Consider the following 57671-nt stretch of genomic DNA (forward strand, 5'->3'; position numbering starts at 1 on the left):
GAGGTTGTCCGAAGTAGCGTGGAGCTACGGATGAAGCGCCAGGAGGTCCTCACACGAGAGAACCCCGTCAAGCTGCACGTCATCCTGGGGGAAGCTGCCCTGCGATATCCGATGGGGGGCGCTGAGGTGATGGGCGACCAGTTCGCACGGATCGAGGAGTTGTCCGGGTGGGACCACATGACCATCCAGGTGCTGCCGTTCCGTCCGAGCTACCGCTCCATCAACGACTTCGCGATCCTCGACTTCGGTAGCGAGTTTCCACCCCGCGTACAGGCCGACAGCGCCTGGGGCTCCGTATCCACCTCGGACAAGCCCCGTGAAGTCGACCGCTTCACACGTCGGTTCGACGCCATGGCAGCATCAGCGCTGCCTCCCGAAGAGACTCCCGCGTTCTTGCACCGACTCAGACGAGAGCTGTAGGTCCCCATGCCCACGCACCCCTCTGCAAAGGAACTGGCCCCCCTCCAAGCCTGGTTCACGTCCTCATACAGCGACGCGACGCAGAACTGTGTCGAAGTCGCCCACCTCTCCCCCTCCATAGCCATCCGCGACTCCAAAACCCCCACCGGCCCCGCCCTGCTCCTCCCCCCGGCCGTATGGACGGCGTTCCTCACCCATGTAGACCGAGAAGAGAAGCCGTAGCGACCAGCTACTTACCGCAGAACTCCGCCTCGATGATCGCGTCGGTGCTTCCCGACCAGTCACCGTTGAAGTTGACGGCCAGGGAGTGCCGGCCGCCCTCGGTCGTCACCGCGTCCGAGTTCGAGCCGAAGATGCCGCCGTCGTGGCCCCAGACGTGGACGCCGCAGTCGAGCTCGCGGTCGACGAGCCCCAGACCGTAGCGGCTGCCCCGGCTGGAGGGGATGGTGGTCTTCATCTCCTTCAGCTGCTCGGGCCGGAGCAGCTTGCCCCGGAGCAGGGCCGAGTAGAAGCGGGTCAGGTCGGCCGAGCTGGAGACCATCTGGCCGGAGCCGTATGCCAGACGCGGGTTCAGCTCCGTGACGTCGTAGGTCGGTCCCGTGTCCGTCTTGGCCAGCTTGGAGTAGGCGCGGCTGCTGGGCCGGGGCAGGGTGACCCGGGTGGGGACCGATGTGGAGGACAGCTTCAGCGGGGCGATGATCCGGCGTTCGATCTCGTCGGCGTAGTCGTCGCTGCCCGTGGCCTTCTCGATCACCCGTGCGGCCAGGACGTAGTTGGTGTTGGAGTACGCGAACGACGTGCCCGGCTCCTCGAAGTGCGGCTTGTTCGCCATGGCGATGGCGATCATCTCCTCGGGGGACGCCTGGTCGAAGCGGTGCTTCATGAAGCCGTCCGGGGTCATGTACTTCTGCTGGAAGCCGGTGTCGCGCAGATAGTCGAAGATGCCGCTGGAGTGGTTGAGGAGCTGGCGCAGCGTGATCCGCCGGCCGTCGTGGCCGTTGCCCCGGACCACGCCCGGCAGCCACTTCTCCACCGTGTCGTCCAGCGACAGCAGTCCCTCCGCCTCCAGTTGCAGGAGGACGGTCGCGACGAACGTCTTCGTGATGCTGCCGACGCGGTAGTGGTCCGCCGTCGAACGCGGCTTGTCCGTCTTGAGGTTGCCGACGCCGGCCGTGGCCGCCCAGGTGCCGTGCCCCCACCGCACGGTCACGGTCACGCCCGGCACGCCGTCCGCGATCGCCTTCCGTACCGCCTGCCGGGTCGCGTCATGACCGCTGGGAGCCTTGGCCGGAGCGGCGAGCGCCGGGGCGGCCAGCGCCGCCGTCAGTGCCACGGCCGTCGCCGCCGTCAGGGCTGTACGCAGGTGTCTCTTCATGTCCCCGTTTCCCCCTGTCACATCGAGCTCTGTCACATCGGGCTGTGTCAGGGGGTGGGACCTCGGCCGTACGGCCCGGGTTGACCGACTGCGGACCGTTGAGCCGGAATCAGCCCTTCTTCAGCACCAGCTCGGTGTTGCGATCCTCGGGGTCGCCGCCGAGGTTCGGGTTCGCGCCGGGGGCGTTGAGGGACAGCTCGCGGTAGAGGGCCGCCAGGCCGGTCTGGGAGAGGTCGGAGAAGTCCGTGCGGCGCGGGGCCGAGGACTCCACCAGCGTGGTGAACAGCGAGATCGTGCCGTCCTTGTTGTCGGTCAGCTCGATGACCCGGGCGAGCTGGGGGAAGTCGACGTGGGAGGCGGTGGAGATCTCCCAGAAGGTGCCGCCGCCGGACATCGAGTGCGGGGTGATGACGTTCTTGTGGATGTGGCCGTTCACCCAGGCGAGGACGTTGCGGTGGTTGCCGAGGAGGGCGAGGACCTCTTCGCCGCTGTGCCTGCGCTCGCCCGGACGGGACGGGTCGTTGCGGAGGTTCGTCATCGTCTTGCTGGTGTGGTGGCTGAAGATCACCGCGTGGGAGTCCTTGTTCTCCCGCAGGGTCTTCTCCAGCCACTTCATCTGGCCCGTGCCGAGGGAGCCCTCGTAGTGGCCGCCCGCGTCGGTGGTGTCCAGGCTGATGCCGATGACGTCGTCGGAGATGCGGAAGACGTAGTACTGGGTGCCCGCGTCGAGGTTGGCGGAGGAGTAGCCGTGACCGGCCGGGCCGATGCCGCGGTGGGCCGGGTCCAGGTGGGCCTGGAGGTACTCGGCCTGGGTGAAGGGGGCGCGGCTCTCGTCCGGGGTGACCGAGCGCATGGAGCGGGCGTGGGACTTGAGGAAGTCGTGGTAGCGGACGCCCTGGGGGTCCCGGGCCTTCTTGATCTGCGCCTGGAGCTGCTGCGCCTCCGCCGCCGACACGTTCATCAGCTTCTTGCCGCCGACGGCGAGTTCGGTGAGGTAGGAGTCGCCGTGCGAGGCGTAGCAGCCCATCGGCAGGGAGTCGTGGTTGCCGACGGTGGAGTACCAGGGCAGGTTGAGGCCGGGGCTGCGGACCTCCCGGATCGCGGCCTTCAGGAAGCCGTCGAGCTTCGGGAAGCCGACCTGCTTGTCGCTGTCGCGGACCGCGGCGTCCGGCTGCCAGTACTGCTTGAGACCGCTGTTCTGGACGCCCTCGTACTGGCGCGGGTTCCCGGTGTTGGGCGTGATGCGCCCACCGCTCATGATCTTCAGGAACCAGTCCAGCTCGGACTTGGCGTTGTTGTCCGTGTTGTCGCCGGTGGTCATGGCGAAGTGCAGCGGGGCGCCGGTGACGGGGGCTCCGCGCAGCGCGTTGATCCGCTCCACCAGCGCGATGGCGCCCTGCACGGTCAGCGCCTCGTGCGGCCGCCAGGCGTGGATGTCGGCCGAGCGGAGGTACTCCAGGCGCAGCGGGTGCTGAGCGTCGATGATGTGCAGGTCGGTGAGCTGCACGAACGCCGCGAGCGGGGTACGGCGCCCGGCCCGGCCGGACTTGGGCGCGGCCAGGTCGGAGCGCACGACGCGCTGCCAGCCGGGTCCGTCGCCGAGGCGCCGATAGCCACCGCTGCCGCGCGGGGTGGCGACGGAGGCGAGGGTGGTGCCCTTGGTGTAGGGGGCCAGCGGCGCGGCCGGTGCCTGGCGCGAGGAGGCCGCTACGGCCTCGGTCGCCTCCTTGGCCGTGGCGGTGGCGGCCTGGCTGTCGCTGGGCCGCAGGGCGTAGCCGACGCCCGCGGAGAGGGCGACCGCGCCGCCGGCGGCGAGGACGGAACGACGGTGGATGCCCTGGCCGGATCCTGCGACTGAGCGTGTGCGCGACATGCGCTTCTCTCCCCGAGTACGAACGCGTCGGCAGTGGTCGCGGGGCGTTCGGCTTACGAACACCCCGCTCACACTGGATCGTTGGCATCGGGAATGACCTGCGCGTAAACGCGGTGGCAACGGGCAGCGCCGATCACCGTACGTGGATCTTGGACTACCCCGCGCGTCGACGACCGCTCCGGGAACGGCCCGGAGTCGGTCACTCGGCGTTCATCTTCCGGGGTACTGCACCTATTCCGGGACTCCGTTGAGCCGTCCGGCGGCCGGGCGCTCCCGCCACAGTCGCAGTGCCGTGTCGACCAGCCCGATCCGGACCAGTCCGGGCACCGCGTCCAGGTCCTGCCAGGCGGCGAGGTCGGTGGAGCCGCCCACCTCGTAGCGCAGTTCGCCGCCGGTGATCCGGCCCTCGTAGACGAACCGGACGCCGTGATGGTCGACGGGGCGTCCGAAGCCGTCGCGGAAGACGCGGTGGGAGGAGTCCACGCCGAGCAGCCCGGTCACTTCTATCCGGTACCCGGTCTCCTCCTCCACCTCCCGCCGCACGGTGTCGTAGGGATCCTCGCCGTGCTCCATGCCGCCGCCCGGCATGACCCACTCGGGGGTGCCGTCCTGGGCGGGCGAGCGGGCGAGCAGGATCTGTCCGTCTCGGACGCATACGGCGTAGGCCGCCACCCTCAACTTCTCTCTCACTCAGGGACGTTAACCGATTTCGCCGTCTTCGGGACTCATGCCCGCAAAACGCATCGCGGGTTTTCCCCATACATCCATCTCGTTTCGGTCAACAGTCCCCAAAGAGCGTGCCCTTACGCAAAGCTGTGCGATCGTCCGGGCTCGCGTTCGGACCGTTGCGACCAGGGTCGATCGCTCCTGGTCGTTCCCGCTCGTTCCTTTACCAACAAGGGATGCCGATGACCCTCACCCCCCAGCGAGACCCGATATCGGGCCCGAGACGTGTGGCCCGCATAGCCGTGGCCGCCGGTCTCGTCGCCGCGCTCTCCGCGGCCGGGCCGATACCCCTGGCCTTCGCCGCCGACGGCCCGGGCGCCTCCGCCCCCGCCGACCCGGACGTCAAGTCCGCGCCCGACAAGCTCGGTTCGGACGACGCGGACCTCCTCGTGGAGGCCAAGGCCGACGGCGACAAGACCGTCACGATGATGATCGCCACCGCGCCCGGGAAGACCGAGCAGGTCGCCGGGCAGCTGGACGCGGTCAAGGGCGGCACGGTGGGCCGGGCCGACGACAAGCTGGGCTACGTCCGCGCCACCGTCCCGACCTCCCGGGCGGACTCGGCCATCGCCGCCGCCGCCAAGCTCTCCTCCGTGCACGGCATCGACCTGCGCGAGGAGATCCCGCTGGACGACCCGACGCCGAGCGCGGACGCCGCCAAGGGCGCCAAGGCCGCGAAGGGGACGTACCCGGCACCCGGGAAGAAGACCCCCGCCGAGAACCCGTACAACCCCTCCTTCGAGACGGGCGCGGTCGACTTCGTCGAGGACCACCCGAAGGCGGACGGCCGCGGCATCACCATCGGCATCCTGGACTCCGGCGTGGACCTCGGCCACCCGGCGCTGCAGAAGACCACCACCGGCGAGCGGAAGATCGTCGACTGGGTGACGGCGACGGACCCGGTCGTCGACGGCGACCGCACCTGGCGCCCGATGACCACCTCCGTGTCCGGGCCCAGCTTCACCTTCGGCGGGAAGACCTGGACGGCCCCGGCGGGCTCCTACAAGGTCAGCACCTTCCTGGAGTCGTACACCACCGGCGGCGACGCGGCGGGCGACGCCAACCGGGACGGCGACACCACCGACGCCTGGGGCGTGCTGTACGACGCGGCGGCCGGCACGGTCCGCGTCGACCTGAACAACAACAACGACTTCGGTGACGACACCGCGATGAAGCCGTACAAGGACGGCTTCCAGATCGGGTACTTCGGCACCGACGACCCGGCCACCGACATCGCCGAGCGGCAGCCGTTCGTCGTCGAGGTCCGCAAGGACGTCGTCACCGCGTCGGGCGCGAAGGCCGACTTCGTCAACATCGGCGTCATCGAGTCCGAGCACGGCACGCACGTCGCGGGCATCACCGCCGCCAACGGCCTGTTCGGCGGGAAGATGGACGGCGCGGCTCCGGGCGCCAAGCTGGTCTCCTCGCGCGCCTGCACCTGGTCCGGCGGCTGCACCAACGTCGCGCTCACCGAGGGCATGATCGACCTCGTCACCAAGCGCGGCGTCGACATCGTCAACATGTCCATCGGCGGCCTGCCGGCGCTGAACGACGGCAACAACGCGCGCGCCGAGCTGTACACGCGCCTGATCGACGAGTACGGCGTCCAGCTGGTGATCTCCGCGGGCAACTCCGGCCCCGGCACGAACACCATCGGCGACCCGGCCCTGGCCGACAAGGTCATCTCGGTCGGCGCGTCCGTCTCCAAGCAGACCTGGGCCGCCAACTACGGCTCGGTCGTGGAGAAGAAGTACGCGCTGATGCCGTTCTCCTCGCGCGGCCCGCGTGAGGACGGCGGCTTCACCCCGACCCTGATCGCCCCGGGTGCCGCGATCAACACCATCCAGACCTGGATGCCGGGCGCCCCGGTCGCCGAGGCGGGCTACACCCTGCCGGCCGGCTACGGCATGCTCCAGGGCACCTCGATGGCCTCCCCGCAGGCCGCCGGCGCCGCCGCGCTGCTGCTGTCGGCCGCGAAGCAGAAGAAGATCGACCTCACGCCGGCGACCCTGCGCACGGCCCTCACCTCGACCGCCGACCACATCAAGGGTGTGCAGGCGTACGAGGAGGGCGCGGGCCTCATGAACATCGAGGACGCCTGGGACTCGATCCGCGACGACGCCACGTCGCACGCCTACACGGTGAAGGCGCCGGTCGACACCGCGATCGACCAGTTCCTGAAGACCCCGGGCTTCGGCACGGGCCTCTACGACCGTGAGGGCGGCCTGAAGGCCGGTCAGAAGAAGACCTACGAGGTCACCGTCACGCGTACGTCCGGCGCCGACAAGGCGATCCGGCACGAGCTGCACTTCGAGAACAACGCGGGCGGCACGTTCCGCATCGTCGGCTCCGACGAGGTGAGGCTGCCGCTGAACCAGCCGGTGACCGTCAAGGTCCAGGCCGCGCCGAAGTCCGCCGGTATCAAGAGCGCGATCCTGGAGGTCGACGACCCGAAGACCGAGGGCATCGACAAGCAGGTCCTGAACACGGTCGTCGCCTCCGAGCCGCTGAAGTACACGTACTCCGCCTCCGGTTCGGTGCAGCGCAACAGCTCGAAGCACTACTACGTCACCGTGCCCGAGGGCGCGAAGACGCTCGAGGTCGCGATGAGCGGGCTGAAGGACAAGAGCCAGACCCGGTTCATCTCGATCCACCCCTACGGCGTCCCGTCCGACCCGACGTCGACGATCAACTGCTACCCGAACTACGCCAACCCGGCCAACACCTGCCGCCCCGACCTGCGTTCGTACGCGAACCCGCAGCCGGGCGTGTGGGAGATCGAGGTCGAGTCGCGCCGTACGTCGCCGCTGCTCGACAACCCGTACAAGCTGGATGTCGCCGTGCTCGGCGCGGCCTTCGACCCGGAGACCGTGACCGTGCCCGAGGCGAAGGTCGGCACCCCGGCCGCCGCCTCCTGGAAGGTGAAGAACGGCTTCGCCGCGCTGGAGGGCAAGCTGGTGGGCGGTCCGCTCGGCTCGGCGAAGACGACCCGTCCGTCGATCAAGCAGGGTGAGACGCAGACCACGACGGTCGAGGTGCCCGCGGGCGCGAAGTCCCTGGACGTCGCCATCGGCGGTGTCTCGGACAACGCGGCGGACCTGGACCTCGCGGTCTACAACGCCGCCGGCACGCAGGTCGGCAGCTCCGCCGACGGCGACTCGGAGGAGTCGGTCTCCGTGCCCTCCCCGGCCGCCGGGAAGTACACCGTCGAGGTCGTCGGCTACTCGGTGCCGGCCGGCACCACCGCCTACGACTACCAGGACGTGTTCTTCTCCCCGTCCCTCGGCAGCGTCGGCGTCGACGGTTCGGCGCCGGTGAAGCTCGGCACGGGCGCGTCCGCCACGGTCTCGGGCAGCGTCACCGCCGCGGCGGCCGCTCCCGAGGGGCGTGAGTTCTTCGGGCAGGTCCAGCTGGTCAACGCGCGCGGCACGGTCGCGGGCCTGGGCAGCGTGAAGATCGAGAAGGTCGTGCCGTAACAGCGGCTGACGGTCTTGGTGGGCGGGCGTCCGTACGGGCGCCCGCCCTTCTTCATGAGCCGCTACGGGCAGGGGATCGTGCGCGACTCGGGCAGGGCGGCGGTGATCCAGGCCCGTTCGCGGGCGATCTCCTTCTCTCCGACGCTCCACAGGTCCGGTTCGGCCTGCCCGCCCGTGATCCCGACCAGGACGTGATCGCCCGGCCGCAGCCGGGGGTCGACGTCCTCGCCCATCGGGAAGACGACCTGGTCCTGGCCCTTGGCGGGCTTGTAGGAGCGCTCCACGTCGAGGGTGACGCGGTCCTGCCCGGTGCCGGCGACCGGTTCGACCTCGGCGACGGTGCCCTCGACGACGATCCGGGCGCAGGCGAGATAGCCGGCGTGACCGAGCTTGGCGCCCTCGCTGCCGTGCTGCGGACTCGCCGCGGCATCGGCGGCCGAACTCCCCTCCGAGTCGCCCCCGGCACCGCCCTGCACGACGAGCCACCCCATGCCCAAGACGACGGTTGCGGCCACGGCGGCGACAAGACCGCGCAGAGCCAGGGAGCGACGGCCACACCGCGACCTCACAGGCAGCCCCCTCACCGCCGCATCGGCGGCCACCCCCGGCCCGGCGCCGTGCACGCCCCTCGGCCCGCCCGCCGGGTCCCCCGCCCGGGCTCGCCCCGCCGAATCCCCGACATCCACCCGAGCCTGCGCCGAATCGACCGCCGCCCCCGGCCCAGCCGCATGCACGCCCCGCGGCCCGTCCGCGGGGCCCCCCGCCCGGGTCCGCCCCGCCGAATCCCCCACATCCACCCGAGCCTGCGCCCCGGCACCGGCACCGGCCCCGGAGTCCGCCTCGTGCCGGGTCTCCTCGCCGTGCGCCAGTGTGTCGCCCAGCAGCGTCAGCTGCTCGCGCAGCAGGGCGACGTCGGTCGCGGCCGCGTGGTGGGCCGCCAGGTAGTCGGTGTCCTGGTGGGCGGCCTCCGGTACGGGGGCGCCGACGATCGCCGCCATCAGCGCGTCCATGCCGTCGTACTCGGCACCGCCACAACCGTCACTGCCGTCACGCCGGGCGGCATCGTTCTCGTTGTTCTCGTTCCGGGCGGTCACGTCACACCACCTCGTCCTCGTGCAGGCGGGCGCGCAGAGCCCGTACCGCCGTGTGCAACCTGCTCTTGACCGTGCCCTCCGGGACGCCGAGCTGCTCGGCGATGGACCGCACCGGCAGATCGGCGTAGAAGCGCAGGACGACGACCTGACGCTGGGCGTCGGGCAGCTCGTCCAGGCCCTGGGCGACGGCGACCGACAGCACGCTGCTGTCCTCGCCGGAGGGGTGCTCCGCCGGCTGGCGCAGGGCGGCCAGCCGCTCCCCGAGCCGCTCCTGGCGGCGCTTGGCCCGGTGCCAGTCCATGGCCAGGTTGGAGGCGACGACCGCCGCCCACGCCGAGACGTCCCGCGGCGCCTCCCGCCCGCTCGCGGCCCGCTCCAGCAGCCGCAGGCGGACCTGCTGCACCCCGTCCGGCAGGTCCGCCTGCGGCACCCCGCCGAGCGCGAGCACCGCCCGCACCCGGCGTTCCTGTGCCGCGTCCAGCGGATCGTCGCCGGCACCCTCCCGCGGTGTCTCCCGGCCGCGCCGGGCCCTTCCGCGCAGCAGCACAAGCCACCCCCCTCGCCGTGTTTCTCCTACGACGCCGGCCCGGCCCGGAACGTTCGGTCGTCCTCCGAAGGTTTTCCGGCCACGGCGACAGAGGTATACGTCACACTCCCGTGTGGCGGAGGGCGGGAGGGGCAGGTGAGCTTGCGGCGCACGACCCCTGTCGAACGAATTTCTCCAGCTCAGAGCGGCTGCCACCGCAGGTCCGCAACCGAGGAGCGGGACATCTCGTCCCACTCACCGGACAGCCCGGGGAAAGAAGTGGACAGATGGGCCGTGGTCGGCCGCATGATGGAAAAGCCTCGGCCAAGCAACGAGCATGTGAAGAGACGCAGGAGAGGGAGTCACCGTGAGGGTCGGAATCGTCGGAGCCACCGGACAGGTCGGCACGGTCATGCGCAGGATCCTCAAGGAACGGAACTTCCCGGTCACCGAGCTGCGCCTGTTCGCCTCGGCCCGCTCGGCGGGCTCGGAGCTGGACGGTGTGACGGTGGAGGACGCCTCGACCGCCGACTACACCGGCCTGGACATCGTGCTGTTCTCCGCGGGCGGTGCCACCTCCAAGGCGCTGGCCGAGAAGGTCGCCTCCCAGGGCGCCGTCGTGATCGACAACTCCTCCGCGTGGCGCAAGCACCCCGAGGTGCCCTTGGTCGTCTCCGAGGTGAACCCGCACGCGATCAAGGACCGCCCCAAGGGCATCATCGCCAACCCGAACTGCACGACGATGGCCGCCATGCCGGTCCTGCGTCCGCTGCACGACGAGGCGGGCCTGGAGGCCCTGGTCGTCGCCACGTACCAGGCCGTCTCCGGCTCCGGTCTCGCGGGCGTCGCCGAGCTGCACGGCCAGACGCAGAAGGTCGTCGCCGACGCCGACCAGCTCACCCACGACGGCGAAGCGGTCGACTTCCCCGAGCCGGGCGTCTACAAGCGCCCCATCGCCTTCAACGTGCTGCCGCTTGCGGGCAACATCGTCGACGACGGCCTGAACGAGACCGACGAGGAGCAGAAGCTCCGCAACGAGTCCCGCAAGATCCTGGAGATCCCCGAGCTGAAGGTCTCCGGCACCTGCGTGCGCGTCCCGGTCTTCTCCGGCCACTCCCTCCAGGTCAACGCCCGCTTCGCCCGGCCGATCTCCCCCGAGCGGGCGACGGAGCTGCTGGCGGACGCCCCGGGCGTCGTCGTCACCGACATCCCCACCCCCCTCCAGGCCGCCGGCCAGGACCCCTCCTACGTCGGCCGCATCCGGCGCGACGAGACGGTGGACAACGGCCTGGCCCTCTTCCTCTCCAACGACAACCTCCGCAAGGGCGCGGCCCTGAACGCGATCCAGATCGCGGAGCTGGTGGCGGCGGAGCTGAAGGGCTAGTCCCTGCGCACCTCGTAGTAGAAGCAGCCGTACTCGACGGCCCGGACGTGGACGAGCGCCACGGCCGGGTCGTCGAATGCTTCCGTGAAGGCCTCCTCGAAGGCGCCGTCCCCGACCAGCCGGCCGCCCAGGATGCGCCCGTCGGCCGAGTAGCGGCGGACCGTGCGATGGCTGTCGGTGAAGGGCAGGGCGTCGGTCTCCGGTCCGGCGCACTCCTCGGCGTGGATGAAGACCGGGCCCTGTTCGTCGTAGGCGCCGGGGTTGACGCCCCGCTCCGCCGCCCAGCGGCGCAGTGGAGCGTAGGAGACCAGGGCGAGGCGTTCGCCGGGCTCGGCCCGGCGCAGGCAGCAGCGGAGCGGTGCTCCGCCCTCGGCGTCGGTGAACGGGGTGGTGGGCCGGCCCGCGTCGTCCGTGGTGCGGAGGTCCTTCAGGGCGCGCGGAGTGATGGGCAGTGCGCTGTAGGTCGTCGTCATGCTCATCAGGTTCGCTCGCGCGGGCCCGGGGCACCGGCGGATTCCGGACGTCGCGTTCCCGCCGGACAGCGGCCTGCCGAGGGGTAACCCTAGGAGACGCCCAGATCGTCGATTGATGCCAGGCTGCCGTGGAAAGATGACGCAACCCACCCATAACGAGGAGATGACCGCGTGCCTGGCACAAACCTGACCCGCGAAGAGGCGCAGCAGCGGGCGCAGCTGCTCGCCGTTGACTCGTACGAGATCGAGCTCGATCTCTCCGGCGCGCAGGAGGGCGGCACCTACCGGTCCGTGACCACGGTGCGCTTCGATGTGACCGCCGAGAACGGTGCCGAGTCGTTCATCGACCTCGTCGCCCCGGCCGTGCACGAGGTGACCCTGAACGGGGACTCCCTCGACCCCGCCGATGTCTTCGCGGACTCCCGGATCGCCCTGCCCGAGCTGCTCCAGGGCCGCAACATCCTCCGGGTGGTCGCCGACTGCGCGTACACCAACACCGGTGAGGGCCTGCACCGGTTCGTCGACCCGGTCGACGACCAGGCCTACCTCTACACCCAGTTCGAGGTTCCGGACGCCCGCCGGGTGTTCGCGAGCTTCGAGCAGCCGGACCTCAAGGCGACCTTCCAGTTCACCGTGAGGGCGCCGGAGGGCTGGACGGTCATCTCCAACTCGCCCACTCCGGAGGCCCAGGACAACGTCTGGGCGTTCGAGCCGACGCCGCGCATCTCGTCGTACATCACGGCGCTGATCGTCGGCCCGTACCACTCCGTGCACAGCGTGTACGAGAAGGACGGCCAGTCCGTCCCGCTCGGCATCTACTGCCGTCCCTCGCTCGCCGAGTACCTCGACTCGGACGCCATCTTCGAGGTGACCCGGCAGGGCTTCGAGTGGTTCCAGGAGAAGTTCGACTACACGTACCCGTTCGAGAAGTACGACCAGCTGTTCGTGCCGGAGTTCAACGCGGGCGCGATGGAGAACGCGGGCGCGGTGACCATCCGCGACCAGTACGTGTTCCGGTCGAAGGTGACGGACGCGGCGTACGAGGTGCGTGCGGAGACCATCCTGCACGAGCTGGCCCACATGTGGTTCGGCGACCTCGTGACCATGGAGTGGTGGAACGACCTGTGGCTGAACGAGTCGTTCGCCACGTACACGTCGATCGCCTGCCAGTCGGCGCACCCCGAGTCGCGCTGGCCGCACTCCTGGACCACGTTCGCCAACTCCATGAAGACGTGGGCGTACCGCCAGGACCAGCTGCCGTCGACGCACCCGATCATGGCCGAGATCAACGACCTGGACGACGTGCTCGTCAACTTCGACGGCATCACCTACGCGAAGGGGGCTTCCGTTCTGAAGCAGCTCGTCGCGTACGTCGGCGAGGACGAGTTCTTCCGGGGCGTGCAGGCGTACTTCAAGGCGCACGCGTTCGGCAACACGCGTCTGTCCGATCTGCTGGGCGCCCTGGAGGAGACCTCGGGGCGTGATCTGAAGGCCTGGTCGAAGGCGTGGCTGGAGACGGCCGGCATCAACGTCCTGCGCCCGCGGATCGAGACCGACTCCGACGGTGTCGTCACGTCGTTCGCCATCCACCAGGAGGCCCCGGCCCTGCCCACGGGCGCCAAGGGCGAGCCGACCCTGCGGCCGCACCGCATCGCCGTCGGCCTCTACGAACTGGACGACGAGAGCGGCAAGCTGGTCCGCGAGGAGCGCATCGAGCTGGACGTGGACGGCGAGCTGACGGCCGTACCGCAGCTGGTGGGCAAGCGCCGCCCGGCCGTGATCCTGCTCAACGACGACGACCTGTCGTACGCGAAGGTCCGCCTGGACGAGCAGTCCCTGGCCGTCGTCACGGAGCATCTCGGCGACTTCCAGTCCTCCCTGCCCCGTGCCCTGTGCTGGGCGTCGGCCTGGGACATGACCCGCGACGCCGAACTCGCGGCCCGCGACTACCTGGCCCTGGTGCTGTCCGGCATCGGCAAGGAGTCGGACATCGGCGTGGTGCAGTCGCTGCACCGCCAGGTGAAGCTGGCCATCGACCTGTACGCCGACCCGGCCGCCCGCGAGGCGCTGCTGGCCCGCTGGACGGATGCGACGCTGGCCCATCTGCGGGCGGCGGCGCCGGGCAGCGACCACCAGCTGGCGTGGGCGCGCGCGTTCGCCGCGACGGCCCGCACGCCCGAGCAGCTGGACGTGCTGGACGCGCTGCTGGACGGCTCGCAGACCGTCGAGGGCCTGGTCGTCGACACGGAGCTGCGGTGGTCGTTCGTGCAGCGGCTCGCCGCGGTCGGCCGGTTCGACGAGGCGGAGATCGCGGGCGAGTACGACCGTGACCGTACGGCCGCCGGTGAGCGGCACGCCGCCACCGCCCGGGCCTCCCGCCCGACCGAGGAGGCCAAGGCGGAGGCGTGGGCGTCGGTCGTCGACTCCGACAAGCTGCCGAACGCCGTTCAGGAGGCGGTCATCGGCGGTTTCGTCCAGACCGACCAGCGTGAGGTGCTCGCCCCGTACGCGGACCGGTACTTCGAGGTGGTCAAGGACATCTGGGGGTCCCGCTCCCACGAGATGGCCCAGCAGATCGCCGTCGGCCTCTACCCGACCGTCCAGGTCTCCCAGGAGACCCTGGACAAGACCGACGCCTGGCTGACGGCCGCGGCCCCGAACGCGGCCCTCAGGCGCCTGGTCTCGGAGTCCCGCGCGGGCGTGGAACGCGCGCTGCGGGCCCAGCAGGCGGACGCGGCGGCCGGCCGGTAGGCAGCGGCTACGGCTCAGGGGCGCCCGGCGATGTGCCGGGCGCCCCTTTCCGTGACCGGCCGGTCTTCCGCCGGCTTTGTCTGCATGGCCCCCTCCCGCCGCGGCACCATCGGCCGAGCCCCGATCTGCCCCGCCACCGTCGCCCCGAACGCCAGCGCCATGCCCACCAGCTGCACGGGCGTCAGCGCCTGTCCGAGCGCCGCCCAGCCGACGACGGCCGCGGTCAGCGGGGAGAGCGGGCCGAGGAAGGTGACCTGGGTGGCGGTGAGGCGGCCGATGCCGCGGAACCAGAGCCAGTAGGCGACCGCCGTGTTGGCGACGGCGAGGTAGAGGTAGCCGCCGGCCGCCCGGGCGTCGAGTGCCGGCGGCGCGCCCTCGGCCAGGAAGGCGAGCGGCGCGATGAGCAGGCCTCCCGCGGTCAGCTGCCAGCCGGTGAGGGCGAGTGGGCCGACGCCGGGAGGCCGCCCCCAGCGTTGGGTGAGGACCGTGCCGGTGGACATGGAGGCCGTGGAGGCCAGGGCGGCCAGCAGGCCGAGCGCGTCCAGCGCCCCGGCCGCGCGCAGGACGACGAGGCTGACGCCGAACGCGGCCACGGCCCCGGTCAGCAGCGTGCGCGGGGTCGGCCGCTGCCCGAGCAGCAGCGCCGCGAGGCCTGCCACGAAGAGCGGCCCGGCCGAGCCGACGACCGCCGCCATGCCGCCGGGCAGCCGGTACGCCGAGAGGAACAGCAGCGGGAAGAAGGCGCCGATGTTCAGCGCGCCGAGCACCGCCGCCTTCCACCACCAGGCACCGCGCGGCAGCACCCGGGCCAGGGCGAGCAGCAGCAGTCCGGCGGGCAGGGCGCGCATCAGGCCGGTGAACAGGGGGCGGTCGGCCGGGAGGAACTCGGTGGTGACCGCGTAGGTCGTGCCCCAGGAGACGGGGGCGAGGGCGGTGAGGGCGATGAGCTCGGGGCGGGAGGAGGCCATGGGAGGCACCCTTCGAAGTAGGTCAGTAGAAAGTAGCTTAGCTCTAAGTAACTTTTCGTCAAGCTACTTTCTTGCGGGTGACCGAACGGCGGCCGATACTCGTGCCATGAACGAACGCCCCGAGCAGCGCAGGGACCCTGTCGACGCGATCATCGACCAGTGGGGGACGGTCCGCCCGGAGCTCGACACCCGGGCGATGGAGGTCTTCGGCCGGGTCTACCGGCTGGCCCGCGCGATGACCGACCGCCTGGACGACACCTACGGACGGTTCGGGGTCTCCCGCGGCGAGTTCGACGTCCTGGCGACCCTGCGCCGCTCCGGCGAGCCCTACACGCTCTCACCGCGCCGGCTGTCGGAGACGCTGATGCTCACCACGGGCGGGATGACCGGCCGCCTGGACAAGCTGGAGCGGGCCGGGCTGCTGCGCCGCTCCCCCGATCCGCACGACCGGCGGGGGCTTCAGGTGACGCTCACGGAGGAGGGACTGCGCCTCATCGACGAGGCGGCCGTCGCGGGGCTGGCGGTCCAGACGGAGGCCCTGTCCGGCCTCGACGAGAAACAGGCCGGCCAACTGGCCGGCCTGCTGAGGGAACTGCTGGCGGGGACGGAGAGGGCAGCCGGGCGGTGACTCCCCCTCCGGGACTCCCCTGATCAGGCCTTGGATTCGGCCTCGGCGCCGGCCCTGGTGGCGATGTTGGAGCTGGTCGTGTCCTTCTTCTTGTGCGACTTGTCGCCGATCACCACCAGACCGTGGATGACCAGGTACAGCACGATGGGGGCCACGACGAAGAGGCCCAGCGTCTCGATGACGCTCAGGCCCGGGCCGGGGTCGTCACCGTCGTCGCGGCTGACCGCGAAGGCGGGGGACGACACGAGCAGCATCATGAGCGTCGTTCCGGCTGCCAGGGCGCCGGCGCGCAGGGCGTTCTTCTTGTCCACGGTGTCAAAAGTATCCAACGCCCCCGGGGGCCGCGCGCCCGGGGTGCCGTAAGAGTCGCCTTCAGCCGCCGGACGGGCCGCCCGGTTCCCGCAACACCTCGACGAGGGCGTGCAGTCGGGGCGACGCCGCCAGTTCCTCCAGCGTCACGGGGCGTCCCCCCGCGTCCGCGATCGGGAGCCGCCAGTTCGGGTACTGGTCCCAGGTGCCCGGGAGGTTCTGCGGGCGGCGGTCGCCGACCCCGTCCGGGAGCCAGACGCCGACCATACGGGCCGGGGTGCGCAGCAGGAAGCGGTGGACGGCCTGGATCTCGGCCTCCTCCGAGGAGGTGTCGGTGCCGCCGCCGGTGCCGTGCAGCAGGCCGAGGCGGGCGAGCACGGACAGCCACTCGCCGGTGTCGGCGGCGGCCTCGGCGCGCTCCTCGTCGAGCGGGCGGGCGAGCAGGCCGAGGCTGTCGCGGAGTTCGACGTGCTCGCCGGTGAGGCGGGCGGCCGTGGAGGGCAGATCGTGGGTGGTGGCGGTGGCCAGGCAGTCGGCGCGCCAGTCGTCGGGGGGCAGGGGGAGGCCGTCGCCCTCCCAGTCGCGTTCGAACCACAGCACGGACGTGCCGAGCACCCCGCGCTCGCGCAGCGCCTCGCGGACGCCGGGTTCCACGGTGCCCAGGTCCTCGCCGATCACCGGCGCCCCGGACCGGGAGGCCTCCAGGACGAGCACGGCGAGCATGGCCTCGGCGTCGTAGCGGACGTAGGTGCCCTCGGTGGGCGGCCGGCCCTGGGGGACCCACCACAGCCGGAACAGGCCCATGACGTGGTCGATGCGCAGCGCTCCGGCGTAGCGGAACAGGGCGCGGAGCAGCTCGCGGAAGGGGGCGTAGCCCGAGTCGGCGAGGCGGTCGGGGCGCCAGGGCGGCAGGCCCCAGTCCTGGCCGCGGGCGTTGAAGGCGTCCGGGGGCGCGCCCACCGACATGCCGGCGGCGAAGTACTCCTGCTGCGCCCAGGCGTCGGCGCCGACGGGGTGGACGCCGACCGCGAGGTCGTGCACGATCCCGACCGGCATCCCGGCCTCGCGGCCCGCGCGCTGCGCCGCGGTCAGCTGGGTGTCGGTGAGCCAGGCGAGCCGCGACCAGAAGTCCACCCGGTCCATGAGGCCGCCCCGGGCGCGGTCGGTGTCGGCCGAGCGGGGGTCGCGCAGGCCGGTCGGCCAGCGGTGCCAGTCCGGGCCGTGCACCTCGGCGAGCGCGCACCAGGTGGCGTGGTCCTCCAGGGCCTGGCCCTGCGCGGCGAGGAAGTCGCGGTAGGCGGCGCGTCTGCCGGGGCCGAGCGGCACCTCGCACAGCAGCCCGAGCGCCTCCCGCTTCAGCTCCCAGACGGCGTCCCGGTCGATCAGCGCGCCCTTCTCCAGCACGGCTTCGCGCAGCCGTCCGGATCTCCCCAGCAGCGCGCGCAGCCGCTGGGGGTCCTCGACGTAGGCGCACTCGGGGATGTCCTCGATCCTCAGGTGCACGGGGTCGGGGAAGCGGCGCGAGGAGGGGCGGTACGGGGAGGGGTCGGTGGGGACGCCGGGCACGGCCGCGTGCAGCGGGTTGACCTGGACGAACCCGGCGCCGAGCGACCGCCCGGCCCAGCCGGCCAGTTCGGCGAGGTCGCCGAGGTCGCCCATGCCCCAGGAGCGGCGGGAGAGGAGGGAGTAGAGCTGGACGAGCAGTCCGTACGAGCGTCCGGGCGGCGTGGGCAGCCGGGCCGGGGCGATGATCAGGTGGGCGTCGGCTGCGCGGCCGTCGGGGGCCGTGGCGGTCAGCCGGTGGACGCCGGGCGGGAGCCGCTCGGCCGAGTCGCGTGTCCCGCCCTGCTCGGTCTCGATGCGCAGCAGGGTGCCCTCGGGGAGCGCGGCCAGGGCGGCCGGGGGGCTGACGCCCCAGCCGACCACCGTGGGCGGCAGCAGTCGTGCGGCCTGTTCCCGCTCCCGGGCGGCGAGCGCGGCGCGGACGGCGCCGGGCGTGCTCGCGTCCACGCCGAGAGCGGCCAGGGTCAGGGTGACCGCGGTGGCCGAGGCCGCGACCGTACGGTCCGGGGACGGGCTGTAAGAGGTCGCGACGCCGTGCAGGTCGGCGAGGCGGGACAGGTCCTCGGAGGGCGGTTCGGCCGGCCGCGGTGCGGTCATAGAGGCCCCTAGATCCCCGGGAAGTCCGGAATGAGGGCGGAGTGCTCGCTGGTCAGCGGGGCGGATTCGGCGAGCGGCGGCTCGCTGGTGAGGGGCTCGGCGTCAGGGAGCGGGGGCTCGCTGGTGAGCGGGGGCTCGGCGCAGGTGTTCTCGGAGCTGAAGACGCAGTAGTGGGGGTCTTCGTAGCGCGGATCGTCGTAGTGGGGGTCGAGGTCGGCGGACGTGTCCGCCACGGGTTTGGACGGGGCCGGGAGCGGAAGGAAAGTCATCGCAGCCACGGGGGCCTCCTGATCGTGCTTGTCGGGTTCAACTTTCGATGGCTATCGCAGCCCTACCCAGTCGACGCGATGGCAGACGTCCCAGGCCGAACATCGTGCTCCTGCTCACATTCCACTCCCCTCCACTCTGTCAAGATTCCGGTAAATCGGTCACAACGGCCACTCTCGTTGACACCTTCACCGGGCGGGTGGTGGGCTCGTCGTCCCGGTCGGCACAGCTGTCGGACATCTGTCGCGTCCGTCGGACACATCTGGAGGGGGCCTGTGGGACTGCGGCGTGGAAAGCGGGCAGTCGCCCTCGCGGTCGCCGTCGTCGCCGGAAGCCTCGGCGCCCCGCCCGCCGCGGTGGCGGCTCCGCCCGCCCCCGGCAGGGCCGCGACACCGACGCCCGACACCGACACGGCCGGAGCCGGCCTCTCCGTCTGGCCGCGCCCGCAGTCGCTGCGCGCGAACGGCGCCCCGGTCACGGTCACCGACGAGGTCGCGCTGCTCACGGACCCGTCGGCGGACCGCCACGCCGTGGAGGCCCTGCGCGAGCTGCTGCGGCAGGCCGGGGCCCGCCGCGTCACGGATACCGCCGCGCCCGGCGCCCTGGTCGTGCGGGCGGGGGCGGAGCCCGTCCGCCGGAACGACCGCCGCGCCCTCCCCTCCGGGGGCTACGAGCTGACCGTCGGCCGGGGCGCCGTCTCCCTCACCGGAACCGGCGAGGACGGGCTGTTCCACGCCGTGCAGACGCTGCGGCAGCTGCTGCGTCCCGACGGCACGATCGCGGCGGCCGTCGTACGCGACTGGCCCGGCACCGCCGTACGCGGTATCACCGAGGGTTTCTACGGCACCGCGTGGACGCACCGGCAGCGGATGGCGCAGGTCGGCTTCCTGGGGCGTACCAAGCAGAACCGTTACCTGTACGCCCCGGGCGACGATCTCTACCGGCAGGCCCGCTGGCGTGAGCCGTACCCGGCGAAGCAGCGGGCCGAGTTCCGGGAGCTGGCGGAACGGGCCCGCGGCAACCATGTGAAGCTCGGCTGGGCGGTGGCCCCGGGGCAGGCGATGTGCTTCGCGTCGGACGCCGACGTGCGGGCGTTGACGCGCAAGATCGACGCGATGTGGGCGCTGGGCTTCCGGGCCTTCCAGCTCCAGTTCCAGGACGTCAGCTACAGCGAGTGGCACTGCGAGGCGGACGCCGACCGGTTCGGCTCCGGCCCGCGGGCGGCGGCGGAGGCGCAGTCCCGGGTGGCGAACGCGGTGGCCCGGCACCTTACAAAGCGGCACCCCGGCGCCGCCGGTCTGTCGCTGATGCCGACGGAGTACTACGAGGACGGCACGACCGACTACCGGCGGGCGCTGGCGAGCGAGCTGGACCAGGGTGTCGAGGTGGCGTGGACGGGCGTCGGGGTGGTGCCCCGCACGATCACGGGCGGGGAGCTGGCCGACGCGCGGGAGGCGCTCGGGCACCCGCTGGTCACGATGGACAACTACCCGGTCAACGACTACGACCCCGGCCGTATCTTCCTCGGCCCCTACCAGGGCCGTGAGCCCGCCGTCGCGACCGGCTCCGCCGCCCTGCTCGCCAACGCGATGCAGCAGCCGGAGGCGTCCCGCATCCCGCTGTTCACCGCCGCCGACTACGCGTGGAACCCGCGTTCCTACAGCCCCGGGGAGTCCTGGCGCGCCGCGATCGCCGACCTGGCGGGCGGGGACCGGCGCCGCGAGCAGGCCCTGGCGGCGCTTGCCGGGAACGACGCGTCGTCGGTGCTTAACGACGAGGAGTCGGCGTATCTGCGCCCGCTGACCGAGGCGTACTGGCGTGACCGCACGCCGGGCGGTGACGCCGCGCGGCGGCTGCGCGAGGCCTTCACCGTGCTGCGCGAGCTGCCCCGGCGGCTCTCGGACACCGCCCTCGCCTCCGAGGTCGCCCCCTGGTCCGAGCAGCTGGCCGGCTACGGCGAGGCGGGCACGGCCGCGCTCGACATGCTGGACGCGCAGCGCGCCGGGGACACGTCGGCGGCCTGGACGGCGTATCGCAGGCTGGGCGCCCTGCGGGCCGGGCTGGAGCAGGCCCGGGCCGAGGTCGGCACGGACGTCCTGGACCCCTTCCTGCGGCGGGCGCAGAAGGCGTACGCGTCCTGGGCGGGCATCGACCACGAGCCGCCCCGCAACCCCGGTTCCCCGTCGGACGACCGCACCCTGCGCTTCCCCCGCCCCCGTCCCCTGACGACGGTGACGGTCCTCACCGACCCCGGTACCGAGGGCACGGTCGAGGCGCACGTACCGGGCCGGGGCTGGCGCCCGATCGGCAGGTTGTCGGGTTCGGGCGCGACCGAGGTGCGGGTGCGGGGCCGGAACGCCGACGGGACCGCCGGTCCGGGCGCGGGCGAGGCGCGGGCCGACCCGCCCGTGGACGCCGTGCGGGTCGCCGGACCCGCTCCGGCCCGGGTGCGCCATCTCGTCCCCTGGTTCGAGGACTCCCCCGCCGGCTCCCTGGAGCTGGAGCGTGACGAGGTGGACGCCGAGACCGGCCGGGTCCTGCGGCTGTCCGCCGGGCTGGGCTCGCTGCGGCCCGCCGACGCCCGCGGCAGGCTCACCGTGGAGGCGCCCGAGGGCGTGCGGGTCCGGGTGCCGAAGGGCGAGCTGACCGTGGAGCGCGGCACGCGGGCGGAGGTCCCCGTCGAGGTGACCGTCGAGCGCGGCACGCCGATGCGGTCGTACGACATCCGGCTGGGCTTCGCGGGAGCGACCCGCACGCTCACCGTCCACGCCTACCCGCCCACCGGCGGCCCCGACCTGGCCCGCACCGGCACGGCACGTTCCTCGGCCGACGAGACGCCCGACTTCCCGGCGTCGGCGGCGAACGACGGCGCCCCGGACACGCGCTGGTCGTCCCCGGCCGACGACGGCGCCTGGTGGCAGGTCGAGCTCCCCCGCCCGGCGCGGCTCGGGCAGGTCGCGCTGCGCTGGCAGGACGCCCACCCCTCGGCGTACCGCGTCCAGGTGTCGGCGGACGGCCGCCGCTGGCGCACGGCGGCGACGGTCCGGGACAGCCGGGGCGGCCGCGAGAGCGTCCGCATGGACGAGCGGGACGTGCGGTTCGTACGGGTGCAGGGCGACAAGCGGGCCACGCGGTTCGGGATTTCGCTGTGGTCGGCGGAGGCGTACGCCATCACCGAGTGAGCAGCCCCGCACATGCGGCACGCACTTCTTTCCACCGATCACTATTCACTCAGTACATATACTCAGTGCATAATGATCGGCATGAGCACCCGCCACATCCTGCTGGGCCTGCTCGCCTCGGGTCCGAGCCACGGCTACGACCTCAAGCGACGCCACGACGACCGCTTCCCGCAGGCCCGCCCCCTGGCCTACGGGCAGGTCTACACGACCCTCCAGCGTCTCGTCCGGGACGGCCTCGCCGAGGTCGAGGGCACCGACTCGGACGGGGGTCCGGAGCGGACGATGTACCGCGCGACGGACGAGGGGGCCGGCGAACTGGCCCGCTGGGCCGGGGAGATCGCACCGCCCGCCCCCTTCGTGGCCAACGAGATCTTCGCCAAGGTCGTCGTCGCGATCCTCTCGGGCGGCGACCCGGCCGGGTATCTGAGCGCCCAGCGCGCCGCCCACATGGAGCGGATGCGGGAACTGACGGCGCTCAAGGCCGCCAAGGGCGCGGACCTGGCGACCGTGCTCTCGGCGGACTACGCCGTCAACCACCTCGACGCCGACCTCCGCTGGATGACCACCACGGCGGCCCGGCTCACCACCCTGACCGCGGAGGTCGACGCAGTATGAGCAGACCCGTGCCTCTCCTCACGGCCCGTGGCCTCACCAAGGCGCACGGCAGGACACCCGCCCTGCGCGGCGCGTCGGTCGAACTGCGCCCCGGCGAGATCCTCGCCGTGACCGGCCCGAGCGGCAGCGGGAAGTCGACACTGCTGCACTGCCTCGCCGGGATCGTCCGCCCGGACGAGGGCTCGGTGACGTACGACGGACGGCGCCTCGACGACCTGCCCGAGAAGCGGCTGAGCGAACTGCGCCGCACCGAGTTCGGCGTGGTGTTCCAGTTCGGGCAGCTCATCCCCGAGCTGACGGCCCTGGACAACGTCGCCCTGCCGCTGCTGCTGGCCGGCACCGACCGCGCCCGGGCGCGGGCCCGGGCCGGTGAGTGGCTGGAGCGGTTCGGGGTGCGCGGTCAGGAGGACCTGCGGCCGGGCGAGCTGAGCGGCGGCCAGGCACAGCGGGCCGCACTGGCCCGGGCCCTGGTCACCGGCCCGAAGGTGGTCTTCGCCGACGAACCGACGGGCGCGCTGGACTCACTGGCGGGCGAACAGGTCATGACGGCCCTGGTGCACACGGCCCGCGAGTCGGAGACGGCGGTCCTGCTGATCACCCACGACGCCCAGGTGGCGGCGTACGCGGACCGGGAAGTGCAGCTGCGGGACGGCAGCGTGGCACCGACGGGGGTGGCGGCATGAACTCCGCCCCGCGGTCCCCGCGACTCCCGCGACCCCCGCGACCCTCGCGCTCGGGGCGGTCCCACCGCTCTCCGCGCTTCCTGCACACCCCTCGCGCCGACGTGCGCCTCGCCTGGGAACTCACCCGTGGCTCCGACCGCGGCGAGTGGTGGCGGGTCACCCTGACGGCGACGGGCGCGGCGCTCGCGACGGGGTTCGCCCTCAGCGCGGTCGCCCTGGCCTCGCTGCGGGGCCACCACCAGGTGCCCTACGCCGCCGGCCTGCTGGACCAGCCCGGCACCCGGACCGGCGTGATCGTCAGCCTGCTGCTCCTGCTCGTGCCGGTGCTCGGGTTCCTCGGGCAGTGCGCCCGGATCGGGGCGGTGCACCGCGACCGGCGGCTGGCCGGGCTGCGGCTGGCCGGGGCGACGCCCTGGCAGGTGCGGCGGATCGCCGCGCTGGAGACCGGGCTCGCCTGTCTGCTGGGCTCGGCGGTCGCCACCGTCTTCTCGGTGCTGCTCCTGCTGCGCCTGTGGGACCGGCCGACCGCCCCGGCCTGGGCGGGGATCGCCCTGGTCGCCGTCGCCGTACCGCTGCTGGGCGCGACGGCGGGCGCGCTGGCGCTGCGCCGGGTGGTGGCCTCGCCGCTCGGCTGGGTGCGCCGGTTCGGACCGCGTTCCGGACGGGGGCCGGGGGTGCTGTTCCTGGGCGGCATGCTGCTCGTCGCGGCGCTGGCTCTGCTGGCGGTGTCCACCACCGCCACGCCCGCCGCCAACCGGCCGAACGGCGGACCGCCGCTATGGGTGGCGGGCGCGGCCCTCACGGTCGGCGCGGGCGCCGTGTGGCTCTCCGGGGCGGCCGCGAAGGCGACCGGGTGGCTTCTCGCGGCCCGGGCCCGGTCGGCGGCGACGCTGATCGCCGCCGAGCGGCTGCGCGACGACCCCTGGTCGGCCGCCCGCACGCACGCGGCGGTGCTGCTGGTGACGGTCGTCGGGACCGGCTTCCTGGGCATCCGGCAGGTGCTGGGGGACGTGGTGCGCACCAAGAAGGACCTCGGCGAGCCCGTGACCTACTACACCACCGGCCTCGACCTCGCCGGCGCCGCCATCGCGGTCGCCTTGGCGATCACGCTGTCCGGGCTCGCCGTCGGCACCGCCGAGTCCCTGGCCACCCGCCGCCGGGGCCTGGCCGCGCAGTCCGCCGCCGGAGTGCCCCGCACGGTGCTGGGCCGGGCCCTGCTGCTGGAGACCGCGCTGCCCCTGGCCCCCGCGGTGCTGCTCGCCGGCCTGGGCGGCCTGGCCATCGGTACCTGGTACGCCCTGCTCTCCGGCCGTCCGGTGCCCTGGGCGCCCGCCCTGGTGCCCCTCGCCGTCTACGCCGCCTGTCTGCTGGCCGCGGCGACCTCCCTGCCCCTGCTGCGCCGCACGGTGCGCCCGGGGGAGCTGCGGTACGCGTAGGGGCACCGCCCATGACAGGCCGGCCCGGGGGAACGGGGGTTCCCCGGGCCGGTCCGGCCCGCCGCACGCGGCAATACGAAGGCCCGGATCCTCGTCAGGCGGGAATGCCGTCGATCCGGGCCATGGCGTCCTCCGCGCCGTACGGCTGCAAGTAAGGCATCCAGCGCGGGTCCCTGTGGCCGGTGCCGATGATGCGCCAGGCGAGGCCGGAGGGCGGGGCGGGTTTGTGGCGCAGCCGCCAGCCGATCTCGAAGAGATGTCGGTCGGCCTTCACGTGGTTGCAGCGGCGGCAGGACGCCACCACGTTGTCCCAGACGTGTTTGCCCCCGCGGCTGCGCGGGATGACGTGGTCGACGCTGGTTGCGACGCCACCGCAGTACATGCACCGGCCCCCGTCGCGGGCGAACAGCGCCCGGCGGGTAAGAGGAACGGGCCCCCGATAGGGAACCCGGACGAATCGCTTGAGCCGGACCACGCTGGGTGCGGGGACTGTGACGGTCGCGCTGTGCAGAAAGGCGCCGGACTCCTCGAGGCATACGGCCTTGTTCTCGAGGACGAGGACGAGCGCGCGGCGGAGCGGTACGACACCTAGCGGCTCGTACGACGCGTTGAGGACCAGGACATGCGGCACGGAGGCCTCCTTGGACGCCGGCGGCGCGTGGCTCGCGCCGGGACGATTCGTAGTCAGTCTCTCCTCATGCCTGGTGGAAGCGCCACCATGTCCCGGTAACGGGCTGGGAGTGTTTTCGACCACATCTGATTCATCCCCCAGAGCATGGCCTGTTCAAGCCCAGGTGAGCACGGTGTCTCCTTCACACATTCCGAGGGAGCACACACAATGCCCCGTTAGTGTGGTGGTTCTGCCCCTTCGGTGACCCAGTCGTGACCTTGACCCCCCGAAGACCCCCGAACCATCCCACCGGGGCAGACCGCTGCACCTGGAGGTACCCGCCGTGTCCATGTCCCCCGCGGACGCCGTTCTGATGGCCGCCGACCCTACGCCGTCGCCGACACCCTCGGATACGCAGAGCCCGAGAGTGCCCTCGCTGGAGGACGCCCACGAGAGCGCGACCAACGCCGCCGGCTGGATCGAGCAGAACTGGTCGACCTGGCTCGCGATCGGCCTGCGGGTGCTGCTCATCGTGGTGATAGCGGTGGTCCTGAGGATCGTCGTACGGCGGGCGATCACCAAGCTGATCGACCGCATGAACCGCAACGTCCCGTCCCTGGACGGCGGCGCGATCGGCGGCCTGCTGGTCAACGTCGAACGCCGCCGGCAGCGCTCGCAGGCCATCGGCTCGGTGCTGCGCTCGGTGGCGTCGTTCCTGATCGTCGGCACGGCCGCGCTGATGATCCTGGGCACCTTCCAGATCAACCTCGCCCCGCTGCTGGCCTCGGCCGGTGTCGCCGGTGTGGCGATCGGTTTCGGCGCCCGCAACCTCGTCACGGACTTCCTGTCCGGCGTCTTCATGATCCTGGAGGACCAGTACGGCGTCGGCGACACGGTCGACGCGGGCGTCGCCTCCGGCGAGGTGATCGAGGTGGGCCTGCGCGTGACCAAGCTGCGCGGCGAGGGCGGCGAGATCTGGTACGTCCGCAACGGCGAGGTCAAGCGCATCGGCAACCTCTCCCAGGGCTGGGCCACCGCCAACGTCGACGTCACGGTCCACTCCGGTGAGGACCTGGACAGGGTCAAGGCCACGCTGGACGAGGTCGCCGAGAAGATGGGCGCCGAGGAGCCCTGGAACGAGCTGCTGTGGGGCCCGATCGAGGTGCTCGGCCTGGACAGCGTCCTGCTGGACTCCATGGTCGTGCGCGTCTCGGCCAAGACGATGCCCGGCAAGTCCCTGACCGTGGAGCGCGAGCTGCGCTGGCGCATCAAGCGGGCCTTCGACGCGGCGGGCATCCGGATCGTCGGCGGCGCCACGGCCCCGGCGGAGGAGCAGCTCGTCGACCCGACGGCGGGGATGGCGGCCCCGTCGGTGTACGCGAACGCCACGTCTCCGCAGTCGGCGGCGGCGTCCCCGCTCGCGCCGGCGGCGCCGACGAGTACGACGAAGTAACAGCCTCTCGGGAGGGCGGCATCCGGCTCGGCCGGATGCCGCCCTTTCTTCATGCCCTCTTGACTCCCGAAGGTGCCGGGTCTAGCTTCCTCACCACCGATAGGAAACTTTCCTAACAGTAGGTCGAGGGTGGTCACCTGGTCACCGGATGGACTCCCTCCGCGATCACTGAAAAGCTGAGCGACCGAAGGGCAGGTGTGGACACGCATGGCAGGAACCGCCGGTACGCCGGGCACCCCACGCGTCCTGCGCGCCATGAACGACCGGGCCGCCCTCGACCTGCTGCTGGAGCACGGCCAGCTGTCCCGTACGCGGATCGGCAAGCTCACCGGCCTGTCCAAGCCGACCGCCTCCCAGCTCCTGGCCCGTCTGGAGGCGGCGGGCCTCGTCCTGGCCACCGGCACCACGGAAGGCCGGCCGGGCCCGAACGCCCAGCTCTACGAGGTCAACCCGGCCGCCGGTCACGCCGCCGGGCTCGACGTCACCCCGCAGCGGATACTCGCCGCGGTCTCCGACATCACCGGCCGCACGGTCGGCCGGCACGAACTGCCCACCCCCGGCAGGCGCACCGGCACCCCGGTCGTCCAGCAGGTCACCGACGCCCTGGACGGCGCGGTGAAGGCGGCGGGCCTCGCCCGGGACGACATCCACCGTCTCGTGATCGGCACCCCCGGCGCGTTCGACCCCACCACGGGCCGGCTGCGCTACGCCTCCCACCTGCCCGGCTGGCACTCCCCCACCCTCCTGGAGGAGCTCGCCGCCGCCCTGCCGATGCCGTTCGAGTACGAGAACGACGTCAACCTGGTCGCGCTCGCCGAACAGCGGCTCGGCGCGGCCCGGGGCCACGCGGACTTCGTGCTGCTGTGGAACCAGGAGGGACTGGGCGCCGCCCTGGTGCTCGGCGGCCGGCTGCACCGCGGCTGGAGCGGCGGCGCCGGCGAGGTCGGCTTCCTGCCGGTGCCGGGCACTCCCCTGGTCCGCCAGGTCACCAAGGCCAACAGCGGCGGCTACCAGGAGCTGGCCGGCTCCCAGGCCGTCCCCCGGCTGGCCCGTGAACTCGGCATCGAGGACGTCCCGCAGGGGCCGTACACCGAGGCCGCGGCGGAACTGGTGGCCCGGGCGGCGGGGGCCGACGACGAACCCCACCGCCGGCTCCTCCAGACCTACGCGACCCGGCTGGCCACCGGTCTGGCCTCCCTCGTCTCGGTCCTCGACCCCGAACTCGTCGTGCTGAGCGGGGCGTCCCTCACCTCGGGCGGCGAGACGCTGCGCGCCCTCGTCCAGGCCGAGCTGGAAGAACTGGCCGCGTCACGCCCCCGCCTGGTCGTGGGCGACGTCCGTGAACATCCCGTGCTGCGCGGCGCGCTGGAGAGCGCGCTCGCGTCGACGCGCGACGAGGTCTTCGACACCTCCCGCTGACCCTCTGGCCCCCCTCTTCTGACTCCACCCCCTCCTCCTTCTGACTCCACCCCCCTCCTCGCGTCCCCCTCCTTCCCCCGTGCCTCAGGGAGCTCCGCCATGCCAGGAATATCCAGAAAAACAGCCATAGCGCTCACCGTCTCCGCCTCCCTCGCCCTCCTCACCACCGCGTGCACCGGCCAGCCGGGCTCCGCCGCGAGCGACGACGCCTCGAAGGAGACGACCATCAACTTCTGGCACGCCTGGAGCGCGCCGGGCGAGGTGAAGGCCGTCCAGTCGCTGGTCGACGGCTTCGAGAAGGCGCACCCCAACATCCACGTCAACGTGGTCGGCAACATGACCGACGACAAGATCAACCAGGCCCTGCGCACCGGCGGCGCCAAGGCCCCGGACGTGATCTCGTCGTTCACCACGAACAGCGTCGGAAGGTTCTGTTCCTCCGGCGCCCTGGTGGACCTCAACCCGTTCTTCGAGAAGTCCGGCGTCGACCCGGAGAAGACCTTCCCGAAGGCGATGAACGAGTACACCCAGTTCGACGGCGACCGCTGCGCGGTCCCCCTCCTCGGCGACGCCTACGGCCTCTACTACAACAAGACGGCGTTCGAGAAGGCCGGCATCACCGCCCCGCCCAAGACCTGGTCGGAATTCGAGCGGGTCGCCAAGAAGCTGACGATCGCCCAGGGCGCCACCTACAAGCAGCTCGGCTTCATGCCGAACTACCACGGCTGGGAGACCACCACCGAGCACTACCTCGGCCAGTTCTCCCCCACGTACTTCGACAAGAACGGCAAGTCGAACGTCGGCAAGGACCCGGCGTTCGAGGCCGCGTTCACGGTCCAGAAGAAGCTGGTCGACGAACTCGGCGGCTACCGCAAGCTGGAGACCTACCGCTCCAAGCTCGGCGACGAGTGGGGCCCCAAGCACCCCTTCCACACCGGCCAGGTCGCCATGCAGCTCGACGGCGAGTGGCGCCTGGGCATGGCCCTGGACACCAAGCCGAAGTTCGACATCGGCGTGGCCCCGCTGCCCGTCCCCGACGACCAGGCCGACCAGTACGGCAAGGGCTACATCACCGGCACCATCGCCGGTATCGCGGCGACCAGCAAGAAGCAGAACGCGGCCTGGGAGCTGGTGAAGTACATGACCACGGACACGGACGCGGTGGTGGACTTCTCCAACGCCATCCACAACGTCCCGTCGACGCTGGCGGCATTGAAGTCCCCGAAGCTGAAGTACGACCCGCGCTTCAAGACGTTCCTGGAGATCGCCGCCAACCCGGACTCCACCACCGCCCCCGCCTCGATCAACGGCGGCGTCTACCTCACCACGGTCCAGGAGTTCGGCTACGCCTACGAGAGCGGCAAGGCGACCGACCTCAAGGCGGGCCTGAGGAAGACGGCCGCGCAGATCGACACGGACATCGCGCAGGCGAAGTAGGAGACGAGCACGATGAGCACCTACACACTGCGGGCGAAATACCGCCGCTCGACGCTGCGCACCCTCGCGTTCCTCTCCCCCTGGCTGATCGGCTTCACGGTCTTCTTCGCCTACCCCCTGCTCTCCACCGTCTACTTCTCCTTCATGCACTACGACGGCTTCAAGCCGCCGACCTGGTCGGGCACGAAGAACTGGACGTACGTCTTCGAGCACTACCCCTTCTTCTGGCCCGCCCTGCGCAACACTCTGTGGCTGGTCGTCATCATGGTCACGCTCCGGGTCGCCTTCGGCCTGGGCGTGGGCCTGCTGATCACCAAGATCAAGACAGCGACGGGCGTCTTCCGCACCCTCTTCTACCTGCCCTACCTGGCCCCGCCCGTGGCGGCGACGATGGCCTTCGCCTTCCTCCTCAACCCCGGCACGGGCCCGGTCAACTCCCTCCTGGAGAAGGCCGGCCTCCCCACCCCCGGCTGGTTCAACGACCCCACCTGGTCGAAGCCGGCCCTCACCCTGCTGGCGCTGTGGGGCATCGGCGACCTGATGGTCATCTTCATGGCGGCCCTGCTCGACGTACCGAAGGAGCAGTACGAGGCGGCCGAACTGGACGGCGCGACGCCCTGGCAGCGCTTCCGCTACGTCACGCTCCCGAACATCTCGCCGATCGTCATGTTCGCGGTGGTCACCGGCGTGATCCAGACGATGCAGTACTACACGCAACCGCTGATCGCCGGAAAGGTCGCGTCGGGCGTGATCCAGGGCGCGGGCACGCAGTTCGAGCCCGGCTACCCCGACAAGTCCACGCTCACCCTCCCCCAGCTCGTCTACAACCTGGGCTTCCAGCGCTTCGACTACGGCTCCGCCTGTGTGGTCGCCCTGGTCCTCTTCGCCCTCTCCATGGCCTTCACCGCACTCCTGATGCGCCGCAAGGGCGGCCTGATCAACGCAGTTGAATCCTCACCTCCCTGAAGGGAGGTGATTCCTGGCTCAGGCAGCCTCCTGAAGCAGCGCTCCAGGAGGTCTTGCGCCCTCGGCACCAGCCGGGTTGAGACCAGCCCGGACGAGCATCACGCGTGCGGAGTTCTTGTCCCGTGGGGACACGAGCCCGCATGCGGTGCAGGTGTAGGTACGTTCCGACAGCGGCAGTGCGTGCTTGACTCTCGCATCGCAGTTGGCGCAGTCCATCGTGGTGTGCGCGGGGTGGACCAGGCGGACGTCCCGCCCGTGCTTGCGGCCCATCTCCAGCAGAGCGGCCTTGGTGGCGCCGATGGCGGCGTCCGCGGCCTTGCGGGCCATCGTGGACTTGGCCAGGTACTTCGGACGGAAATCCTCAACCGCGATCGCGTCATGGTCACGGACCACCTTCTTGGCCCACTTGCGGCCCGCGTCCGCACGCTGTCCGGCGACCTTCTTGTATGCCTTGGCTCGCAGCCTCTTCGCCTCGCGGTAGCCCATCGATGCCGGCTGGCCCTTCTTAGGCCTGCGGCGGGTCATCATCCGGTCATACCCGGTCAGCTTCTTCTGGGCCTTCCTGCCGTGTTCGGCGTGCGGCAGGTCGTGCATGTCGGAGGTGGTGGTCGCGGTCTCCTTCACACCCCAGTCGACACCGAGCACCCGACCGGTTTCAGGCAGCGGCTGTACTTCGGCGGGTACGACGAAGGAGCAGTACCAGTGCCCGAGAAGCGGCCGAAGTCGCGGATGACCTGCTGCTGGACAACCGACGAGCCCTCACGCAGCCACGGCGTACGGGCGCGGCATCCCCGCCCGGCGTGCCAGGGGCAGACGCTCCTTGATGTCCTTGTGGGCCTTGGCGCGGACCTTGTTGTGCAGGGACACGGCCCGGGACTTGGCCACGCACTCGTTCCACACCCACCGGCACCGGTCCCACTCCGCCACCAGGACCCTGCGGGCGGCGGACGACACACGCAGCCGGTACGTGTAGCGGGCATGCCCGCCCTCCACAGCCACCCCCACCTGCGCCATCACGCCCCCCCCTCACAGGGTCCCGACCCAAGCACCGCGTCGTCCCGAACTCTTTGAAGGACCGTATGTACGACAGCCGCACACACGCACCCCGATCCCACCGCCACCGCCACCACCCCGACCAGCGACCACAGGCACACGCGTTCGCATCACCTCGCCGACGCCGACAGCGGTACGGGCGCTCCGCTCCCCGAACCGGATACGGCGACGCTCCGCGTCGCAACACCCGGATGCGATTCCTCCCCGGCGTGAACGCCGGAGCCTCCTCGCAAGAAACAGGTGAACGATGACGCAGGTACTCGACAAGCCCCTGGAGCTGAAGGCGCCGCCTTCTCCGGCCGAACGCACGGCCCACCGAAGGGCGTTGCTGGAATGGATCGCGATCCACTCCCTGGGCATCGCGGCGGCCCTCTTCTTCACCCTCCCCTTCGTCTTCGTCTTCCTCACCTCGCTCATGAGCGACTCCCAGGCCCTCAGCCGCGACCTGATGCCGCACACCTGGGAGTGGGACAACTACCGCAGGGTCTTCGACACCCCAGGCTTCCTCACGTGGTGGAAGAACACCCTGGTCTACGCGTTCCTGGGCACGGCCCTCACGGTGATCTCCTCGATCCCGGTGGCCTACGCCCTGGCCAAGTTCCGCTTCCGAGGCCGCAATCTGGCGTTGATGCTGGTCATCTCCATGATGATGCTGCCGCCGCAGGTCATCATCATCCCGATGTACCTGTTCTGGGCGAAGCAACTGGACCTCTCCGGCACCCTCTGGCCCTTGATCATCCCCATGGCGTTCGGCGACGCGTTCTCCATCTTCCTGCTGCGCCAGTTCCTCACCACGATCCCCGACGAGTACCTGGACGCGGCGAGGGTCGACGGCTGCGGCGACCTGCGCACGCTATTGAAGGTCGTCCTGCCGATGGCGAAACCGGGCATCGCCGCAGTGGCCCTCTTCCAGTTCTTCTACGCGTGGAACGACTACTTCGGCCCCCAGATCTACGCCTCGGAGAACCCGGGCGCCTGGACGCTCTCCTACGGCCTGGAGTCGTTCAAGGGCGCCCACCACACCGACTGGAACCTCACCATGGCCGCCACCGTGCTGGTCATGGCCCCCGTGATCCTCGTGTTCTTCTTCGCCCAGAAGGCGTTCGTAGAGGGTGTCACGCTCACCGGAGTAAAGGGTTAGACGCATGAAACTCACCGTGGTCGGCGGAGGCTCGACCTACACCCCCGAACTCGTGGACGGCTTCGCCCGCCTCAGGGACACCCTCCCCATCGAGGAACTGGTCCTGATGGACCCCGCCGAAGACCGCCTGGCCCTGGTGGGCGGCCTGTCCCGCCGTATCTTCGCCCGCCAGGACCACCCCGGCCGCATCACCACCACGACCGACCTCGACCGCGCGGTCGACGGCGCGGATGCGGTCCTCCTCCAGCTCCGCGTGGGCGGCCAGGCGGCCCGCGAGCAGGACGAGACCTGGCCCCTCGACTGCGGCTGCGTGGGCCAGGAGACAACGGGCGCCGGCGGCCTGGCGAAGGCCCTGCGCACGGTCCCGGTCGTCCTCGACATCGCGGACCGCGTACGCCGCACCAACCCCGACGCGTGGATCATCGACTTCACGAACCCGGTCGGCATCGTGACCCGCGCCCTGCTGGAGGCGGGCCACAAGGCGGTGGGCCTGTGCAACGTGGCGATCGGGTTGCAGCGCAAGTTCGCGGCGCTGCTCGGGGTCTCCGCCCCGGAGGTCCACCTGGACCACGTAGGCCTCAACCACCTCACCTGGGAGACAGGCGTACGCCTGGGCGGCCCGGAGGCGGAGGACGTCCTGCCCGAGCTGCTGACGAACCACGGCGACAGGATCGCGAGCGACCTGCGCCTCCCCCGCGCCCTGCTGGACGACCTGGGCGTGATCCCGTCGTACTACCTGCGCTACTACTACGCGCACGACGAGGTCGTACGAGAACTGCGGACGAAGCCGTCGAGGGCGGCCGAAGTCGCGGCGATGGAGAAGGAACTGCTCACGATGTACGCGGACCCGGCGCTGGACGAGAAGCCGGAGCTGCTGGCCAAGCGCGGCGGCGCGTACTACTCGGAGGCGGCGGTGGACCTGGCGGCGGCCCTGCTGGGCGGCGCCGGCACGCCGTACCAGGTGGTGAACACGTACAACCGGGGCACGCTCCCGTTCCTCCCCGACGACGCGGTGATCGAGGTACAGGCGGCGGTGGGAGCCAAGGGCGCGTCCCCGCTCCCCGTCGCCCCGGTGGACCCCCTCTACGCGGGCCTGATGGCCAACGTGACGGCGTACGAGCACCTGGCCCTGGAGGCGGCCCTGCGCGGCGGCCGGTCGCGCGTCTTCCAGGCGCTCCTCGCCCACCCCCTCATCGCCCAGTACGAGTACGCCGAGACGCTCACGGACCGATTGATCGCACACAACCGGGAGCACCTCACGTGGGCCTGACCGCGACCGTCCTCGCCATCGACGCCGGCAACAGCAAGACGGACGTGGCGATCGTGACGGCGGACGGCGACGTCCTGGCCACGGCGCGTGGGGGCGGCTTCCGCCCGCCGTCGGTCGGCCTGGACACGGCGATGGACACGCTCGCCGCCCCTGTCCGCCAGGCCCTCACCACCGCCGGACTCACCTCCGTCACCCACGTCTCGGCGTGCCTGGCCAACGCGGACTTCCCGGTCGAGGAGGACCGGTTGGAGACGGCGCTGCACGCCCGCGCCTGGGGCACGACGGTGAGGGTCCGCAACGACACCTTCGCGATCCTGCGCGCGGGGGTGACGGAACCCCGGGGCGTCGCGGTCGTCTGCGGCGCCGGAATCAACTGCGTCGGCATGCGCCCCGACGGCCGCACGGCCCGCTTCCCGGCCCTCGGCAGGGTCTCGGGCGACTGGGGCGGCGGCTGGGGTCTCTCGGAGGAGGCGATGTGGCATGCGTCACGTGCGGAGGACGGCCGGGGGCCTGCCACAGCCCTGTCCCGGGCCCTCCCCGCACACTTCGGCCTCTCCTCCATGTACGCGCTCATCGAGGCGCTGCACCTGGGCCAGGTAGAGCAGTCCCGCCGCCACGAGCTGACACCGGTCCTCTTCGCGACGGCGGCTACCGGAGACCCGATCGCCCGCACGATCGTCGACCGCCAGGCCGAGGAGGTGGTCTCCATGGCCGTGGTGGCCCTCACCCGCCTCGACCTGCTGGATGAGCCGACCCCGGTCCTCCTGGGCGGCGGCGTCCTGGCGGCCGAGCACCCCCAACTGAACACCATGATCCAGAACTTGCTGGCCGACCGGGCCCCCAAGGCGATCCCGCAGGTGGTCACGGCCGGTCCTGTCCTCGGCGCGGCCCTCCTCGGGCTGGACAGGGTGGGGTCGAGTGAGGGGGCGCAGGGGCGGTTGCGGGCGCATTTCGGGGCGTGAGACGGGGCTGGGCGGGCGGGTGCACGAACAGCCTCCGTGGACGGCCGCTGTGACTGGGGTACGCGCGGGCGCATACTGAGGCAATGACAAAGCCTTCCGCGAAGCGTCACCTGCCCACCAGCCCCTTCAAACCCCCGGTCGTGCCGGCTCCCAAGCACTTCGCCGTCGGCGACCAGGTCACCCACGACATCTACGGTCTCGGCCGGGTGATCGGCATCGAGGAGGGAATCGCGGCGCTGGTGAACTTCGGCGGCTCGGTGGAGCAGCGGATCCTGAGCCCGTACGCGAAGATGACCAAGCTCTAGTTCCACCGCAGCACCCGCTCACCGCACGCCAGGTCCCAACGGGGGGCTTGGATTCAAAGGGAGACCTCTCATCGACCTGACCTCGCCGTTCTCCGCCCCGGACGGACCGCCCAGCTCCCCTGCCACAGCATCACCCCCGCCGGCCAGGAACCCCTTCCAGGCCCCGGACTTCGGAGAGGACGAGCCGTTCGCAGCCCCGGGTCAGGACCTCGGGCCTGTGTGGGTCACCCCCCAGGGGTAGTGGTCGCCCGCCTCCAGGGGCTCACCGGGCACGTCAGACGCGAACGCCGATCACGGAGGGTACGAGGGGACACGTGCCGAGAGAGCCGCGATCGGCGGCGACGCAACCGCCAGGGAATCCGAGCGGTCCAGCGGCTGCACCTCACCAGCACTCGACGGGGTCCCGCCCGTTAATCACTCGACTCCCCCTCCGGTCTGCGAAAAACTCCCCGCGATGACGCGACGAACCGATACGCCTCCCACTTGGGATGAGCGCACGCAGCTGATCACCTTCCTGGACTACGCCCGTGACACGGCGCGCGCCAAGTGCGAGGGCGTGTCCGCGGAAGACGCCCGCAGAGCCCCGCTTCCGGACTCACCGCTCATGACCCTGTGCGGCCTGATCAGCCATCTGCGGTGGGTCGAGCACCACTGGATCCAGGTGATGTTCCTGGGAGAGGAACCCGAGGGTCCGCTCACGCGGGCGAGCGACGACGACCCCGACCCCGAGATGCGGACAGCGGTCGACATCCCGTTGCCCCGGCTTCTCGCCGCATACGAGGAGCAGAGCGACCGCTACCGTCGCCTGCTGTCCGAGCACGACTTGAACTCAACGGCCAAGCGCCCCATCGGCGACGGCCGCCATGTGGACCTCCGCTGGGTGATCCTCCACCTCGTCGAGGAGATCTCCCGGCACAACGGGCATCTCGACATCGTGCGAGAGCTCGTCGACGGACGGACCGGCGTCTAGCCCTGGGTTCCCCTTCACCCACCCGCGAACCCCCAGGTCAGCCGCTCCCGCCCGAACGAGTTACCACCCAGACGTGGCGTTGCGGCAAGATGGGGTGTATCTGCCCACTGCCAGTTTCAAGCTGCCGGACGGTTTCTCTTGGCTGAGTTCATTTACACCATGCGCAAGGCGCGCAAAGCGCACGGCGACAAGGTGATCCTCGACGACGTGACGACGAGCTTCTACCCGGGAGCGAAGATCGGCGTCGTCGGCCCGAACGGCGCCGGCAAGTCGACGATCCTGAAGATCATGGCGGGTCTGGAGCAGCCGTCCAACGGTGACGCCTTCCTCACGCCCGGTTACACCGTCGGCATCCTGCTGCAGGAGCCGCCGCTGACCGAGGACAAGACCGTCCTGGAGAACGTCCAGGAGGGTGTCGCCGAGGTCAAGGGCAAGCTCGACCGGTTCAACGAGATCGCCGAGCAGATGGCGACCGACTACACCGACGCGCTCATGGACGAGATGGGCAAGCTCCAGGAGGAGCTCGACCACGCCAACGCCTGGGACCTCGAGGCGCAGCTGGAGCAGGCCATGGACGCGCTGGGCTGCCCGCCCGGCGACTGGCCCGTCACCAACCTGTCCGGTGGTGAGCGCCGCCGCGTCGCGCTGTGCAAGCTGCTGCTGGAGCAGCCCGACCTGCTGCTGCTCGACGAGCCCACCAACCACCTCGACGCCGAGTCGGTGAACTGGCTGGAGCAGCACCTGGCCAAGTACCCCGGCACCGTCGTAGCGGTCACTCACGACCGGTACTTCCTCGACAACGTCGCCCAGTGGATCTGCGAGATCGACCGCGGCCGCCTCTACCCCTACGAGGGCAACTACTCGAAGTACCTGGAGACCAAGGCCGCGCGCCTCAAGGTCGAGGGCCAGAAGGACGCCAAGCGGCAGAAGCGTCTGAAGGAAGAGCTCGAGTGGGTGCGGTCCAACGCCAAGGGCCGTCAGGTCAAGTCCAAGGCGCGTCTGGCCCGCTACGAGGAGATGGCCGCCGAGGCCGAGAAGATGCGGAAGCTGGACTTCGAGGAGATCCAGATCCCGCCGGGCCCGCGTCTGGGCAGTGTCGTCGTCGAGATCAACAACCTCAGCAAGGGCTTCGGCGAGAAGCTCCTCATCGACGACCTCAGCTTCACGCTCCCGCGCAACGGCATCGTCGGCATCATCGGCCCGAACGGCGCCGGTAAGACGACCCTGTTCAAGATGATCCAGGGCCTGGAGGAGCCGGACTCCGGTTCCATCAAGGTCGGCGAGACCGTCAAGATCTCGTACGTCGACCAGAGCCGCGAGAACATCGACCCGAAGAAGACCCTGTGGGCCGTGGTCTCCGACGAGCTCGACTACATCAACGTCGGCCAGGTCGAGATGCCCAGCCGTGCCTACGTCTCCGCGTTCGGCTTCAAGGGCCCGGACCAGCAGAAGCCGGCCGGGGTGCTCTCCGGCGGTGAGCGCAACCGCCTGAACCTCGCGCTCACCCTCAAGCAGGGCGGCAACCTGCTGCTCCTCGACGAGCCGACCAACGACCTGGACGTCGAGACCCTGAGCAGCCTGGAGAACGCGCTGCTCGAGTTCCCGGGCTGCGCCGTGGTCGTCTCCCACGACCGGTGGTTCCTGGACCGGGTGGCCACGCACATCCTCGCCTACGAGGGCGAGTCCAAGTGGTTCTGGTTCGAGGGCAACTTCGAGTCGTACGAGAAGCACAAGATCGAGCGGCTCGGCCCGGACGCCACCCGTCCGCACCGCGCCACCTACAAGAAGCTGACCCGGGGCTGATCGATCTTGCGGCACAACTACCGCTGCCCGCTGCGTTGGTCGGACATGGACGCGTACGGCCATGTCAACAACGCGGTCTTCGTGCGCTACCTGGAGGAAGCCCGCATCGACTTCCTCTTCCGGCCGGAGAAGGATTTCCAGCAGGGGTCCGTGGTGGCACGCCATGAGATCGACTACAAGCGGCAGCTCGTCCACCGGCACCACCCGGTCGACATCGAGCTGTGGATCAGCGAGATCCGGGCCGCGTCCTTCACCATCAGCTACGAGGTGAAGGACGACGACCTGGTCTACGTACGGGCCTCGACGGTGGTCGTGCCGTTCGACTTCGAGGCACAGCGTCCGCGCCGGATCACCGCGGAGGAACGGGAGTTCCTCCAGGAGTACACGGACGACGCCGAGGAGGAGGCCGTCGCAGCATGACGGTCCTGCACCTCGTCGACGAGGGGGAGGCGGCGGATCTCGCGGCCTTCCTCTCCCGGCTGCTCCACTACGACCGTGGAGCCGCGGTGCGCCTGCAGGCGGCGGGCACCGCACTGGCCGTCTTCGGACGGCCGCCGTCCTTCGAGGTACTGGCCGTGCGCGCGGTGCGGCTGGCGAAGCCGTACGAGAACGGGCTGGACGTCACGCTCGACGTGACCGTGTCCGCCGGTGAACTGCTGGAGTCGGTGGACGAGAAGGCCGCAACGGCCGTGGTGCCGGGTGCGGTGACCGGGCCGCCGTGGGCCGGTGTGCTGCCGCCGCGCGGCGGCTGGCGGCCCGAGCCGGGGCTGCCGGCGCCGGACGCCCTGCGGTCCCTGGTCGCCGCCGTGGTCGCCGAGTTCCGGTCCCGTACGCAGGAGTTGCCGTCCGAGGGACGCACCAGGGCCGAGCTGGACCGGATCGGGCGGGACATCTGGTCCCGTACGGTCGGCGACACCGGCCTCCCCGTGCGGGTCGTGCACGCAGCGCAGTCGCTCGGCTTCCTGCGGCCGGGAGTGCCGCTGGGGCTGTTCTCCTCGGGCGCGTGGCTCCGGCTGCGCACGCCGTACGGATCGGTCGCCGTACGGCGTACCGGGCTCGGGGCGCTGGACGTCAGCGTCCGCTGAGCAGCGCCCCTCCTGCCGGTCAGCCCGGCGCGTTCACCATCGAGGCCGCCGCGTACGTCAGGTACTTCCACAGCGTGTACTCGTGCTCCTCGGACAGCCCGAGTTCGTCGACGGCGACCCGCATGTGCTTCAGCCAGGCGTCGTGCGCCGCACGGTCGACCGTGAACGGCGCGTGCCGCATCCGCAGGCGGGGATGGCCGCGGTTGTCGCTGTACGTCGTCGGGCCGCCCCAGTACTGGATGAGGAACAGCACCAGGCGCTCCTCGGCCGGGCCCAGGTCCTCCTCGGGATACATGGGCCGCAGCAGCGGGTCCTCGGCGACTCCCTTGTAGAAACGGTGAACGAGCCGGCGGAAGGTCTCCTCCCCGCCGACCTGCTCGTAGAAGGTCTGCTCCTGAAGCGTGCCGCGCCGAATCTCATTCACGCCCTCCATGCTCTCAGACGCGGGGACATAGGACTCAAGGCCTAGGACCCGCCCGCTCCCGGGCACCGCTGCCCTTAGTGTGGGGGTATGGGCGGGCATGCACCCGACAGGGAACCGGAAGGGCCGGACGGGCTCGCCGCCTCCGCGCGGGCGGCACTGGTGCGCCGGATCGACGCGAGCGGGGCCTGGGCAGCCGACCCGGTGTGGCGTGAGGCGTTCGCGACGGTCCCGCGCCATCTCTTCGTGCCGTACTACTACGTCGGCGTCGCCGGCGGCTACGAACGACGCTGGGGCGAGAGCCCCGACCCCCGGGCGCGTGAGCGGTGGGTGCGCGGTGCCTACGAGGACACCCCGCTGGCGACGCGGCTGCGCGACGGCGAACTGCTCTCCTCCAGCAGCCAGCCCTCCCTGATGGCGGACATGCTGGCCGCGCTGTGCGTGAAGGACGGGGACACGGTCCTGGAGATCGGCGCCGGCACCGGCTACAACGCCGCGCTGCTCGCCCACCGGCTGGGCGACGACAAGGTGACCACCGTCGATCTCGACCCGGAGATCACCGAGTCGGCCCGCCGTCACCTGGCCGCGGCCGGATACCAGCCGGTCGTCGTCACCGGCGACGGCGCCCGGGGCGTGCCCGAGCGCGCGCCGTTCGACCGGATCATCGCCACCTGCGCCCTGAACACCGTGCCGCGCGCCTGGCTCGCGCAGAGCCGTCCCGGCGGCCGGATCCTCATGCCGCTCGGCACCGGCCTGATCGTCCTCACGGTGAGCGACGCCGGGCATGCCGAGGGGCGGTTCCTGCACACGCCCGCCTACTTCGTTCCGCTGCGCGGCGGAGCCCGGCCCTGGGGCGAGCCGGCCCAGTTGGGCGGGGTGCCGCGCAGGGCCCGGGAGGACGACCTGTTCCGCTTCCTGCTGACGCTGACCCGCGGCAGCCTCGACCCGCAGGAGGCGCACGCGCTGTGGGAGCAGGAGGGCATGCCGCAGCGGGAGCGCTACGGCATCACGGTCAGGGGCGACCACGAGTGGGCCTGGCTGGACGACCCGGAGGGGCCGTACGCCTGGCCCCTCCCGTCCTGATCCCGGAAGGGCTCGCTCAGCCCCGGCGGATCGTGATCGTCGTCCAGGCGCCCACGTGCACCCGGTCGCCGTCCTGCAGCGGGACGGGGACGAACGGCTGGATCGGTTCGTCCGAGCCGTTGACCGTCGTGCCGTTCGTCGAGTTCTGGTCGACGACCGCCCAACTGCCGTCCGGCTGCTGGACCAGCACAGCGTGCTGGTGCGAGACGCCCGGGTCCTCCGGCGGCACCGCCAGGTCGACGTCGGGGGTGTCGCCGGTGGAGTGCCGGCGGCGGCCGATCGTGAGCTGGTTGCCGGTGAGCGTGCGTTGCTGCTCGGGCGAGTACGCGGGCAGGTTCAGGCCTGCGGCCTCGGGGCCGGAGCGCTGCATCATCGCCATGAAGTAGTCGCGGTCCGGGCCGATGGTCGCGGTCCAGGTCGACGGTCCCTGCGGCGCCTGGGGCTGCTGCGGGAAGCCGCCGGGGCCGGGGCCCGGGCCGGGCGGGGCCTGGGTCGCGCCCGGCTGCGGGTAGCCGTAGCCACCGCCCTGACCGGGGCCGGGCGGGGCCTGCGTCGCGCCGGGCTGCGGGTAGCCGTAGCCACCGCCCTGGCCCGGACCGGGAGGGGCCTGCGTCGCGCCCGGCTGGGGGAAGCCGTAGCCACCGCCCTGACCGGGGCCGGGGCCGCCGGGGCCACCCGGACCACCAGGGCCACCCGGGCCGGAGGTCGGCGGGGAGATCACCCAGTCGTCTTCACCGCCGCCGAACGGACCGCCCTGCTGCGGCGGCCGCTGGGTCTCCTGCGGGAATCCGGGCGGGGCCGGCGGGCCGGACTGCTGGAAGGCCTGCGGAGCACCGGGCGCACCGGGGCCGCCGGGACCACCAGGTCCACCGGGGCCACCGGGGCCACCGGGTCCGCCGGGACCGGGCGGCGGCGGGACCGGCCGCGAGGGGTCGGCACCGAATCCGGGCGGGCCGGGAGGGCCACCGGGTCCGGGGTGACCGCCGGGGCCGGGAGGACCACCAGGTCCGGGAGGGCCGCCGGGACCGGGGTAGCCGCCGGGGCCACCGGGTCCGCCCGGTCCGGGGAAACCGCCGCCGGGGGGAGGCGGAGGGCCCGAGGGGTCGCTGCCGAACGGCGGGATCGGCTCGGCCGGGCGGTTCATCTGCGACGGGCGGGAGCCCTGGTACTCGTACGAGTCACCGCCGCCGTAGGACGGACCCGACGGGCCGGGACCGGGCTGGTCCGGAGGCTGGAAACGCACACCCGGGCCGGGCGCCTGCGGGGGCGGGGCCGCGGGGGTGTACGAGGTCGCCGTGTTCGTCAGGAAGTTCCACCGGCACTCCTCGCAGAAGGGCGCGCCGCCCTCACGCGGCGTACGGCACTGCGGGCAGAGCTCCGGCTCGGCGTTCGGTACGGCGGACAGGTGCGGAGGGCGTCCACCAGGACCGCCGGGACCACCGGGCGGGCCACCGGGGCCCCCGGGACCACCGGGTCCACCCGGGCCGCCGGGGGGCGGGAAGCCGTAGCCGCCGGGCGGGGGCGGTGGAGGGGGCGGAGGCACGGCACCCGCCATGCGGTGACCGCAGACCTCGCACCAGTCGTCGGAACCCGACTGGTGTCCGTTCGGGCAGGTCGGCATGTCGGCCCGTCCCTCCTTCGATCTCTTCTAGGTCACTTCTTGACACGAACGGTCTTGGTGGACCGGGTCTCGAGCGTCATCTCGTCGGCCTCCTGAACCTTCGCCTTCAGTCGCACAGTACCGGTCGCGGCATCGACCACGTCCACCACCTTCGCAAGCAGTTTCGCAGTATCGGCGTTCCCGGAGGCACTCGCGAGCTGAACGGCCCGGCCCAGTTTGGCCGTTGCTCCGTCCATATCTCCCGCTTTGCGAAGGTCCAGCCCATGCTGGATGGCCTGTGCCAGTTCGGCCTGCCCGGTGTAGTGGGCGACCTGAGGGTTGATCGACGTCGAGGCGACCATGTCGTCGGTCCACACGGCCCTCACCAGGCCCTGCGCGCCGAGGTTCTGGACGCTGCCGTCGGGCTGCGGAATGACCAGCGAGATCCGGGCCGCGAGCATCTCCTGCCCGATGTGCGCGGCCGGGACCTCGACACAGACGTGGTAGTCACGGGACTCATCGCCCCAGGAACCAAGGGGGTAGTCGCCCGCGCGGGGGCCCGCCTCGGTGCGCCTGCCGGTCAGTTCCTCGACCGTCGGTGCGACCTGCTTGACGAACTTCACGGTGGTGTCGACCGGGGTCCACAGCCGCAGGGAGACGTCCGCGACCTCCTTGCCCATCGCCGTCTCCATCATCTGCGTGAAGTCGGCGGCGAGGCCGGCCGGATCGGCGACGATGTCGGCGGTGCCGAGCAGGGCGGAGGCGATCCCTGTGACTTCTTTCACTTCCCAGTCGGTGCCCACGCCGCGCGCGTCGCAGGTGAAGCGCCCGGCGCACGCGTCGAGCGCGGCCCTCAGATCCTCGGGCGATTCGTGCTCATTGCGGCCGTCGGTGAGCAGGATGCCGTGCCGGATGGCGACGTCCGCGGAGGAGAGCAGACGGTCGGCGAGTTTCAGCCAGGTGCCGATGGCCGTGCCGCCGCCCGCGCTGAGCGAGCGCAGCGCCTGCTTGGCCTGCGCGCGGGTGGTGGCGTCGGCGACCGCGACGCGCCCGCCGCCCGGGTAGACCTCCTTGGCCACGTGCGTCCCGCCGATCACGGCGAAGTGCACGCCGTCGCGCAGGGTGTCGATCGCGGCGGCCGTGGCGTCCCGGGCGTTGCGCATCTTGGTCGGCGGGTAGTCCATCGACCCCGAGCAGTCGACCATGACCGCCACGGCGGCGGACGGGCCCTGGCCGGGCGAGTAGAGGTGGGGCGCCGCGACCGCGCTGCCGATCGTGCCGCCGCCGGTCGCCGTCACCGTGACGATGGCGTTGACCTCGCGGGCGCCTTCCGGCAGGTACTCGTTCTGGTACACGTCCACCGAGAACTGCGGCACGTTCGACTTCGAGAAAATGGCCATGCCTGCTTCGATCCCCCTCGAAAGCACCCGCCGGAGCGGGGTGATGACGGTAGGCGGACCGGTCCCCTCCGGTCCGCCGAGGCGTCCCCGTACGTGGCCTCAGGCCGATCCTGCCCCCTGGGGCACGGCGGGGAACGGCACGAGGGCCACTGTTACGTTGTCGTGGCCCCCACCGTCCAGGGCGTGGCCGAGGAGCACCCGGGCGCTGTGCAGCGGATGCGCGGCGGCGTCGAGCGGGAGGACCCGGGCCATCTCCTCGGCCGCCTCCGCGTAGTTCCACAGACCGTCCGTGCAGACCACCACCACGCCCGGCCGGTCCGGCTTGAACGCGGCGGTGTGCGGTTCCAGTTCGTAGGCGTCCGCGCCGAGCCAGCCGGTGATCGCGTGGGCGCGCTCGTCGGCGTAGGCCTCGGCCTCGTTCATCAGGCCCGCGGCGACCATCTGCGCGGCCCACGAGTCGTCCTCGGTGAGCCGGGCGGGGGGAGCGCTCCGGTCGACCGGGACCCAGTAGGCGCGGCTGTCGCCGACCCAGCCGACGATCAGCAGGCCCGATGTCACCACGGCGCCCACGATGGTGCACGCGGGGGCGTTCTGGTGCGGGGCCTGCTCCAGGGCCGTGGCGGGCTCGGCGGCAAGCGAGTTGACGGCGCGTGAGGCGGCGACGATCGCGTCGTGCATCGCCTGCTGCGGATGCGCGCCGCGCGGCAGGGCGGCCAGCACCGCCTCGCTCGCGGCCCGCGACGCGGCCTGGGAGGCGTCGTCGGGGCGGGTCGCCGAGGAGACTCCGTCGCAGACGATCGCCACGGAGGCGGGGGTGCCGTCGGGCAGCGCGGCGGTGCCGATGGCGAACGCGTCCTCGTTGCGGTGGTGGCGCAGGCCGCGGTCGCTGACCGCGGCCATCGGGCCGGACTCCTGCTCCATGTGGTCCCGTTCGCGCGGCTGGGCGTGGCCGCAGTTCTCGCAGTAGCCGTCGTCGTCCACGCGGCCGGCACGGCAGGCCACGCAGACCTTGCCGCCGGCGCCGGCGGCCGGGGCCGCGGGCTCGGCGGACACCCGTGGGTCCGGTGCCTGGAGGAGGTACTCGTCGGGCTGCATCTGATCGGGCTGGATCTGATCGGGCTGGGTCTGGTACGTCTCCGGCGGCGCGGCAGGTCCGTCGGGCTGCGGCCTCCGGTCGAACCGCACGCCGGAGGCCGGGGGCTCCTGCGGTGGCATGGGGCCGCCCGCGGCCGGGGCCTGAGTGGCCGCCGGCCCCGGGGCCGGCCAGGGCGCACCGGAGGGTGGCGCCGGCGGGCGCTCGGGATACTCACCGGCCGGAGCGCCCTGGGCGGGCACCGAGCCGTTCATGGTGATGGTCGGGTTGTCCTGCGGCCGTTCGGGCACGGCGGACAGGTCATATCCGCACGCGCCGCAGAAACGGTCACCCGATTCGAGGGGTTCCTCGCAACTCGGGCAGGCGGACAACTGGGGCATCTGCGACATCAACTACACCCACGTCCGGGGGCGGTAACGATTGGCACGTTCCACCAGGTCGATCCTCTCCTCGCCGCCCCGCGCCAGCCGGGCCAGCGTGCGGTACGAGCGTTCCAGGCCGAAACGCAGGCCCCGCTCGTCCAGGCCGCTGCCGAGCAGCGTCCGTCCCCCGGCGGCGGGAGGGACGGAACCCTGGCCCCCGGAGAGTACCCAGTCCAGGGCACTGCCGAGGACTTCGGCCGACAGTTGTTCCCGCCGCGCCGGGTCCAGACCGTACGCCTCCAGCGCCTCGACCTGCGCCGCGGCGGCCGTGAGATCCTCCAGGAACGGTACGTCGGAGGCGGCCGCAGTGCGTTGCCTCAGCCGCGCCCGTACGGCCGCCACGCGCGCGGCCGTGTAGTGGATGGAGGACTCCGGGACCGACTCCAGCGTCGTCACGGCGCTGCGCCGGTCCCCGGTGGCCAGTTGTACGCGGGCCAGCCCGAACGCGGCGCTCACATGACTCGGGTCGGTCGACCACACCAGCCGGTAGTACTCGGCGGCGTTGTCGAGCTGGCCCAGCACCTCCGCGCACAGGCCCAGCGCCAGCTTGGGCGCGATCTCGCCCGGGAAGGCGTCGTAGATCGCGTCGAAGGCGAGCGCGGCGCCCTCGTCGTCGCCGGTGACCAGCGCGGTCACGCCCCGGTACCAGACCACCCGCCAGTCGTCGGGCCGCTCCCCCTCCAGCGTGACCAGGGCCTCCAGCGCGGCGGCCGGCTCGCCGGTCTCCAGCCAGGCCCGGATCTGCCGCAGCCGCGTCTCGGTCGACGGGGCCGGGGCCGCCGCGAGGGCTCCGAGCAGCTCGGCCGGCGCGGACGTCATCAGGCCCGCCAGGAAACCGGCGTTGAGATCGGTCGGGTCGACCCGGGGGACGGGCAGTGCGAGGGCGGCGGCGGGGGCGTCGACGGGTCTGACGAGGCCGGCGGGAAGGGGGACGTGGGACTGCTCGCCGCCTGCCGGGAGCTGAGCCGCGGCCGGTTCCCGCACCCCGCGGGCGGGCGACTGGGCCACGGCCGGTCCGTAAGCGGTGGCGACGGGCAGCGCGGCGGCGGTCGGGGAACCGCGCCGTATCCGCACCACCCGCGCCCCCAGCCGGGACACCTCACCGTCCAGCCGCGGGAACAGCTCCGTGTCCGTGACCCGCAGTTCGGGCCCGAACAGGGTGGACAGGGCGGGCCGAGCGCGGCCCGTCTGCAGGGAGACGACCTCCCGTAGGACGCCGGTCAGCTGCTCGGTCATCTCCTGCGCGGAGGCGAACCGGCGGGCCGGATCAGGGTCGGTGGCGCGGACCAGCAGGCGGTAGAACGACTCGTACTGCCGGAAGACCTCGATGTGGTCCGGGTCGGGCAGGGAGTCCGCGTAGACGTTCGTGTAGCCCTGGAAGTCGAAGGTCAGGACGGCGAGCGTGCGGGCGACGGTGAAGAGGTCGCTCGCCACCGACGGGCCGGCCTCGGCCACCTCCGGCGCCTGATAGCCCACCGTGCCGTAGATGGCCGACTCCTCGTCGTCCATCCTGCGCACCGCGCCCATGTCGATCAGCTTGAGCTGGTCCTCGGTCTGGATCGCGTTGTCGACCTTGAAGTCGCAGTACAGCAGGTTGCGGCTGTGCAGGTGGCCGAGCGCCTCCAGCGCCTCGATGCCGTACGCGCAGGCCTGCTCGACCGGCAGCGGATCGCGCCTGCCCTGCGCTGTGCGGCGGCCGTTGGCGATCTCCTTCAGCGACTTGCCGCCGACGTACTCCATGACGATGTAGCCGTCGAGGGAGCCCGTGCGCTGGTCCAGGTGCTCCACGAAGTTGTAGATCCGCACGATGTTGGCGTGCTCGATCTCCGCGAGGAAGCGCCGCTCGGAGATCGCCGCGGCCATCGCGTCCTGGTCGCCGGTGTCCAGCAGGCCCTTGAGGACCACCCAGCGGTCCGAGACCGCCCGGTCGACGGCGAGGTAGACCCACCCCAGGCCGCCGTGCGCGAGGCAGCCGACCACCTCGTACTGGCCGTGCACGACATCACCGGACTTGAGCTTCGGCACGAACGAGTACGGGTGGCCGCACTTGGTGCAGAACCCCTCCGTACGCCCCGGCCGGTCACCGCGCGCCCGGCCCACCTGAGCGCCGCAGTCGGAACGCGAGCAGAACCGCTTCCGCTCGGGCACCTCGGGGTTGTCCAGGACCATCTCGCGCGGGTCGGGCCGCGGGATCGGCGGCACCTGCACAAGACCGGCGCCCAGCCGGCCCCGGGACGAGGAACCGGCGCCGGAGCCGGAGCTGCGCACCGACACCGAGCGGCTCGTCGACTTGCCCGACAGGGAGCGCGAGAGGCGTCCCGACACCGAGCGGCGGGACTTCGACGACTGGGACGACGTACGCGAACTGCGGCTGCTGGAGCGGGAGCTGCCACTGGCGCCCGAGCCGCGCGAGCCTCCCTTGCCGCCGGCGGTGATGCCGGTGGGGGGCGAGGCGACCATGCCTCCCCCGGAGGGGGGACCCCCAGCCGCGACGACCGGGGCGAGGCCGCACGTGTCGCAGTACAACTCGCCGCCGCCCATGTCCTCGTAGGCGCCCGTGCAGGTGGGGCGTTGACAGCCGCGTGCCTCGGTCATGGACTCCCCCTCGTCGCTCATGCGCCCGGCCCCCTCCGGTCGTCCTCGACCGCGCCCTGGTCCGGCACCCTCGGACCGCCGAGCAGCTCCAGGGCAGCCTGCTGGTAGCGCAGCACGGCCCCTTCGGCGGCGCGCAGATCGCAGGGGGCGCTCCACAGCATGCGGCGCGCCTTCTCGTACCGCTCCACCAGCAGCGCGTCCTCCGCGAAGCCGTGCCGCGCGACCTTCGCCTTGTACGCGTCGAGCCGGCCGCGCAGCTCGGCCCGGACCGCCAGGGGCGCGGTGACCTCGGTCAACGACTCGCGGGCGCGCAGCAGTTCGTCCTCGGCCTTCTGTTCCAGCGACTCCAGCAGCGGGGACAGCCGGTGCCACTGCCCCTGCCTGCGGTACTCCGCGGCCGCCGCCACCTGCTCCTGCAACACCGTCGGCGGTCCGCTGACGACCGGCACCTCCGTCGCCGCGAGCTTCGCGAGGACCTCGCCGCGGGCGATGCGTGCCTCGGCCAGCGTGCGGTCCGCGCGGCTGAGGATGTCCCGCAGCCTGACGATCCGCTTCTCGGCGTCCTGCCGGACCGTCAGGACCGCGTCGATCTCCCGGCGCACGTCCTCCAGGGCGCGCGCCTCACGGTCGTACACCGTCGTGTCCGGCCGCCCGCCGCCCGGAGCCGAACTGCCCTCCGCCGCCAGCCAGAACTCCAGCGGGTCCGAGATCACCTGCTCGCGCAGCTTCGTCAGCGTGCGCGTGATGCGCTCCAGATCGTCGCCCGCCGGGTGCTCTCCGGGACGTACGCCCACCGAGTGCGCCAGCCGGCGGGTGCGCTGGAGTTCGGCCGCCAGCAGGTCGATCCGGGCGGGCAGAGCCGACCAGACGGCGTCGGCGGCGACGACCATGTCCAGGCTCGTCGCGTACAGCTCGTTCATCCGGTCGACGAGGGTGGTGAGCGAGTAGCGCTCGCTGAGTTTGTTCGCGGCGCCGTGCGGGGTGGGGGCGTTGGCCGTCGCGGTGGCGCTGCCCGCGATGGTGACGGACTCGCCGGTCAGCAGTTCCGTCAGTTCCACCAGGTCCTCGCGGCTGGACCAGCGGCGGCGGGAGCGGATGTCGCGGGCGGTGCGCAGGGCGTCCGTGTACGCGTCGAAGTAGGTCCACAGCAGCGTGATCGACGCCTCCGTGGACGTCCAGCGCTCCTGGGTGACACCGGTGAGCTGGGCGCCCTCCAGGAGTCTGCGGCCCGCGTGGTCCTGCAGGGCGAGGAGCGAGGTCTCGATCGCCTCGTGCTCCGCGCCGAGCCGCGCCAGCGCACGGTCCACCTCGTCCCGGTCCATCACCGGCCCGGTGGATCCCGTGACGCCCATCGATCACCTCTCGCTGCGGTAGTGCCGGTTGGGTTGGGGTCGGCTTGGCGGTTGGGTTGGGTCGGCTTGCCGGTTGGGGGTTCGGTCGGGTTGTGGTCCGGGTGTCGGTCGAGCGGTCAGGTGCTGCGCAGGTACTGCGGAGCCGGTGGTTCCGACTTCTTCGCGTCCTTGCCCAGTGTCGCCGACAGCCATTTCTCGTACGAGGCCTGCCAGCCGTTCGCGGTGTCCTTGCGGTAGTCCACCAGGATCTGGTTGACCCGGCGTACCAGATCGTCGGCGTCCTTCTTCATCGCCACGCCGTAGTACTCGGCAGTGAAGGCGTCCCCCTTGAGCTGGACCGTCGGATCCTGTGCCGCCTGGCTCGCCGCGAGCGCGCCGTCGGTGACCACGGCGTCGACCTCGCCGAGCTGGAGCCTTACCAGGCAGTCGAGTTGGTTCGGGACGGTCGTGGAGATGTCGGTGGTGGCGGGGAGTCTGCCGTCCTTCTGGTCGGCCTCCAGCGTGGAGTACGCCGTCGAGCCGGCCGCCGTGCAGACCTTGCGGTTCGCGAGCGTGTCGTCGTAGCCCTTGACGGGTGAGGACTTCGGGGCCAGGACCTGCTGTCCCGTCTTGAAGTAGGGCGCGGAGAAGGCGACGTCCGCGATGCGGTCGCAGTTGATCGTCATCGTGCGGACGACCATGTCCACGCGGCCGTCCTGGATCGCCGGGATGCGCTGGTCGGTGGGGATCGCCTTGAACTGGACGGCGTCCGGGTCGCCGAGTATGTCCTCGGCGATGCGGTGGACCAGGTCGATGTCGAAGCCCTCGAGCTCCGCGGTCTCGCCGCTGTTGGGGTTGCGGTAGCCCCAGCGGTAGCTGTTCTGGTCGACGCCGACGATCAGCTTGCGCTTCTCACCCTCGCGGTCCTTGATCGCCTGGATGGTGTCGCCGTCGGCGGAGGAGGGGGACAGCGTCTGCTTCTCGGGCGCCTCGCAGTCCTCTTCGGCCTTTTCGAGGGTGGCCTGGGAGGCCTGGGTGACGGACCGGCCGTCACCGACGCCCGGTCCGGACAGCGGGACGCAGAGCGCGAAGACCGCCACCAGGGCGCAGACGACCGCCATCGTGGCCACCCCGCCCCAGCCTTTCAGGCTGGCCCGCAGACGTCGTGCTCGCATGCTCACGCCCCCTTTCACGTCTCCCCTTGTATCCCGTGCCCCGTTCATCGGTACTCCGACAGCCTGCGGCCGATGCCCAGCACCGCGCCCGCGGCGCCCAGGACCGCGAGGACGGCCGCGCCCGCCGACAGGCCCGTCAGGGCGTCCCGGCCGTCGTCGGCCGCGCGCTTGAACTCGGTCTCCTCGTGCGCGAGGGCCGTGCGCAGGTTCTCGTCGACGCTGTCGAAGCACTCGCCGGTCGCGCCCTCGGTGCCGATGACCCTGTCCAGCGCCTGCTGGTAGTTGCCGTTCTCGTCCTGCTCGCGGGCGGCGGTGTGGCGCTTCTTCCACTCCGCCATGTTGCCGACGGCGGCGGTGACCGGCTGTTCGCCCGAGGTGTCGTCGGCTAGGTTCGCGGCGTCCGCCAGGTACTTGCCGAGGTCGGCCATGTCCGTGCGGAAGTCGTAGTCGTAGGCGTCGAAGGTCCGCGCGCCGACCTTCTTCGTCTCGGCGCCGCGAGCCACCAGGGTCAGGTTCTCGTTGCCCCGTGCCTTGAGGGAGGCGATGCGGGCGTCGTGCAGCACGTTCAGGGAGCGGACGCCGTGGTCGTAGGAGTCGTTCAGGCCCGCGCGGGCGACGCTGTGGCCGACGACCAGCCAGAGCAGGACCACCGTCGCGGTGGCTGTGGCGGCGACCAGGCCGTGGTTCAACACCCGGTTGGTACGGCGGTAGTTACGGTGCTGGGCCCAGGCGAGGGCGGCCAGGGCGGCGACGCCGAGGGCGATGGCCGCCCAGGGGTAGGGCGTGGCCTCCGCGTAGTCCGCGCGCAGGCGCTGGTTCTCCTTCTTGTACAGGTCCTCCGCCGCCGGGAGCATCTGCTGTTGCATCTTCTCGTTGGCGTAGCGGAGATAGGCGCCGCCGACCGGGAAGCCCTGGCGGTTGTAGGTGCGGGCGCGTTCGACCAGGCCCTTGTACTCCGGGAGGAGCTTGTTGAGCTTGGCGATCGTCGCGGTGGACGGGGAGTCCGGGTCGGCGTTGGCGGCGGCGTTGACGAGTTTGTCCGCGGCCGTGCGGATGTCCTTCTCGTAGCGGTCTCGCGAGGCGGCCGATTCCTGGCCGCCGGCGAGGAAGCCGCTGGAGGCGGCGGTGTTGGCGTCCGCGAGGGAGCGGTAGATGTCGGCCGCGTCCGAGCTGAGGGGCTGGCTGCTGGTGAGGACGTCGTCCGCGGCGGCCGCACGGTCGGTCATCTGCCAGGCGGTGACGGCGCCGAAGGCGACGACGAGCAGTGCCAGAAGGGCGCCGATGATGCGCAGGCGGCCGGGCTCGGTGGTGGCGGCGGCGCGGAGTCGGTCGAGGCCCTCGGCGAAGGCGGTGCGGCGGGGCGGCGGGGGTGGGGGTGCGGCGGGACCACTGCCGGGAGGCCGGGCCGGGGCCGGTGGCGCCGGCTGCGCCGGAACTGCCGGAAGAATGGGCAGGCTCGGGCCCGGTGGTGGTGGGCTGCTCTTCGGCAGGTGTGTCACTGTGACCTCCCCCGTGGTCATCCGTCACCGCAAGTATCGCTGCCGACACTGACATCCGCACCGGCCTTGCCTCGATCTTGATCGGATCGCAGCGTGCACCACCACCCCTGCACAGGAACACGTCAGGGCGATCGGTTCGGTTCCGCGTGCGGATGCGCGCGGCCGGCGGATGCGCTCCGCTATCCGACGTAGCGGCGAAACCCTTGCGCCAGGGCTTTGAAGCCGCACGCTTCGTAGAAGCTGTGGACGTACGCGTCGTCCGCCGCCAGCAGCTGCACCTTGTAACAGCCGGCGGACTCCCCCGGCCGCACGGCCGCTTCCATCAACTGCCGTCCGACGCCCCGCCGCTGGAAGCCGCCGGCGACCACGACGTTCTCCACGAACAGGATGGCCCGGCCCCCGCGCGTGAGGTTCGGCATGACGACACAGTCGGCTGTCCCGGCCAGCCTATGGCGAGCACGACTCCGAGCCGCCACAGGCCCGTCCGGCCGGTCAGTCGTTCGTCGGGGTCGCCTTGTGCCGGAGGACGATCAGGGTCGCTCCGCCGATGACGACCAGGGTGAGGGCGATGCCCGCGATCAGCGGGGTGACGCCGGTGGAGCCGGTTTCGGCGAGGTTGGTGTCGGAGGCGGTGCCGCCCACCGTGGCCGGGCTCGGTTCGCTCAGGGTCTGCGTGGCGGTGCCCGTCTCACTGCTCCGGGTCTGGCAGTCCAGCATGCCGGTGAAGCGCTGGGTGAAGCCGCCGGGGCCGTGGATCGTGAAGTCGTACGCCTGGTCCTCCTGGAGTGGGACCGTCACCGTCCTGGTCTCGCCCGCGGCGATGGTGTGCTCGAGTCCGGCCAGTTCGAAGGTGAACGGCTCGTCGCCCTTGTTGGAGGCGATGATGTCCACGCCGCCCTTGGCGCAGTTCTTCGCCGCCGACAGTGCCGGTATCGCACCCTGCTTCGCCCAGGTCGCCCCCGCCGTCGCGGACACCGTCGACTCGCTGGAGCCGGCCAGGATCTGCGTCTGGCTCCGGCTCTCGGAGGCGAAGGCCCGGCCGACCGGCACGCTGGTGGAGGCCTGCACGGTCAGTTCGGCCGTACCGGCCGCCGCGTCCTCGGGAACATCGAAGAACACCTGCCCGCCGTCGGCCGCGGACGTGATGGCCCTGCCCTGCTTGTCGACGATCCGCACCCCGCTCGTGGCGGCGTCCGCGGGCGGCGCCACCGTCACGCCGCTCGCGTTGGTGTGCACCGTGACCGGGCCGAGCCGCTCGCCCGGCCGGCCGGAGACCGCGGGCGGGTCGAGGGTGAGCGAGGCGCGGGGCTCGGGTAGATTCCGGGCGTTCTTCTCCAGGAAGTCCGCGAGCTGTTCGGCCTGCGGGTCGATGGCGTCGACGGCCACGTCGTCCGAGTAGCGCCAGATCGCCACCTGCGTGCCGGCCGCCGCGTCCTGCTCGGTCAGCGCACCGCGCACGCCCGCCCTCCGCGCGAGCGCCGCGAGGTTGTTCACCTGCGGGTAGGAGTTCTGCAGGATCCAGCGGATCCGGCCGGCGTCCTTGTTGGCGCCCAGGGACGTGCCGCCCCAGGGCGTCTCGTGGTACTTGGCGTCCCGCTGCGTGGGGTTGTGGAGGTCGACGCAGTACGTCTGCAGCATGCCGCCGCCCTCGACGGACATCTCGAACAGGCCCGCCGACACCTGCTGGTCCCCGGTGCCGCCGTGTATCACCGCGGTGCCGTACGTCTTGAGTCCGGCTATGGTCGCGGTCGCCCCGCCCTCACTCTGTGTCGTCTCGTCGGCGGCCGCCTGGCCGGCACCGGCCAGCACGCCCGCGGCGACGAGCCCGGACACCAGCGTCGTGGCGCCGAGGCGGGCCGCCCCTCGCCTGCGTACGAACACCGCCGAGAACGAAGCAAACACCAAAATTCCTTTCGAGCAGGACCCATTGACGTGGGGGGGGACGGTCCCACCAGCAGAAATCAGAAGCCTCACGGGCATCGAGAGCCCCGAGAGCCATGTCCCGGCATCCTAGGTAGGCGTTGGACCCGGCCCGCCGGTCAGACGGTCGGATGAGTGATCCGACTCGGAATCGTTATCGCCAAGATCCCTTGCGGGCAGGGCTTATCGACAAATCCACCCCTGGCCGTACGGTGCGCACTTGTCGATAAGCCGCAGTCCGGACAGAGCGACAGTGACTGACGTCACGTCAGCATGACTGGCTCTGGCTGCCGTTGAATCGTTGTGTCTGCGGCATCCGCTGAATCGTCCGGCGGAGTTTCCCAGTTGGGCTCCGGTGATGCCGGCGTGACCGCCGCCTCCGTCTTGCCTCCGCGCCGGAAGGCCGAGGTGCCCCAGGCGAGATCGTGGCCGATCGCGACCGCGTCGAGGTCCGCCGAGGTCCAGCTCTGCCCCTCGCGCACATCGGTCCGTACCTTCAGCCGGCCCTGCACGATCACGGGCTCGCCCACCGTCAGCGACGCCGCCGTGTTCGTGGCGAGCTGGCGGTTGGCCCACACCGTGAAGAAGTTGGTGTGCCCGTCCGTCCACGTGTTCTTCTCGCGGTCCCAGTAGCGCGCGGTCACCGCCAGCCGGAACCTCGCCGACGGGCCGGACGCCATCTCCCGGTACACCGGCTGCGTCGCCACCCTGCCGACCGCGCAGACCATCGTCTCGTTCATCGCGAACCCCTCCCTCGCCCGGACTGCGACACCGGGCCGAGCCCCGTACGGGCCCGTCCCGTACGGCTGTGTCCGCCAGACTGCCGCGACCGGGCCGAGCCCGCTGAGCACTGTGGACCACCGCCCGCCTGTGGAAAACTCCGCCACCCCCACGGGTGACGCCGAGCCACACGCCCAGCCACGCCCAGCCACGTCCAGCCACACGCCGAGCCACACGTCCAGCCACACGTGCGGACACGCGCCCAGCCCCACACAGACGCGGCGAGGGCGACGCCCGACCGGACGCCGCCCTCGCCGTACCCGCGCACGCGGCCCGTCACAACCGCCACGCCCCCGCCGTCATCGCCCGGCCCCCACCACCCTCCCGTACTGCTCCCGCACCTCCAGGTACCGCAGCAGTTCCGCCGCCACCGGATCCAGCACCCGGGCCCTTCCGCACCCGGCCGCCGCCTTGCGCAGCCGGCGTTCCGCCTCCAGTCCGTAGCGGCGGGCCGGGCCGCGGGCCGCCATCCGGCAGCTCCACTCGACCAGCGGACCGCCGACGATGCCGATCACCATCAGCAGCACCGGCACACCCAGGTTCGGCGACATGACCTGGAAGATCTGGCCCAGCAGCCACAGTCCGCCCAGGAACTGAAGGATCGTCATGGAGGCCTGGGACAGCACGGCCACCGGCCACCACCCCGGCCGCGGCGGGCGCCCCGTCGGCACGCCCGCGCGCACGGTCAGCTCGTCCAGCGCCTCGGGCAGCCCCTGGGAGCCGCGGACGGCCGCCTCGCGCACCGCCTGCGCCCAGGGCGCGGGCAGCCCGGCCGAGGCCCGGTCGGCCACCGTACGGACCGCCTGCTCGACCCGCTGCCTGGCGGTCGCCTCCTCGTCGGCCTGCGTGCGGGACGGCAGCCGGCCCGTGGTGGGCTCGCCGTGGTCCTGGTACCAGCGCCACAGCCGCAGCCAGGGCGTACCGCACGCGCGGTTGGCGTTGCGCAGCCACGCCCGTTCGGCCGCCTCCCCCGCCGCCGTGGCACCCACCGCGTCGGCGAGCCGGTCCGCGAACTCCTCCCGGGCCTGTTCGCTGAGCCCCGTCCGCCGCCGGGTGGCGTAGACGGGCCACAGCCGCGCCGCCGCGATGTCCACATCGGCCGAGACACGACGGGCCGGCGCCCCGCGCTCCCCCACGAACTGGCCGAGCGCCTCGCGCAGGTCCGCGATGCCGTCCCCGGTGAGCGCGGACACCGGGAGCACGGTCGTACCCGGTTCGCCGTACTCCCCGAGGGCGATGCCGTCCTCGTCCAGGAGTCGCCGCAGATCGTCGAGGACCTGGTCGGCGGCCTCCCCGGGCAGCCGGTCGATCTGGTTGAGGACGACGAACATGACCTCCGCGTGGGCCGCCATCGGCCGCAGATAGCGCTCATGGAGGACGGCGTCGGCGTACTTCTCCGGGTCGACGACCCAGATGACCGCGTCGACGAGCGCCAGGATGCGGTCCACGTGCTCCCGGTGCTGTACGGCCGCCGAGTCGTGGTCGGGCAGGTCGATCAGGACGAGCCCCTGCAGCCGGGATTCCGCGTCCCCGGTCGGCAGCGGCCGTCGGCGCAGCCGGGGCGGGATACCGAGCCGTTCGATGAGGCTCGCCGCCCCGTCGCTCCAGCTGCACGCGATGGGCGCCGCGGTGGTGGGGCGGCGCACTCCGGTCTCCGAGATGGCCACGCCGGCGAGCGCGTTGAACAGCTGTGACTTGCCGCTGCCGGTGGCGCCCGCGATGGCGACGACGGTGTGCTGCCCGGAGAGCCTGCGCCGCGCGGACGCCTCGTCGAGTACCCGGCCCGCCTCCGCCAGCGTCCTGCTGTCGAGCCGGGTACGGGAGAGCCCCACCAGTTCGCGCAACGCCTCCAGGCGCGAACGCAACGCCCCGTCGTACACCAGTGGTCTCATCGCGGGCGGGGCGGCGGAGCGGCTGTCCACGGCGGCGAACTGGCTTCCGTCCGTCGTCTCGTTGACGCGGCGCGCGATGAGCCCGTCGTCCCAGGCGCCGGTGGAATCCGTACGGGCGTCCTGCACGCGCGCGTGGGAGCCGCTCTGGTCAGCCTGAGAGGGCCGTACGGAGGGACTTCCGGCGGACCCTGCCTTGTCCCCGTCGCCCGGCTGATCGGCGTGCTCGGTGTGGTCCTGGTCAGTGACGGCGGTCACCGGTCACCTCTCCTTCTGCAGTACGGACAGCGCGGCGATGAGTTCGGCCTGGTGCTCGGGGTGGACCTCGAGGGCGTCGAGCGGAGCGAGCCGGCGCTCGCGTTCGGCGTACAGGACCCGGTCGACGTGCTGGGTGAGCAGCCGTCCGGCCCGGTCGCGCAGCCGCAGTGCGCCGTGGGCGCCGATCCGCTCGGCGAGCCCCTCCCCCGCCATCCGGCCCCGGCGGCCGCCCAGCAGGCCGGTGGCGACCAGGGCGGCGACAAGCTCGGGGTCGGGCGCGGCGTTCCGTTCGAGCTCGCTCACCTCGTCCTCGGCGTACTCCTCGAGCTCCCGCCGCCACCGCCGTACTGCCAGCCCGATCCGGTGCTCGGCGCCCTCCGCCGCGGAGTCGCCCGGCGCGAGCTCCGGAGCGGCCGCCGCCGGTTCGCGGCGCCAGGCGTCGTCCACGCGCTCGTCGGCGGCGGTGACGGCGCACAGCAGCACCGCGCTGAGGCTCTCCACGAGCGCGTCGAGGAGTTCACCGGCGGTGCAGTCCAGGGGGAAGGCGCGCCACCGTTTCAGCGCGTCCCCGGCGAGCACCGCCCCGGTCTGCAACCGGCCCCGCACGCGCTTGTGCTCGCTGTCGTACGCCCCCTCGACGGCGCTGGTGAGCCGCAGCGCGGCCGAGTGCTGCGCGGCGGCGGCGCCGGCCAGCTCGGGCATCCGGGACTTGAGCGAGTCGAGGACGCCGTACGCCGTGCGGGCCAGGACCTGCTGCCGGGCCGCCGGCTCCTGGGCCTGGTGGATCAGCCAGGTGCGCAGCTGGGCGACGGCGGTGAGCGGCAGGAGGCCGCCGCCGAAGGCCGACTCGGGCAGTTCGGGCACGGTGAAGCGCGGCACGTGTCCGAGGCCGGCCTTGGTCAGCAGGGCACCGTACTGCCGCGACACCTCGGAGACCACCTGGTGGGGCACCCGGTCGAGCACGGTGACGAGGGTGACGTCGTACTCCTTGGCGGTGCGCAGCATGTGCCAGGGCACGGCGTCGGCGTAGCGGGCGGCCGTGGTGACCATGACCCAGATGTCGGCCGCGCAGATGAGCTCGGCGGCCAGGACGCGGTTGTCGGAGACCAGGGAGTCGATGTCGGGCGCGTCGAGCAGGGCGAGGCCGGGCGGCAGGGTGTCGGCGCTCTCGACGCGCAGCACGCGCGCGGGGTCCTCGCCGGGGAGCAGCAGGTCGTCCGTGTCGTGCTGCTGGGGCGCCCACACGCGCGTGAGATCGGGCAGCACCCTCATCCCGCCGAACCAGTGATGGTCCTCCGGATGGCAGACCAGCACGGGGGTCCGTGTCGTCGGCCGCAGCACGCCCGCCTCGCTGACCCTTCGCCCTACGAGGGAGTTGACCAGGG

General features: G+C 71.8%; 47 protein-coding genes and 1 pseudogene (2 of these 48 running past the window's edge). 23 read left to right on the forward strand and 25 right to left on the reverse strand.

What is annotated here, in order from left to right:
* Positions 1–420, forward strand: partial view of a helix-turn-helix domain-containing protein gene (locus ACZ6I3_RS24565; protein WP_469417598.1) — the 3' portion only. 462 nt of this gene lie to the left of the window's left edge; only the last 420 of its 882 coding nucleotides appear in the window; the start codon falls outside the window, past its left edge; the stop codon is at positions 418–420.
* A gap of 6 nt (positions 421–426) precedes the next feature.
* Positions 427–642, forward strand: coding sequence for a DUF397 domain-containing protein (locus tag ACZ6I3_RS24570; RefSeq protein ID WP_469417380.1), 216 nt, complete (start codon positions 427–429; stop codon positions 640–642).
* Between the two features lie 7 nt (positions 643–649).
* Here the strand turns inward: ACZ6I3_RS24570 and ACZ6I3_RS24575 are convergent, their stop codons facing one another.
* The 3 genes from ACZ6I3_RS24575 to ACZ6I3_RS24585 form a co-directional block, all read right to left on the reverse strand.
* Positions 650–1795 (reverse strand): serine hydrolase domain-containing protein, encoded by a 1146-nt coding sequence (locus ACZ6I3_RS24575; RefSeq protein ID WP_469417382.1) that lies wholly within the window; start codon positions 1793–1795, stop codon positions 650–652.
* A 109-nt stretch (positions 1796–1904) separates the two neighbouring features.
* Complete coding sequence (locus ACZ6I3_RS24580) at positions 1905–3668, reverse strand: TIGR03767 family metallophosphoesterase (RefSeq protein ID WP_469417384.1); 1764 nt, start codon at positions 3666–3668, stop codon at positions 1905–1907.
* Positions 3669–3899: 231 nt separating this feature from the next.
* On the reverse strand, positions 3900–4340 hold the full coding sequence (locus ACZ6I3_RS24585) for an NUDIX hydrolase (RefSeq protein ID WP_469417600.1): 441 nt from the start codon (positions 4338–4340) through the stop codon (positions 3900–3902).
* A gap of 236 nt (positions 4341–4576) precedes the next feature.
* On the opposite strand from ACZ6I3_RS24585, the gene ACZ6I3_RS24590 reads away from it, so the two are divergent.
* On the forward strand, positions 4577–7870 hold the full coding sequence (locus ACZ6I3_RS24590; protein WP_469417386.1) for a S8 family serine peptidase: 3294 nt from the start codon (positions 4577–4579) through the stop codon (positions 7868–7870).
* A gap of 62 nt (positions 7871–7932) precedes the next feature.
* Here ACZ6I3_RS24590 and ACZ6I3_RS24595 read toward each other — a convergent pair whose 3' ends face one another.
* Positions 7933–8964: a hypothetical protein gene (locus tag ACZ6I3_RS24595; protein ID WP_469417387.1), complete on the reverse strand. Its 1032-nt coding sequence runs from the start codon at positions 8962–8964 to the stop codon at positions 7933–7935.
* A gap of 1 nt (position 8965) precedes the next feature.
* Entirely contained in the window at positions 8966–9508 is a 543-nt protein-coding gene (locus ACZ6I3_RS24600; RefSeq protein WP_469417601.1) for a sigma-70 family RNA polymerase sigma factor, read from the reverse strand.
* 349 nt (positions 9509–9857) lie between these two features.
* On the opposite strand from ACZ6I3_RS24600, the gene ACZ6I3_RS24605 reads away from it, so the two are divergent.
* Positions 9858–10874 carry an aspartate-semialdehyde dehydrogenase gene (locus ACZ6I3_RS24605; RefSeq protein WP_469417389.1) on the forward strand — a complete coding sequence of 339 codons (1017 nt, stop codon included), beginning with the start codon at positions 9858–9860 and terminating at the stop codon, positions 10872–10874.
* Here the strand turns inward: ACZ6I3_RS24605 and ACZ6I3_RS24610 are convergent.
* Positions 10871–11347 carry a DUF1203 domain-containing protein gene (locus ACZ6I3_RS24610; RefSeq protein ID WP_469417391.1) on the reverse strand — a complete coding sequence of 159 codons (477 nt, stop codon included), beginning with the start codon at positions 11345–11347 and terminating at the stop codon, positions 10871–10873. The genes ACZ6I3_RS24605 and ACZ6I3_RS24610 overlap by 4 nt on opposite strands.
* Positions 11348–11518: 171 nt before the next feature.
* On the opposite strand from ACZ6I3_RS24610, the gene pepN reads away from it, so the two are divergent.
* Positions 11519–14098 (forward strand): aminopeptidase N, encoded by a 2580-nt coding sequence (pepN, locus tag ACZ6I3_RS24615; RefSeq protein WP_469417392.1) that lies wholly within the window; start codon positions 11519–11521, stop codon positions 14096–14098.
* Between the two features lie 14 nt (positions 14099–14112).
* Here the strand turns inward: pepN and ACZ6I3_RS24620 are convergent, their stop codons facing one another.
* The gene (locus tag ACZ6I3_RS24620) at positions 14113–15066 is read right to left on the reverse strand and encodes an EamA family transporter (protein ID WP_469417394.1); all 954 of its coding nucleotides are present in this window, start codon (positions 15064–15066) and stop codon (positions 14113–14115) included.
* A gap of 106 nt (positions 15067–15172) precedes the next feature.
* On the opposite strand from ACZ6I3_RS24620, the gene ACZ6I3_RS24625 reads away from it, so the two are divergent.
* On the forward strand, positions 15173–15694 hold the full coding sequence (locus ACZ6I3_RS24625) for a MarR family winged helix-turn-helix transcriptional regulator (RefSeq protein WP_469417395.1): 522 nt from the start codon (positions 15173–15175) through the stop codon (positions 15692–15694).
* Between the two features lie 23 nt (positions 15695–15717).
* Here ACZ6I3_RS24625 and ACZ6I3_RS24630 read toward each other — a convergent pair whose 3' ends face one another.
* The 3 genes from ACZ6I3_RS24630 to ACZ6I3_RS24640 all read right to left on the reverse strand — a co-directional run bounded on the left by ACZ6I3_RS24630 (position 15718) and on the right by ACZ6I3_RS24640 (position 18441).
* On the reverse strand, positions 15718–16005 hold the full coding sequence (locus ACZ6I3_RS24630; RefSeq protein ID WP_469417397.1) for a hypothetical protein: 288 nt from the start codon (positions 16003–16005) through the stop codon (positions 15718–15720).
* Between the two features lie 61 nt (positions 16006–16066).
* A complete protein-coding gene (malQ, locus tag ACZ6I3_RS24635; protein ID WP_469417399.1) occupies positions 16067–18163 on the reverse strand; it encodes a 4-alpha-glucanotransferase in 2097 nt (698 codons plus the stop codon).
* An 8-nt stretch (positions 18164–18171) separates the two neighbouring features.
* A complete protein-coding gene (locus tag ACZ6I3_RS24640; protein ID WP_469417401.1) occupies positions 18172–18441 on the reverse strand; it encodes a hypothetical protein in 270 nt (89 codons plus the stop codon).
* A gap of 264 nt (positions 18442–18705) precedes the next feature.
* Here ACZ6I3_RS24640 and ACZ6I3_RS24645 point away from each other — a divergent pair, with 264 nt between their 5' ends.
* The 4 genes from ACZ6I3_RS24645 (at position 18706) to ACZ6I3_RS24660 (ending at position 24346) form a co-directional block, all read left to right on the forward strand.
* Positions 18706–21612 (forward strand): beta-N-acetylglucosaminidase domain-containing protein, encoded by a 2907-nt coding sequence (locus tag ACZ6I3_RS24645; RefSeq protein ID WP_469417403.1) that lies wholly within the window; start codon positions 18706–18708, stop codon positions 21610–21612.
* Positions 21613–21693: 81 nt separating this feature from the next.
* Positions 21694–22227 (forward strand): PadR family transcriptional regulator, encoded by a 534-nt coding sequence (locus ACZ6I3_RS24650; protein WP_469417405.1) that lies wholly within the window; start codon positions 21694–21696, stop codon positions 22225–22227.
* A complete protein-coding gene (locus ACZ6I3_RS24655; RefSeq protein WP_469417406.1) occupies positions 22224–22910 on the forward strand; it encodes an ABC transporter ATP-binding protein in 687 nt (228 codons plus the stop codon). The genes ACZ6I3_RS24650 and ACZ6I3_RS24655 overlap by 4 nt, the downstream gene beginning before the upstream one ends.
* 101 nt (positions 22911–23011) lie before the next feature.
* The gene (locus tag ACZ6I3_RS24660) at positions 23012–24346 is read left to right on the forward strand and encodes an FtsX-like permease family protein (protein WP_469417407.1); all 1335 of its coding nucleotides are present in this window, start codon (positions 23012–23014) and stop codon (positions 24344–24346) included.
* A 94-nt stretch (positions 24347–24440) separates the two neighbouring features.
* Here the strand turns inward: ACZ6I3_RS24660 and ACZ6I3_RS24665 are convergent, their stop codons facing one another.
* Positions 24441–24977, reverse strand: a complete 537-nt coding sequence (locus ACZ6I3_RS24665) for an HNH endonuclease (protein WP_215121353.1) — start codon at positions 24975–24977, stop codon at positions 24441–24443.
* A 328-nt stretch (positions 24978–25305) separates the two neighbouring features.
* Between ACZ6I3_RS24665 and ACZ6I3_RS24670 the strand changes: the two genes are divergently transcribed.
* The 4 genes from ACZ6I3_RS24670 to ACZ6I3_RS24685 all read left to right on the forward strand — a co-directional run bounded on the left by ACZ6I3_RS24670 (position 25306) and on the right by ACZ6I3_RS24685 (position 30231).
* A complete protein-coding gene (locus ACZ6I3_RS24670; RefSeq protein WP_469417602.1) occupies positions 25306–26409 on the forward strand; it encodes a mechanosensitive ion channel family protein in 1104 nt (367 codons plus the stop codon).
* 207 nt (positions 26410–26616) lie between these two features.
* The gene (locus tag ACZ6I3_RS24675; protein ID WP_469417408.1) at positions 26617–27828 is read left to right on the forward strand and encodes an ROK family transcriptional regulator; all 1212 of its coding nucleotides are present in this window, start codon (positions 26617–26619) and stop codon (positions 27826–27828) included.
* 99 nt (positions 27829–27927) lie between these two features.
* On the forward strand, positions 27928–29265 hold the full coding sequence (locus ACZ6I3_RS24680; RefSeq protein WP_469417410.1) for an ABC transporter substrate-binding protein: 1338 nt from the start codon (positions 27928–27930) through the stop codon (positions 29263–29265).
* Positions 29266–29277: 12 nt separating this feature from the next.
* A complete protein-coding gene (locus tag ACZ6I3_RS24685) occupies positions 29278–30231 on the forward strand; it encodes a carbohydrate ABC transporter permease (RefSeq protein WP_469417411.1) in 954 nt (317 codons plus the stop codon).
* A gap of 18 nt (positions 30232–30249) precedes the next feature.
* Here ACZ6I3_RS24685 and ACZ6I3_RS24690 read toward each other — a convergent pair.
* Positions 30250–31245, reverse strand: a pseudogene (locus tag ACZ6I3_RS24690) (RNA-guided endonuclease InsQ/TnpB family protein).
* Between the two features lie 286 nt (positions 31246–31531).
* On the opposite strand from ACZ6I3_RS24690, the gene ACZ6I3_RS24695 reads away from it, so the two are divergent.
* The 8 genes from ACZ6I3_RS24695 (at position 31532) to ACZ6I3_RS24730 (ending at position 38820) form a co-directional block, all read left to right on the forward strand.
* On the forward strand, positions 31532–32425 hold the full coding sequence (locus ACZ6I3_RS24695) for a carbohydrate ABC transporter permease (protein WP_469417413.1): 894 nt from the start codon (positions 31532–31534) through the stop codon (positions 32423–32425).
* A 4-nt stretch (positions 32426–32429) separates the two neighbouring features.
* A complete protein-coding gene (locus ACZ6I3_RS24700; RefSeq protein WP_469417414.1) occupies positions 32430–33695 on the forward strand; it encodes a 6-phospho-beta-glucosidase in 1266 nt (421 codons plus the stop codon).
* Entirely contained in the window at positions 33686–34657 is a 972-nt protein-coding gene (locus ACZ6I3_RS24705; RefSeq protein ID WP_469417416.1) for an N-acetylglucosamine kinase, read from the forward strand. The genes ACZ6I3_RS24700 and ACZ6I3_RS24705 overlap by 10 nt, the downstream gene beginning before the upstream one ends.
* An 83-nt stretch (positions 34658–34740) precedes the next feature.
* Positions 34741–34962, forward strand: coding sequence for a hypothetical protein (locus ACZ6I3_RS24710; protein ID WP_184592772.1), 222 nt, complete (start codon positions 34741–34743; stop codon positions 34960–34962).
* Positions 34963–35416: 454 nt separating this feature from the next.
* Positions 35417–35932 (forward strand): DinB family protein, encoded by a 516-nt coding sequence (locus ACZ6I3_RS24715; protein ID WP_469417417.1) that lies wholly within the window; start codon positions 35417–35419, stop codon positions 35930–35932.
* A gap of 138 nt (positions 35933–36070) precedes the next feature.
* Positions 36071–37735 (forward strand): energy-dependent translational throttle protein EttA, encoded by a 1665-nt coding sequence (ettA, locus tag ACZ6I3_RS24720; protein WP_399027037.1) that lies wholly within the window; start codon positions 36071–36073, stop codon positions 37733–37735.
* Positions 37736–37741: 6 nt separating this feature from the next.
* Positions 37742–38155, forward strand: a complete 414-nt coding sequence (locus ACZ6I3_RS24725; protein WP_391097609.1) for an acyl-CoA thioesterase — start codon at positions 37742–37744, stop codon at positions 38153–38155.
* Complete coding sequence (locus tag ACZ6I3_RS24730; RefSeq protein WP_469417419.1) at positions 38152–38820, forward strand: DUF8185 domain-containing protein; 669 nt, start codon at positions 38152–38154, stop codon at positions 38818–38820. The genes ACZ6I3_RS24725 and ACZ6I3_RS24730 overlap by 4 nt, the downstream gene beginning before the upstream one ends.
* 19 nt (positions 38821–38839) lie before the next feature.
* Here ACZ6I3_RS24730 and ACZ6I3_RS24735 read toward each other — a convergent pair whose 3' ends face one another.
* Positions 38840–39253, reverse strand: coding sequence for a globin (locus tag ACZ6I3_RS24735; RefSeq protein ID WP_469417421.1), 414 nt, complete (start codon positions 39251–39253; stop codon positions 38840–38842).
* A gap of 78 nt (positions 39254–39331) precedes the next feature.
* Here ACZ6I3_RS24735 and ACZ6I3_RS24740 point away from each other — a divergent pair, with 78 nt between their 5' ends.
* A complete protein-coding gene (locus ACZ6I3_RS24740; RefSeq protein ID WP_469417423.1) occupies positions 39332–40324 on the forward strand; it encodes a methyltransferase domain-containing protein in 993 nt (330 codons plus the stop codon).
* Positions 40325–40340: 16 nt separating this feature from the next.
* Here the strand turns inward: ACZ6I3_RS24740 and ACZ6I3_RS24745 are convergent, their stop codons facing one another.
* The 12 genes from ACZ6I3_RS24745 to ACZ6I3_RS24800 all read right to left on the reverse strand — a co-directional run.
* Positions 40341–41945 carry an FHA domain-containing protein gene (locus ACZ6I3_RS24745; protein WP_469417425.1) on the reverse strand — a complete coding sequence of 535 codons (1605 nt, stop codon included), beginning with the start codon at positions 41943–41945 and terminating at the stop codon, positions 40341–40343.
* Between the two features lie 32 nt (positions 41946–41977).
* Complete coding sequence (locus ACZ6I3_RS24750) at positions 41978–43324, reverse strand: vWA domain-containing protein (RefSeq protein ID WP_469417427.1); 1347 nt, start codon at positions 43322–43324, stop codon at positions 41978–41980.
* A gap of 99 nt (positions 43325–43423) precedes the next feature.
* Complete coding sequence (locus tag ACZ6I3_RS24755; RefSeq protein ID WP_469417429.1) at positions 43424–44806, reverse strand: PP2C family serine/threonine-protein phosphatase; 1383 nt, start codon at positions 44804–44806, stop codon at positions 43424–43426.
* 3 nt (positions 44807–44809) lie between these two features.
* Positions 44810–47434 carry a serine/threonine-protein kinase gene (locus tag ACZ6I3_RS24760; RefSeq protein ID WP_469417604.1) on the reverse strand — a complete coding sequence of 875 codons (2625 nt, stop codon included), beginning with the start codon at positions 47432–47434 and terminating at the stop codon, positions 44810–44812.
* 17 nt (positions 47435–47451) lie between these two features.
* On the reverse strand, positions 47452–48786 hold the full coding sequence (locus tag ACZ6I3_RS24765; RefSeq protein ID WP_469417431.1) for a hypothetical protein: 1335 nt from the start codon (positions 48784–48786) through the stop codon (positions 47452–47454).
* A gap of 116 nt (positions 48787–48902) precedes the next feature.
* On the reverse strand, positions 48903–49940 hold the full coding sequence (locus ACZ6I3_RS24770; protein WP_469417433.1) for a glutamate ABC transporter substrate-binding protein: 1038 nt from the start codon (positions 49938–49940) through the stop codon (positions 48903–48905).
* Between the two features lie 44 nt (positions 49941–49984).
* Positions 49985–51439 (reverse strand): hypothetical protein, encoded by a 1455-nt coding sequence (locus tag ACZ6I3_RS24775; RefSeq protein ID WP_469417435.1) that lies wholly within the window; start codon positions 51437–51439, stop codon positions 49985–49987.
* A 179-nt stretch (positions 51440–51618) separates the two neighbouring features.
* Complete coding sequence (locus tag ACZ6I3_RS24780) at positions 51619–51915, reverse strand: GNAT family N-acetyltransferase (protein ID WP_469417437.1); 297 nt, start codon at positions 51913–51915, stop codon at positions 51619–51621.
* Positions 51916–51931: 16 nt separating this feature from the next.
* The gene (locus tag ACZ6I3_RS24785) at positions 51932–53341 is read right to left on the reverse strand and encodes a Cys-Gln thioester bond-forming surface protein (RefSeq protein WP_469417439.1); all 1410 of its coding nucleotides are present in this window, start codon (positions 53339–53341) and stop codon (positions 51932–51934) included.
* A gap of 281 nt (positions 53342–53622) precedes the next feature.
* Positions 53623–54099: a single-stranded DNA-binding protein gene (locus tag ACZ6I3_RS24790; protein ID WP_469417440.1), complete on the reverse strand. Its 477-nt coding sequence runs from the start codon at positions 54097–54099 to the stop codon at positions 53623–53625.
* A 339-nt stretch (positions 54100–54438) separates the two neighbouring features.
* Complete coding sequence (locus tag ACZ6I3_RS24795) at positions 54439–56286, reverse strand: YfjP family GTPase (RefSeq protein ID WP_469417442.1); 1848 nt, start codon at positions 56284–56286, stop codon at positions 54439–54441.
* 3 nt (positions 56287–56289) lie between these two features.
* Positions 56290–57671, reverse strand: partial view of a dynamin family protein gene (locus ACZ6I3_RS24800; RefSeq protein WP_469417444.1) — the 3' portion only. The gene runs 226 nt beyond the window's last position; 1382 of the gene's 1608 nt are visible here — the last part of the coding sequence; its start codon lies off the right edge, out of view; its stop codon occupies positions 56290–56292.

This window comes from Streptomyces sp. NPDC041940 (assembly GCF_055589465.1).

What these genes read in the sequence shown, in the direction of transcription:
- malQ (WP_469417399.1), bottom strand. Translation starts at nt 18,163, where the DNA reads ATGACCGCACCGCGGCCGGCCGAACCGCCCTCCGAGGACCTGTCCCGC.
- ACZ6I3_RS24750 (WP_469417427.1), bottom strand. Translation starts at nt 43,324, where the DNA reads ATGGCCATTTTCTCGAAGTCGAACGTGCCGCAGTTCTCGGTGGACGTG.
- ACZ6I3_RS24625 (WP_469417395.1), top strand. Translation starts at nt 15,173, where the DNA reads ATGAACGAACGCCCCGAGCAGCGCAGGGACCCTGTCGACGCGATCATC.
- ACZ6I3_RS24655 (WP_469417406.1), top strand. Translation starts at nt 22,224, where the DNA reads ATGAGCAGACCCGTGCCTCTCCTCACGGCCCGTGGCCTCACCAAGGCG.
- ACZ6I3_RS24700 (WP_469417414.1), top strand. Translation starts at nt 32,430, where the DNA reads ATGAAACTCACCGTGGTCGGCGGAGGCTCGACCTACACCCCCGAACTC.
- ACZ6I3_RS24685 (WP_469417411.1), top strand. Translation starts at nt 29,278, where the DNA reads ATGAGCACCTACACACTGCGGGCGAAATACCGCCGCTCGACGCTGCGC.
- ACZ6I3_RS24745 (WP_469417425.1), bottom strand. Translation starts at nt 41,945, where the DNA reads ATGCCGACCTGCCCGAACGGACACCAGTCGGGTTCCGACGACTGGTGC.
- ACZ6I3_RS24710 (WP_184592772.1), top strand. Translation starts at nt 34,741, where the DNA reads ATGACAAAGCCTTCCGCGAAGCGTCACCTGCCCACCAGCCCCTTCAAA.
- ACZ6I3_RS24735 (WP_469417421.1), bottom strand. Translation starts at nt 39,253, where the DNA reads ATGGAGGGCGTGAATGAGATTCGGCGCGGCACGCTTCAGGAGCAGACC.
- ACZ6I3_RS24730 (WP_469417419.1), top strand. Translation starts at nt 38,152, where the DNA reads ATGACGGTCCTGCACCTCGTCGACGAGGGGGAGGCGGCGGATCTCGCG.
- ACZ6I3_RS24765 (WP_469417431.1), bottom strand. Translation starts at nt 48,786, where the DNA reads ATGGGCGTCACGGGATCCACCGGGCCGGTGATGGACCGGGACGAGGTG.
- ACZ6I3_RS24790 (WP_469417440.1), bottom strand. Translation starts at nt 54,099, where the DNA reads ATGAACGAGACGATGGTCTGCGCGGTCGGCAGGGTGGCGACGCAGCCG.
- ACZ6I3_RS24620 (WP_469417394.1), bottom strand. Translation starts at nt 15,066, where the DNA reads ATGGCCTCCTCCCGCCCCGAGCTCATCGCCCTCACCGCCCTCGCCCCC.
- ACZ6I3_RS24580 (WP_469417384.1), bottom strand. Translation starts at nt 3,668, where the DNA reads ATGTCGCGCACACGCTCAGTCGCAGGATCCGGCCAGGGCATCCACCGT.
- ACZ6I3_RS24695 (WP_469417413.1), top strand. Translation starts at nt 31,532, where the DNA reads ATGACGCAGGTACTCGACAAGCCCCTGGAGCTGAAGGCGCCGCCTTCT.
- ACZ6I3_RS24675 (WP_469417408.1), top strand. Translation starts at nt 26,617, where the DNA reads ATGGCAGGAACCGCCGGTACGCCGGGCACCCCACGCGTCCTGCGCGCC.
- ACZ6I3_RS24715 (WP_469417417.1), top strand. Translation starts at nt 35,417, where the DNA reads ATGACGCGACGAACCGATACGCCTCCCACTTGGGATGAGCGCACGCAG.
- ACZ6I3_RS24680 (WP_469417410.1), top strand. Translation starts at nt 27,928, where the DNA reads ATGCCAGGAATATCCAGAAAAACAGCCATAGCGCTCACCGTCTCCGCC.
- ACZ6I3_RS24760 (WP_469417604.1), bottom strand. Translation starts at nt 47,434, where the DNA reads ATGACCGAGGCACGCGGCTGTCAACGCCCCACCTGCACGGGCGCCTAC.
- ACZ6I3_RS24740 (WP_469417423.1), top strand. Translation starts at nt 39,332, where the DNA reads ATGGGCGGGCATGCACCCGACAGGGAACCGGAAGGGCCGGACGGGCTC.
- ACZ6I3_RS24650 (WP_469417405.1), top strand. Translation starts at nt 21,694, where the DNA reads ATGAGCACCCGCCACATCCTGCTGGGCCTGCTCGCCTCGGGTCCGAGC.
- ACZ6I3_RS24670 (WP_469417602.1), top strand. Translation starts at nt 25,306, where the DNA reads ATGTCCCCCGCGGACGCCGTTCTGATGGCCGCCGACCCTACGCCGTCG.
- ACZ6I3_RS24610 (WP_469417391.1), bottom strand. Translation starts at nt 11,347, where the DNA reads ATGACGACGACCTACAGCGCACTGCCCATCACTCCGCGCGCCCTGAAG.
- ACZ6I3_RS24770 (WP_469417433.1), bottom strand. Translation starts at nt 49,940, where the DNA reads ATGCGAGCACGACGTCTGCGGGCCAGCCTGAAAGGCTGGGGCGGGGTG.
- ACZ6I3_RS24590 (WP_469417386.1), top strand. Translation starts at nt 4,577, where the DNA reads ATGACCCTCACCCCCCAGCGAGACCCGATATCGGGCCCGAGACGTGTG.
- ACZ6I3_RS24755 (WP_469417429.1), bottom strand. Translation starts at nt 44,806, where the DNA reads ATGTCGCAGATGCCCCAGTTGTCCGCCTGCCCGAGTTGCGAGGAACCC.
- ACZ6I3_RS24575 (WP_469417382.1), bottom strand. Translation starts at nt 1,795, where the DNA reads ATGAAGAGACACCTGCGTACAGCCCTGACGGCGGCGACGGCCGTGGCA.
- ACZ6I3_RS24570 (WP_469417380.1), top strand. Translation starts at nt 427, where the DNA reads ATGCCCACGCACCCCTCTGCAAAGGAACTGGCCCCCCTCCAAGCCTGG.